At 71.9% G+C, this 57,061-nt stretch carries 53 protein-coding genes (2 of these 53 cut by a window edge); 7 read left to right on the top strand and 46 right to left on the bottom strand.

Features of this window, described 5'->3' with window-relative positions; all coding sequences use genetic code 11:
* Window positions 1-411 carry the 3' portion of a hypothetical protein gene (locus ACP7BP_RS08995; RefSeq protein ID WP_426244236.1) on the top strand. The gene continues 315 nt to the left of window position 1, outside the view, so the window shows 411 of its 726 coding nt (coding positions 316-726); the start codon falls outside the window, past its left edge; it ends in the stop codon at window positions 409-411.
* Here ACP7BP_RS08995 and ACP7BP_RS08990 read toward each other — a convergent pair whose 3' ends face one another.
* Together ACP7BP_RS08990 and ACP7BP_RS08985 are read right to left on the bottom strand one after the other, a co-directional pair.
* Window positions 412-2,223, bottom strand: a complete 1,812-nt coding sequence (locus ACP7BP_RS08990; protein ID WP_426244235.1) for an ABC transporter ATP-binding protein — start codon at window positions 2,221-2,223, stop codon at window positions 412-414.
* Window positions 2,223-4,025, bottom strand: a complete 1,803-nt coding sequence (locus ACP7BP_RS08985) for an ABC transporter ATP-binding protein (RefSeq protein ID WP_426244234.1) — start codon at window positions 4,023-4,025, stop codon at window positions 2,223-2,225. Before ACP7BP_RS08985 ends, ACP7BP_RS08990 begins: the two co-directional genes overlap by 1 nt.
* Window positions 4,026-4,291: 266 nt before the next feature.
* Between ACP7BP_RS08985 and ACP7BP_RS08980 the strand changes: the two genes are divergently transcribed.
* Window positions 4,292-5,353: a hypothetical protein gene (locus ACP7BP_RS08980; protein WP_426244233.1), complete on the top strand. Its 1,062-nt coding sequence runs from the start codon at window positions 4,292-4,294 to the stop codon at window positions 5,351-5,353.
* A gap of 12 nt (window positions 5,354-5,365) precedes the next feature.
* Here the strand turns inward: ACP7BP_RS08980 and ACP7BP_RS08975 are convergent, their stop codons facing one another.
* From ACP7BP_RS08975 to hisD, 11 genes are all read right to left on the bottom strand, one after another.
* Entirely contained in the window at window positions 5,366-6,130 is a 765-nt protein-coding gene (locus ACP7BP_RS08975) for an amino acid ABC transporter ATP-binding protein (RefSeq protein ID WP_426244232.1), read from the bottom strand.
* 53 nt (window positions 6,131-6,183) lie between these two features.
* Entirely contained in the window at window positions 6,184-7,044 is an 861-nt protein-coding gene (locus ACP7BP_RS08970; RefSeq protein WP_426244231.1) for an amino acid ABC transporter permease, read from the bottom strand.
* 10 nt (window positions 7,045-7,054) lie between these two features.
* Window positions 7,055-7,927, bottom strand: coding sequence for an ABC transporter substrate-binding protein (locus ACP7BP_RS08965; protein WP_426244230.1), 873 nt, complete (start codon window positions 7,925-7,927; stop codon window positions 7,055-7,057).
* A gap of 59 nt (window positions 7,928-7,986) precedes the next feature.
* On the bottom strand, window positions 7,987-8,745 hold the full coding sequence (gene hisF / locus ACP7BP_RS08960; RefSeq protein ID WP_426244229.1) for an imidazole glycerol phosphate synthase subunit HisF: 759 nt from the start codon (window positions 8,743-8,745) through the stop codon (window positions 7,987-7,989).
* Window positions 8,742-9,482: a bifunctional 1-(5-phosphoribosyl)-5-((5-phosphoribosylamino)methylideneamino)imidazole-4-carboxamide isomerase/phosphoribosylanthranilate isomerase PriA gene (priA, locus tag ACP7BP_RS08955; protein ID WP_426244228.1), complete on the bottom strand. Its 741-nt coding sequence runs from the start codon at window positions 9,480-9,482 to the stop codon at window positions 8,742-8,744. Before priA ends, hisF begins: the two co-directional genes overlap by 4 nt.
* Before the next feature lie 81 nt (window positions 9,483-9,563).
* A complete protein-coding gene (locus ACP7BP_RS08950) occupies window positions 9,564-10,193 on the bottom strand; it encodes a hemerythrin domain-containing protein (protein ID WP_426244227.1) in 630 nt (209 codons plus the stop codon).
* Between the two features lie 53 nt (window positions 10,194-10,246).
* Window positions 10,247-10,582 (bottom strand): hypothetical protein, encoded by a 336-nt coding sequence (locus ACP7BP_RS08945; protein WP_426244226.1) that lies wholly within the window; start codon window positions 10,580-10,582, stop codon window positions 10,247-10,249.
* Between the two features lie 18 nt (window positions 10,583-10,600).
* Entirely contained in the window at window positions 10,601-11,251 is a 651-nt protein-coding gene (gene hisH, locus ACP7BP_RS08940; RefSeq protein ID WP_426244225.1) for an imidazole glycerol phosphate synthase subunit HisH, read from the bottom strand.
* Window positions 11,252-11,253: 2 nt separating this feature from the next.
* On the bottom strand, window positions 11,254-11,874 hold the full coding sequence (gene hisB / locus ACP7BP_RS08935; RefSeq protein WP_426244224.1) for an imidazoleglycerol-phosphate dehydratase HisB: 621 nt from the start codon (window positions 11,872-11,874) through the stop codon (window positions 11,254-11,256).
* Window positions 11,871-12,965 carry a histidinol-phosphate transaminase gene (locus tag ACP7BP_RS08930; RefSeq protein ID WP_426244223.1) on the bottom strand — a complete coding sequence of 365 codons (1,095 nt, stop codon included), beginning with the start codon at window positions 12,963-12,965 and terminating at the stop codon, window positions 11,871-11,873. Before ACP7BP_RS08930 ends, hisB begins: the two co-directional genes overlap by 4 nt.
* A complete protein-coding gene (gene hisD, locus ACP7BP_RS08925; RefSeq protein WP_426244222.1) occupies window positions 12,962-14,269 on the bottom strand; it encodes a histidinol dehydrogenase in 1,308 nt (435 codons plus the stop codon). The genes ACP7BP_RS08930 and hisD overlap by 4 nt, the downstream gene beginning before the upstream one ends.
* A gap of 100 nt (window positions 14,270-14,369) precedes the next feature.
* On the opposite strand from hisD, the gene ACP7BP_RS08920 reads away from it, so the two are divergent.
* Entirely contained in the window at window positions 14,370-15,044 is a 675-nt protein-coding gene (locus tag ACP7BP_RS08920; RefSeq protein ID WP_426244221.1) for an LON peptidase substrate-binding domain-containing protein, read from the top strand.
* A 102-nt stretch (window positions 15,045-15,146) separates the two neighbouring features.
* On the opposite strand, the gene ACP7BP_RS08915 is transcribed toward ACP7BP_RS08920, so the two are convergent.
* The 26 genes from ACP7BP_RS08915 to mraZ all read right to left on the bottom strand — a co-directional run bounded on the left by ACP7BP_RS08915 (window position 15,147) and on the right by mraZ (window position 43,647).
* Entirely contained in the window at window positions 15,147-17,033 is a 1,887-nt protein-coding gene (locus ACP7BP_RS08915) for a DUF3352 domain-containing protein (RefSeq protein ID WP_426244220.1), read from the bottom strand.
* Window positions 17,034-17,115: 82 nt separating this feature from the next.
* Window positions 17,116-17,682 (bottom strand): hypothetical protein, encoded by a 567-nt coding sequence (locus ACP7BP_RS08910; RefSeq protein WP_426244219.1) that lies wholly within the window; start codon window positions 17,680-17,682, stop codon window positions 17,116-17,118.
* Complete coding sequence (dnaE, locus tag ACP7BP_RS08905; RefSeq protein WP_426244218.1) at window positions 17,667-21,224, bottom strand: DNA polymerase III subunit alpha; 3,558 nt, start codon at window positions 21,222-21,224, stop codon at window positions 17,667-17,669. The genes ACP7BP_RS08910 and dnaE overlap by 16 nt, the downstream gene beginning before the upstream one ends.
* 235 nt (window positions 21,225-21,459) lie before the next feature.
* Window positions 21,460-22,158, bottom strand: a complete 699-nt coding sequence (locus tag ACP7BP_RS08900) for a GNAT family N-acetyltransferase (RefSeq protein WP_426244217.1) — start codon at window positions 22,156-22,158, stop codon at window positions 21,460-21,462.
* A gap of 18 nt (window positions 22,159-22,176) precedes the next feature.
* The gene (locus ACP7BP_RS08895) at window positions 22,177-23,115 is read right to left on the bottom strand and encodes an RluA family pseudouridine synthase (protein ID WP_426244216.1); all 939 of its coding nucleotides are present in this window, start codon (window positions 23,113-23,115) and stop codon (window positions 22,177-22,179) included.
* The gene (gene lspA / locus ACP7BP_RS08890; RefSeq protein WP_426244215.1) at window positions 23,112-23,726 is read right to left on the bottom strand and encodes a signal peptidase II; all 615 of its coding nucleotides are present in this window, start codon (window positions 23,724-23,726) and stop codon (window positions 23,112-23,114) included. Before lspA ends, ACP7BP_RS08895 begins: the two co-directional genes overlap by 4 nt.
* Complete coding sequence (locus ACP7BP_RS08885) at window positions 23,699-24,418, bottom strand: TraR/DksA family transcriptional regulator (RefSeq protein ID WP_426244214.1); 720 nt, start codon at window positions 24,416-24,418, stop codon at window positions 23,699-23,701. The genes lspA and ACP7BP_RS08885 overlap by 28 nt, the downstream gene beginning before the upstream one ends.
* A gap of 162 nt (window positions 24,419-24,580) precedes the next feature.
* Window positions 24,581-25,363 carry a DivIVA domain-containing protein gene (locus tag ACP7BP_RS08880; RefSeq protein WP_426244213.1) on the bottom strand — a complete coding sequence of 261 codons (783 nt, stop codon included), beginning with the start codon at window positions 25,361-25,363 and terminating at the stop codon, window positions 24,581-24,583.
* Window positions 25,364-25,459: 96 nt separating this feature from the next.
* Entirely contained in the window at window positions 25,460-25,753 is a 294-nt protein-coding gene (locus ACP7BP_RS08875) for a YggT family protein (protein WP_426244212.1), read from the bottom strand.
* Between the two features lie 6 nt (window positions 25,754-25,759).
* Window positions 25,760-26,239: a cell division protein SepF gene (locus tag ACP7BP_RS08870; protein WP_426244211.1), complete on the bottom strand. Its 480-nt coding sequence runs from the start codon at window positions 26,237-26,239 to the stop codon at window positions 25,760-25,762.
* A 58-nt stretch (window positions 26,240-26,297) separates the two neighbouring features.
* Window positions 26,298-26,996 (bottom strand): YggS family pyridoxal phosphate-dependent enzyme, encoded by a 699-nt coding sequence (locus tag ACP7BP_RS08865; protein WP_426244210.1) that lies wholly within the window; start codon window positions 26,994-26,996, stop codon window positions 26,298-26,300.
* Window positions 26,993-27,718 carry a polyphenol oxidase family protein gene (locus tag ACP7BP_RS08860; protein ID WP_426244209.1) on the bottom strand — a complete coding sequence of 242 codons (726 nt, stop codon included), beginning with the start codon at window positions 27,716-27,718 and terminating at the stop codon, window positions 26,993-26,995. The genes ACP7BP_RS08865 and ACP7BP_RS08860 overlap by 4 nt, the downstream gene beginning before the upstream one ends.
* Window positions 27,719-27,730: 12 nt before the next feature.
* Window positions 27,731-28,915 (bottom strand): cell division protein FtsZ, encoded by a 1,185-nt coding sequence (gene ftsZ, locus ACP7BP_RS08855; RefSeq protein WP_426244208.1) that lies wholly within the window; start codon window positions 28,913-28,915, stop codon window positions 27,731-27,733.
* Between the two features lie 280 nt (window positions 28,916-29,195).
* On the bottom strand, window positions 29,196-29,963 hold the full coding sequence (locus ACP7BP_RS08850; protein WP_426244207.1) for a cell division protein FtsQ/DivIB: 768 nt from the start codon (window positions 29,961-29,963) through the stop codon (window positions 29,196-29,198).
* Window positions 29,960-31,315, bottom strand: a complete 1,356-nt coding sequence (gene murC / locus ACP7BP_RS08845) for a UDP-N-acetylmuramate--L-alanine ligase (RefSeq protein WP_426244206.1) — start codon at window positions 31,313-31,315, stop codon at window positions 29,960-29,962. Before murC ends, ACP7BP_RS08850 begins: the two co-directional genes overlap by 4 nt.
* A complete protein-coding gene (murG, locus tag ACP7BP_RS08840; RefSeq protein WP_426244205.1) occupies window positions 31,312-32,400 on the bottom strand; it encodes an undecaprenyldiphospho-muramoylpentapeptide beta-N-acetylglucosaminyltransferase in 1,089 nt (362 codons plus the stop codon). Before murG ends, murC begins: the two co-directional genes overlap by 4 nt.
* A gap of 5 nt (window positions 32,401-32,405) precedes the next feature.
* Window positions 32,406-33,689 (bottom strand): putative lipid II flippase FtsW, encoded by a 1,284-nt coding sequence (ftsW, locus tag ACP7BP_RS08835; protein WP_426244204.1) that lies wholly within the window; start codon window positions 33,687-33,689, stop codon window positions 32,406-32,408.
* Between the two features lie 28 nt (window positions 33,690-33,717).
* Window positions 33,718-35,175, bottom strand: a complete 1,458-nt coding sequence (gene murD / locus ACP7BP_RS08830) for a UDP-N-acetylmuramoyl-L-alanine--D-glutamate ligase (protein WP_426244203.1) — start codon at window positions 35,173-35,175, stop codon at window positions 33,718-33,720.
* Window positions 35,172-36,260, bottom strand: coding sequence for a phospho-N-acetylmuramoyl-pentapeptide-transferase (gene mraY / locus ACP7BP_RS08825; RefSeq protein ID WP_426244202.1), 1,089 nt, complete (start codon window positions 36,258-36,260; stop codon window positions 35,172-35,174). The genes murD and mraY overlap by 4 nt, the downstream gene beginning before the upstream one ends.
* On the bottom strand, window positions 36,257-37,645 hold the full coding sequence (locus tag ACP7BP_RS08820) for a UDP-N-acetylmuramoyl-tripeptide--D-alanyl-D-alanine ligase (RefSeq protein WP_426244201.1): 1,389 nt from the start codon (window positions 37,643-37,645) through the stop codon (window positions 36,257-36,259). The genes mraY and ACP7BP_RS08820 overlap by 4 nt, the downstream gene beginning before the upstream one ends.
* A gap of 5 nt (window positions 37,646-37,650) precedes the next feature.
* The gene (locus ACP7BP_RS08815) at window positions 37,651-39,135 is read right to left on the bottom strand and encodes a UDP-N-acetylmuramoyl-L-alanyl-D-glutamate--2,6-diaminopimelate ligase (protein WP_426244781.1); all 1,485 of its coding nucleotides are present in this window, start codon (window positions 39,133-39,135) and stop codon (window positions 37,651-37,653) included.
* 127 nt (window positions 39,136-39,262) lie between these two features.
* Window positions 39,263-40,972, bottom strand: coding sequence for a peptidoglycan D,D-transpeptidase FtsI family protein (locus tag ACP7BP_RS08810; RefSeq protein WP_426244200.1), 1,710 nt, complete (start codon window positions 40,970-40,972; stop codon window positions 39,263-39,265).
* 281 nt (window positions 40,973-41,253) lie between these two features.
* Window positions 41,254-41,814 carry a hypothetical protein gene (locus tag ACP7BP_RS08805; protein ID WP_426244199.1) on the bottom strand — a complete coding sequence of 187 codons (561 nt, stop codon included), beginning with the start codon at window positions 41,812-41,814 and terminating at the stop codon, window positions 41,254-41,256.
* A gap of 1 nt (window position 41,815) precedes the next feature.
* The gene (gene rsmH / locus ACP7BP_RS08800; RefSeq protein ID WP_426244198.1) at window positions 41,816-42,811 is read right to left on the bottom strand and encodes a 16S rRNA (cytosine(1402)-N(4))-methyltransferase RsmH; all 996 of its coding nucleotides are present in this window, start codon (window positions 42,809-42,811) and stop codon (window positions 41,816-41,818) included.
* A gap of 7 nt (window positions 42,812-42,818) precedes the next feature.
* Complete coding sequence (locus tag ACP7BP_RS08795) at window positions 42,819-42,974, bottom strand: hypothetical protein (protein WP_426244197.1); 156 nt, start codon at window positions 42,972-42,974, stop codon at window positions 42,819-42,821.
* A gap of 244 nt (window positions 42,975-43,218) precedes the next feature.
* The gene (mraZ, locus tag ACP7BP_RS08790) at window positions 43,219-43,647 is read right to left on the bottom strand and encodes a division/cell wall cluster transcriptional repressor MraZ (protein ID WP_426244196.1); all 429 of its coding nucleotides are present in this window, start codon (window positions 43,645-43,647) and stop codon (window positions 43,219-43,221) included.
* Window positions 43,648-44,048: 401 nt separating this feature from the next.
* On the opposite strand from mraZ, the gene ACP7BP_RS08785 reads away from it, so the two are divergent.
* The 3 genes from ACP7BP_RS08785 to ACP7BP_RS08775 are packed head-to-tail and all read left to right on the top strand — an operon-like array spanning window position 44,049 to window position 48,689.
* Window positions 44,049-45,050, top strand: a complete 1,002-nt coding sequence (locus ACP7BP_RS08785; protein ID WP_426244195.1) for an AAA family ATPase — start codon at window positions 44,049-44,051, stop codon at window positions 45,048-45,050.
* Window positions 45,043-46,323, top strand: a complete 1,281-nt coding sequence (locus tag ACP7BP_RS08780) for a DUF58 domain-containing protein (protein ID WP_426244194.1) — start codon at window positions 45,043-45,045, stop codon at window positions 46,321-46,323. Before ACP7BP_RS08785 ends, ACP7BP_RS08780 begins: the two co-directional genes overlap by 8 nt.
* Complete coding sequence (locus tag ACP7BP_RS08775; RefSeq protein ID WP_426244193.1) at window positions 46,320-48,689, top strand: transglutaminaseTgpA domain-containing protein; 2,370 nt, start codon at window positions 46,320-46,322, stop codon at window positions 48,687-48,689. Before ACP7BP_RS08780 ends, ACP7BP_RS08775 begins: the two co-directional genes overlap by 4 nt.
* A gap of 85 nt (window positions 48,690-48,774) precedes the next feature.
* On the opposite strand, the gene ACP7BP_RS08770 is transcribed toward ACP7BP_RS08775, so the two are convergent.
* The 7 genes from ACP7BP_RS08770 to ACP7BP_RS08740 form a co-directional block, all read right to left on the bottom strand.
* Complete coding sequence (locus ACP7BP_RS08770) at window positions 48,775-49,200, bottom strand: DUF3040 domain-containing protein (protein ID WP_426244192.1); 426 nt, start codon at window positions 49,198-49,200, stop codon at window positions 48,775-48,777.
* 128 nt (window positions 49,201-49,328) lie between these two features.
* Complete coding sequence (gene dinB / locus ACP7BP_RS08765) at window positions 49,329-50,507, bottom strand: DNA polymerase IV (protein ID WP_426244191.1); 1,179 nt, start codon at window positions 50,505-50,507, stop codon at window positions 49,329-49,331.
* Between the two features lie 33 nt (window positions 50,508-50,540).
* Window positions 50,541-51,254: a methyltransferase gene (locus tag ACP7BP_RS08760; protein WP_426244190.1), complete on the bottom strand. Its 714-nt coding sequence runs from the start codon at window positions 51,252-51,254 to the stop codon at window positions 50,541-50,543.
* Between the two features lie 19 nt (window positions 51,255-51,273).
* Window positions 51,274-55,167, bottom strand: coding sequence for a DNA polymerase III subunit alpha (locus tag ACP7BP_RS08755; RefSeq protein ID WP_426244189.1), 3,894 nt, complete (start codon window positions 55,165-55,167; stop codon window positions 51,274-51,276).
* A gap of 70 nt (window positions 55,168-55,237) precedes the next feature.
* The gene (locus tag ACP7BP_RS08750; RefSeq protein WP_426244188.1) at window positions 55,238-55,687 is read right to left on the bottom strand and encodes an SAV_6107 family HEPN domain-containing protein; all 450 of its coding nucleotides are present in this window, start codon (window positions 55,685-55,687) and stop codon (window positions 55,238-55,240) included.
* Between the two features lie 7 nt (window positions 55,688-55,694).
* Window positions 55,695-56,093, bottom strand: coding sequence for a DUF6504 family protein (locus ACP7BP_RS08745; protein WP_426244187.1), 399 nt, complete (start codon window positions 56,091-56,093; stop codon window positions 55,695-55,697).
* Window positions 56,094-56,409: 316 nt separating this feature from the next.
* Entirely contained in the window at window positions 56,410-56,940 is a 531-nt protein-coding gene (locus tag ACP7BP_RS08740; protein ID WP_426244186.1) for a hypothetical protein, read from the bottom strand.
* A 77-nt stretch (window positions 56,941-57,017) separates the two neighbouring features.
* On the opposite strand from ACP7BP_RS08740, the gene ACP7BP_RS08735 reads away from it, so the two are divergent.
* Window positions 57,018-57,061, top strand: partial view of a YbaK/EbsC family protein gene (locus tag ACP7BP_RS08735; protein ID WP_426244185.1) — the 5' end (the start) only. The gene runs 430 nt beyond the window's last position; the window shows 44 of its 474 coding nt (coding positions 1-44); the start codon lies at window positions 57,018-57,020; its stop codon lies off the right edge, out of view.

Below are 57,061 nucleotides of genomic sequence, written 5' to 3'. Positions count from 1 at the left end.
TCACGCCCGCTGGGCACCGCGCCCCGGGTGCTCGACCTCGAGCTGGACGCGGGCGACGTCAGGATGTCCGTGCCGCCCGCGGGCGCCGCCGGTCCCTGGGAGGTCCGGCTCCCCGAGCCCAGCGTCGTGGTGACCTTGACCTACCGGCTGGTGGGTGCCACGACCCACAGTGCGGCGGCCGCGAAGCGTCGCGTCCTGGTGCACGTGCGGCCACTGGCCTCCGCTGCCGGTCCCCCTGATGCATCGGTGGTGATGGAGATTCGCGACGTCAGCGTTCACAACATCGTGTGCCCGGACCTTCCCGTCGAGGAGCAGCTGTGCGGCCGGGAGGACGGCGGGCTGTGGCGGACCACCACGATCCCGGCAGCCCAGTCGACGGTGGTGACCCAGATCGACCTGCCACGGGGCTGATCAGTGCGACTGCTGGGCCATCCACGACGCGTGCAGGCCGGCGTACACACCCTCGACCTGGACGAGCGCGGCATGCGGGCCGCGCTGGACGATCCGGCCGCGGTCGACCACGACCACCTCGTCGGCGGCCTCCGCCGTCGAGAGCCGGTGGGCGATGGTCACGCTGGTGCGGCCGCTCATCAGGCGTTCGAGGGCACGACCGATGCGCATCTCGAGGGCCGGGTCGACCGACGAGGTCGCCTCGTCGAGGACGAGCAGGTCGGGGTCGGCGAGGTGGGCCCGCAACAGCGCGACGAGCTGGCGCTCGCCGGCCGACAGGGACTCACCGCGCTGGCCGACCTTGGTCTCCAGCCCGCGCGGCAGCCCCGCGAGCCAGTCGGCCATGCCGAGCTCCTCGGCGCTCGCGAGGATCTCCGCCTCGGTGGCGTGCAGCCGGCCGTAGCGCACGTTGGCCGTGATGGTGTCGTCGAAGAGGAACCCCTCCTGCGGCACGAGTACGACGCTTGAGCGCAGGCTGGCCTGGCGCACCTCGCGCACGTCGATCCCGTCGAGCAGGACCGCGCCGTCGGTGGGGTCCATCAGCCGGGTGAGCAGCTTGGCGAAGGTCGACTTCCCGGAGCCGGTCTCGCCGACGATGGCGACGCGGGTGCCGGCCGCGATGTCCATGGTGACGTCCTGCAGCACCGGCGGCCCGCCCGGGTAGGAGAACTCCACCGCCTGGAAGGAGACGTCGATCGGGCCGCGCGGCAGGGCGCGCCCCTCCTCGCCGGGGTCGACCAGGTCGGCGGGCGTCTCGAGGATGCCGATGACCCGCCGCCACGACGCGATGGCGTTCTGGGCGTCGGTGAGGATCTGGGTGCCCATCTGGACAGGTCCCACGAACAACGTGACCAGGAACGCGAAGGCGAGGATCGTGCCGGGCGTCATGTCGGAGGTGAAGCCCAGCAGCACGCCCACCACCAGGACCCCTGCGTTGGCGAGTCCGGCGGAGATGCCGCCCAGCGAGAACGACACGACGGTGAACCTCTGGGCGCGGGTGCTGGCCGACTTGAACTCGTCGATCGCGTCGTCGATGCGCTGCTGGGTGCGCCCCTCCACGGCGTACGAGCGGACCACCGCGGCACCGACGACCGGCTCGGAGATCGCCGAGAGCAGCACGCCCACCTGCCGGCGTACGACGCTGTAGGCGTCGGACAGCTTGCGCTGGAAGTAGCGGATGGAGCCGAACAGCGGTGCGAAGGAGAGCCACACGACGAGCGCGAGCTGCCAGCTGTAGATGACCATGATCACCGTCGCCACGAGCATCTGGCCGACACTGACCACGAAGATCAGGCCGCCGAACACCAGGAACTGACTGACCTGGTCGACGTCGGTGGTGACCCGCGAGACCAGGGCACCCCGGCGCTCGGTGTTCTGGGTGAGCAGCGGGAGGTCGTGCACGTGCCGGAAGGCCTTGATCCGCAGCGTGGCCAGCCCCCGCTCGGAGGTGGTGAACAGCCGGCTGGTCATGAGGTACGACGCGGTGCTGGTCACGCCGATGGCGACCGCGCAGATCACGCCCATCCACACCACGAACGAGACGTCGGGGCCACCGGACCCGGCCAGCCCGCGGTCGAGGGTCTGCTGGACCGCCACCGGCACCACGATCTGGCCGAGGGAGGCCACCACGGCCAGCAGGAGCGTGACGCCGATGCCCTCGCGCAGCTCGGGAGAGAAGTGGACGCCACGGCGGATCGTCTCCATCGCGCCGATGTCCTCGCCCGACTCGACGAGGGTGCCGGCGTCGCGGCGCTCGGTGGTCACGGCGGTCATCAGCTGTCCTCCGCGGGAACGTGCTCGTAGGCATTGACGAGATGGGCGTAGCCGGGGCTCCGACGGAGCAGCTCGGCGTGCGTGCCGCGGTCGCGGACCCGGCCGTCCTCGAGGTGGACCACCTCGTCGGCGAGCGCGATCGTGGCCTTGCGGTAGGCGACCACGACCAGGGTGGTGTCACCGCCGGCGTTGCGCAGGCTGGCCAGGATGCGCGCCTCCACCTCCGGGTCGACCGCCGACGTGGCGTCGTCGAGGATGAGCAGGCGGGGGCGGCGGACGAGCGCACGGGCCAGTGAGATGCGTTGGCGCTGGCCTCCCGACAGGGACGTTCCGCGCTCACCCAGCATCGAGTCGAGGCCGTGCTCCAGGGCCGCCACGAAGCCGTCGGCCTGGGCGTCGCGCAGAGCGGCCCAGACGTCCTCGTCGGGGATGTCGGCGCCGAGTGTGACGTTGCCGCGGACGGTGTCGTCGAAGAGGAACGCCGTCTGCGGGACCGTGGCGACCGCCCGGGCGAGGGCTCCGGGGCGGAGCTCGCGGAGGTCCACCCCGTCGACGGTGATCGCGCCGGCGTCGGGGTCGACCAGCCGGGTCATCAGGTTGGTCAGCGTGCTCTTGCCGGAGGCCGTGGCACCCACGATGGCGACCGTGCGGCCGGGCTGGACGCTGAACGACAGATCCCGCAGGAGTGGCACGTCGTGGTCGTAGGAGTAGGCGAGGCCGTCGACCTCGAGGCGGGCGCCGCGGGCAACCGACGGGAGCACGGCGTCGCCGTACTCCATCGATCCGGTCGCGTCGATGACCGCCTTGGCCCTGCGGTAGCCCACGACGCTGCGCGGGAACTCGCCGAGGAGCCAGCCGATCGCCCGGATCGGGAAGGAGACGATGGTGAGCAGGTAGGCCACGGTGACCACGTCGCCGGCGTCTGTGGCCCCGCTCATCACCCGCTCGACGCCGACCGCGAGCACCACCAGGACGCCGAGGTTGGGCAGCGAGGCGAGGGTCGGGTCGAAGGCGGCGCGGATGCGGCCGGCGCGGACGTTGACGTCGCGCAGCTCGTGGGCCTTGGCGGTGAACCGGTCGGTCTCCTCGGTCTCGCGGCCGAGGGTCTTGACCACCATCGCGCCGTCGAAGGACTCGTGGGCGATCTCGCTGACCTCGGCGCGCAGGCCCTGGGCGCGGGTCATCAGCGGAGAGGCGAGCCGCTGGTAGGCGAGGTTGGCGACGACGACGGCCGGGAAGACGAGCAACCCGACGACCGCCATCACCACGTCGGCGAAGAGCATCTGCGCGATCGCGATGACCATCATGACGAGGGTGCCGAGCGCCATCGGCAGCGGCGCGATCGGGCCCCAGGCCGCCTCGACGTCGGAGTAGGCGTTGGAGAGCAGCTGCCCGGTCGGGTGGCGCTGGTGCCACTCCATCGGCAGGGAGAGGTACTGGCGAGTGACGGCGCGACGGGTGTGGGCCTGCATGCGGTACTGCATGACGCCGGCGCCGAGGCGGCGCGCCACGATGCCGACCGCGCGCAGGATGGCCACGCCGAGGAAGAGCCCGACGACCGCCCAGAGCATCCCGGTGCCGATCTCGCCGTCGCGGAAGGCGGGGATCACCACATGGTCGGTCGACCAGCCGAGCACCCACGCGTCGGCGACCGTCAGGACGGCGAACAGCACGCTGCCGAGCGTGGACAAGATGAAGATCGCCGGCTCACGGCGGATGCCCACAGCCAGCACGCGGAATCCGGCGCTCGTCGTGCCTCGTCGGTCGATCCTGCCTGCTGACCGAGCCGTCTGGTCACTCACTCGCGCGTCCGCCTCCCCGTTCCTTGTCGCCCGCAACCACCTGGCCGGGTCAGGCTATTCCCCGGCACCGACACTCACCGAATCGTTTGCCGCGTCCGGCCACGCCGCCGCGTCACGTACGTCGGTCAGGAAAGCCACGTCGATCCCTACGCAACCGCGACCGGGGCATCTAGCCTGTGGTGGCGGGGTGCCGTCCTGACCCCGGCGGCAGCGGACCCTCGGAGTCGCCCCGACCCGATCGCCCGACCCGACTCCGGGAGTCCCGCATGACCCGCACGCTCACGGTCTCGGTAGCTGCCCTCACCACCACCCTGACCGTGATGTCGGGGGCCTCCGTCCCCAGCGCCGAGGCGGCCCCCCGTCCGTCGCGGACCAAGACGTCAGCCACCTGGTCCGCGCGGTCGGCCGTCGCCGGCTCGCTGGTCACCGTCACGGGCACGGTCGGGGGCAGCGTCAAGGGCAGCGTCAAAGGCAGGGTCACGGGCGGGGTCACGGGCGGGGTCACGGGCAAGGTCCCCGGCGAGCGACGCGTCGTCCTCCAGCAGCGGACCGCCTCCGGGTGGCGCAGGGTCGACCAGGCCCGCTCATCGAGCGACGGCGCCTACTCGTTCGTGGTCCCGACGGACTGGCTCTACTCGAGCAAGATGAGAGTGCTCAGCACCCGCTCGAGAAGGGCGCGAGCCGATGCATCCAGTGCGAAGAGGATCACCGTGGAGCCGGGATACCAGCCCGCCGGCAGCCCGGGGGCCTGGCGCCCGATCCGGAGAAGTCCCCGCTACCGCATCAATCCCTGCCAGACGGTGAGGTACCGCCTCAACTCGACCCAGGGCCTTCCCGACCCCGAGACGGCGCAGCAGGCGTCCCAGGCGGCGCTCGGGGCGGTCACCATGGCATCCGGCGTGCGGTTCGAGTACGCCGGCACCACCGGCTACGTCCCGGGCGCCAAGGGACGCTGGCCCCGCCGGACCGACCTGGTGATCGCCTGGGCCAAGCCCTCGGAGACGCGCTGGCGGATCGGCGAGGGAGTCTCCGGGCGAGGCGGCGCGGTCGACTCGCGCTGGGCTCGCGACGCACGGGGGCGCAGGGTCGCCGAGATGTACCGCAGTGGAGTCGTCCTCGACGCGCTCGAGCCCGCCATCGACGCCACCAACACCATCCAGATCCTCCAGCACGAGCTCGGTCACGTGATGGGCCTCGGCCACGTGAACGACCCGCTCCAGCACATGAACGGCCACGGCGGCGGCTACGACGTACCGCCTCTGCAGTGGGGCGCCGGCGACCTCACCGGGTTCCGCAAGGTCGGGGTGATGGCCGGCTGCCTGCGCTGAGCCAGGACGTGCCTAGGTCCGCAACCGTGACAGGAAGGCGCGCGTGCGCTCCTCCTGCGGGTCGCCGAGAACCTGCGCGGGCGTGCCCGACTCGTGGATCGCACCGTCGTGCAGGAAGCAGACCGTGTCGGCGACGTCGCGCGCGAAGCCCATCTCGTGGGTGTTCAGCAGCATCGTCACCCCGTCGTCACGCAGCCCGGTCAGCAGGTCGAGCACCTCCCCCACCAGCTCGGGGTCGAGTGCGGACGTCACCTCGTCGAGGAGCATCAGGCGAGGGTTCGCCACCAGTGCGCGGGCGATCGCCACCCGCTGCTGCTGGCCGCCGGAGAGGTCGTCGGGTCGGGCGGCAGCCTTCTCTGCCAGCCCCACTCTCTCGAGCATCGCCCTGCCCCGCTTGTCGGCCTCGGCCTTCGCCACCCCGTGCACCTTGCGCAGCGCCAGCGTGACGTTGCCGAGCACGCTCAGGTGCGGGAACAGGTTGTAGGCCTGGAAGACCAGCCCCATCCGGGACCGCACCGCGTCGGCGTCCACACGCGGGTCGGAGACGTCTTCGCCCTCGAACGTGATGACGCCGTCGTCGACCGTCTCGAGCAGGTTCGCGCAGCGCAGCAGCGTCGACTTGCCCGACCCCGACGCGCCGATCAGCACCACGCACTGACCCGGCTCGACGGCCAGGTCGATGTCGCGCAGCACCACGTGCGGCCCGAAGGCCTTGCGCACCCCGCGCATCTCCAGCAGGGCCGTCGCCTCGGCCGGTGAGCTCGGTCGCTCGCTCACAGCACCCTTCGGTGAGCTCGGTCGCTCGCTCGTTCCTCGCTCGACTCCGTCGCTCACAGCATCCCCCCGGCCCCGTGGAACCCCTGCTTGCGCGCGAACCAGTCCGTGGCCCTGGCCATCGGGATCGTGAGGCAGATGAACAGCACCCCCGCGACGACGTACGGCGTGTAGTTGAAGTCCTCGGCCGTCTCGATCTGGGCCGCCCGGATCGCGTCCACGACGCCCAGCACGGCGATCAGGCCGGAGTCCTTCTGCAGCGACACCAGGTCGTTCATCAGCGGTGGCAGCACCCGGCGCCACGCCTGCGGCAGCACCACATGGCGCAGCGTCTGTCCGGTGCTCAGCCCCAGCGACCGGCCCGCCAGTCGCTGGGAGGGGTGGATCGACTCGATGCCCGCGCGGAAGACCTCCGCGACGTACGCCGAGTAGGAGAGCACGAGCGCCGTGCAGCCCCAGAAGAGCGCCGAGGTGGGCAGCCCCGACAGCTTCAGCGCCGGACCGCCGAACCCCAGGAGGAGGAGCAGGAGGAGCAGCGGCAGGCCGCGGAAGACGTCGACGTATGCCGTGCCGATGAGGCGCAGCGGGAAGGCGACCGGGCCGCGGATCGTGCGCATCACGGCGATCGTCAGGCTCAGCGCCAAGATCACGACGGCGCAGACCGCCATCACCCGGATGTTCAGCCACAGCCCGTCGAGGACGGCCGGGAACGAGTCGACCGCCTTGTCCCAGCTGAAGTAGGTCTCGTGGACCCGCTGCCAGCCGGGCGAGGTGACCACGGCCGCGGCCGCTCCCCCGACCAGCACCGTCGTGCTCGCCACGGCGATGAGCGCACTGCGCACCGACCGACGCCGGCGGTAGGCGTCCCGCTCGACCTGTACCGGGGAAGGCTGCCAGCCGTCGGTACCCGCGGTCATCGGGCGCCCATCAGGAGAGCTCGGGAGCGCCCTGCTGGGCCAGCCACTCCTCGGCGAGCTGGTCGAGGGTGCCGTCCTCGCGCAGCGTGTCGACGGCCTGGCTGACGCACGTGGTGAGCGGGCTGCCCTTGTCCAGCACCGCGCCGAACTGCTCCACGTCCCCGGACGCTGCGGGCAGCTGGCCGACGATCACGCCGTCGTCGAGCTGGGCCGCGGTCATGTAGTAGGCGGTGGGCAGGTCCACGACGATGCCGTCGATCTGGCCGTTCTCCAGTGCCTGGACGGCCTGGTCGTTGGTGTCGTACGCCGCGGCGTCCTGGGTGCTCTGGATCTGCTCGCTGATCGCGACGTAGCTGGTCGTCCCGACCTGGGCACCGAGCTTGGCGTCCTTCAGCTCGGCCAGGGACCCGGCGCCCTCGATGGGGCTGCCTTTCGTGGTGATCACGGTCTGGCGGACGTCGTAGTAGCCCGACGAGAAGTCGACGGCCTTGCGACGCTGGTCGGTGATCGAGACCTGGTTGAGGTCGAAGTCGAACTTCTTCTCCCCCGGGCTGACCACCGCGTTGAACGGCATGGTCACCCACTCGACCTCGTCCCTGGCGAAGCCGAGCTCCTCGGCGATCGCGAAGGCGACGGCGGACTCGTAGCCCTTGCCGTTGCTGGGGTCGCTGTCGACGAACCACGGCTCGTAGGCCGGGTCGTCGGTGGCGACGGTGAGCACACCGTCGGCGAACGTGTCGAGCTGGTCCTTGGCGCAGTCGGAGGCCGCCGTCTCGGTGGTCGTGGGCTCCTCCTCGTCCGTCGGGGCACCGCAGGCGGCGAGCAGGACGACGGAGACGGCGAGAGCGGCGAGACCAGCGGTGGCTGACGGGATCGTGGGCATGGCCAGATCCTAGGTGCCGGCCCCCGGTCGCGACTGCTCTTCGCCGCTGCTGAGACCGCTCAGCGAACGGGATGCCCCGACGCCGACAGTGCGTCCTTGACCTCCCCGATGCGCAGGGTGCCGAAGTGGAAGACCGTGGCGGCGAGTACGGCGTCGGCGCCGGCCTCGACCGCGGGGGCGAAGTGCTCGGTGCGCCCGGCGCCCCCGGAGGCGATGACGGGGATGCTCACCTCGCGACGTACGGCCCGGATCAGGTCCAGGTCGAAGCCGTCCTGGGTGCCGTCGGCGTCCATCGCGTTGAGCAGGATCTCACCGGCGCCCAGAGCCGCCGCGTGGGCAGCCCACTCGATGGCGTCGAGCCCGGCCGACCTGCGGCCGCCGTGCGTGGTGACCTCGAAGCCCGAGTCGGTGCCCGCGCGGCGCGCGTCGACCGACAGCACCAGCACCTGGTTGCCGAACCGGTCGGCGACCTCGCTGATCAGCTCGGGCCGGTGGATGGCGGCGGTGTTCATGGCGACCTTGTCGGCGCCGGCGCGCAGCAGTCGGTCGACGTCGTCCACCGACGACACTCCCCCGCCGACGGTCAGCGGGATGAAGACCTCCTCGGCGGTGCGCGACACGATCTCCATCGTGGTCGCGCGACCCTCGTGCGAGGCCGAGATGTCGAGGAAGGTGAGCTCGTCGGCACCCTCGGCGTCGTAGGCCCGGGCGAGCTCGACGGGATCGCCGGCGTCGCGGAGGTCCACGAAGTTGATGCCCTTGACCACCCGGCCGCCGTCGACGTCCAGGCACGGGATGACGCGTACGGCGAGGCTCACGTCGTCCGCTCCGGGAGGGTCAGGGCGAGCGCGTCCTCGAGGGTGAAACGGCCCTCGTAGAGCGCCGTCCCGACGATCGCGCCCTCGACGCCTTCGCCGACCAGACCCTGCAGCGCCTCGAGGTCGGCGAGCTCGGTGATCCCGCCCGAGGCGACGACCGGGCGGTCGGTGGCCGCACAGACGTCACGCAGCAGCTGGAGGTTCGGGCCCTGCAGCATGCCGTCCTTGTCGACGTCGGTGACGACGTAGCGGGCGCACCCCTCGGAGTCGAGGCGGGCCAGCACGTCGTAGAGGTCGCCGCCGTCGCGCGTCCAGCCACGGGCCGCCAGGGTGCGGCCGCGCACGTCGAGACCGACCGCGACCCGGTCGCCGTACGACGCGATGGCGGACGCGCACCACTCCGGGGACTCCAGGGCGGCGGTGCCGATGTTGACCCGACGGCAGCCGGTCGCCATCGCGGCCTCCAGCGACTCGTCGTCGCGGATCCCGCCGCTCATCTCGACCTTGATGTCGAGGGCTCCCACGATCCGCGCCTGGAGCTCCCGGTTCTGGCCGTGCCCGAAGGCCGCGTCGAGGTCGACGAGGTGGATCCACTCGGCGCCCGCGGCCTGCCAGCGCAGCGCCGCCTCGATCGGGTCGCCGAAGCGCTTCTCCGAGCCGTCGACTCCCTGGACGAGCTGGACGGCCTGACCGCCCTTGATGTCCACCGCGGGCAGGAGTTCGAGGTAGTCGCTCATGGAGCCGATCCTAGAAGTCGGGCGCCTGGCCGGTGACCGGCCGCGTGGACGCGAGACGGAGCGCGAGCGCTCCGTCCCGGTTCAGCGCCAGGTGGGGGCGACCTCGCGCGCGTAGCGGCGGCCGAACACCCTCGACATCACGGCCACGACCGGCCCGGGGATGGTCGCCCGCAACGAGGCGAGCTCCCGCTCGCTCGCGCCGTCCTGCATCCAGGCCAGGGCGCTGCCGGCGTCCGCCAGCGCCGCGGGCCGGAGCCTCTTGGCCACGGCCTTCCACTCCGGGTCGTCCTCGAACTGCGCGACGAGGGGCTCGACGTCCTGCTCCTCGTGCTCGAGGTGGCTGTTGATGACCAGGCTGGACCGGGACACGACGTCGGCCGCTGCGTGGGCGCGCACCGCGGTCGGCTCGCCGACGACCTCGTCGATCGCGCGACTCGCGTCGGCGAGCGCGTCCCTCATGGCGGCATGTTCCCCCTCCATGGTGCCCATCAGCTCGGCGTCCAGGCCGCGGGAGAGCAGGAAGGGCCACACCAGCTCGTCCTCCGACTCGTGGTGGTGGGTCAGCTCTCGGACCAGGTTGCGCCAGGCACCCTGCAGCTGCCTTGCGCGAGCCCGGTCACCCTCGGGCAGGGCGCGCAGTGCGCGCTCGGTGCGTGCCACGTCACGGCGTACGGCAGCGTGGATGATCTGGTTCATGCTCATCGTGGCCATGCACGGAAGTTAGCCAGCCGCCCGCGCCGACGCGACCCCCATTTGGCTCAGAGTCAGCGGCGACGGGGAAACATCAACGTGTAGAAGACGGGAGCGCCCAGGACGGTCACCATGGCGGCCAGCACCTGAAGCCGCAGGTCGGACCAGATGAACCAGATCATCAGGTTCAGGAGCACCAGCCCGGCGAAGAACATCGTCGTCTGCTGCCTGCGACGGCGGGCGAGGGTGCCCATCTGCCGGCTGTGGCCGCGGTCGGGCGCCCACCCGGTCAGCCGCCTCTTGCGGGCGGCACTGCGGGCGCGGCGCTCCTCCTCGGCCGCCCGGGCGGCCGACCTGATGGCCGCCTCCCGCTCGCGCTCCTCGCGCCGGCGGGCCCGCTCCTTGCTCACCGGGGGCTCACTGGGGGCTCACTGAGGTCTCAGACCCGTCACCCAGTTGCGCAGCAGCGCGGCCCCCGCGTCGCCGGACTTCTCGGGGTGGAACTGGGTGGCCGTCAGCGGGCCGTTCTCGACCGCCGCCACGAACCGGTCCCCGCCGTGCTCGGCCCACGTCACGAGCGGGGCGCGGGTGCGGTCGTTGGTCACCAGCGTCCAGTCGCGGACGGCGTAGGAGTGCACGAAGTAGAACCGCTCCCCCTCGATGCCCGCGAATACGGACGTGCCGTCGGGGACCTCGACGGTGTTCCAGCCCATGTGGGGTACGACGGGCGCCTGGAGCCGCTCTACCGTGCCGGGCCACTCACCGCAGCCCTCGCTGGTCACGCCGTGCTCGACGCCGGTCTCGAAGAGCACCTGCATGCCGACGCAGATGCCGAGCACGGGCCGGCCGCCGGCCAGCCGTCGGCCGATCACCTCGTGGCCGCGGACCGCGCGGAGGCCCGCCATGCAGGCGGCGAACGCGCCCACCCCGGGCACGACGAGCCCGTCGGCGTCCTGCGCTGCCGCCCGGTCGGCGGTGAGGGTGACGTCGGCGCCGGCGCGCTCGAGCGCGCGGACCACGGAACGGACGTTGCCCGACCCGTAGTCGAGCACGACGACGGTGGGCTGCTTCTCGGCCACGGTCAGAGCGTGCCCTTGGTCGAGGGCACGCCGGGCTCGCGCGGGTCGAGCGCGACCGCGTCGCGCAGCGCCCGGGCCACCGCCTTGAACTGCGCCTCCACGACGTGGTGCGGGTCGCGGCCGCCCAGCACCCGCACGTGCAGCGCGAGGTGGGCGTGGAAGGCCAGGGTCTCGAAGACGTGACGGGTCAGCGAACCCTGGTAGGCGGCGCCGCCCGGCTCGCCGCCGCCACCGATGGCGACGTACTCCTGGCCGGCGGGCTCGCCGGTGTGCACGCAGTAGGGCCGGCCGGACACGTCGACGACGGCCTGCACCAGCGCCTCGTCGAGCGGCACGGTGGCGTCGCCGAACCGACGGATGCCCTGCTTGTCGCCGAGCGCCTCGCGCAGCGCCTGGCCCAGCACGATCGCGGTGTCCTCGACGGTGTGGTGGGCGTCGATGTGCGTGTCGCCGCTGCTGCGCACCTCGAGGTCGATGAGCGAGTGCCGCGAGAACGCGGTGAGCATGTGGTCGTAGAACCCGACTCCGGTCGAGACGTCGCTGCGCCCGGTGCCGTCGAGGTCGATCGAGACGTGGACCTTCGACTCGTGGGTCGTCCGGTCCAGCCTGGCGGTGCGGCTCATGCTGCCTGCTCCTTCATCACGTCGACCAGTGCGTCCTTGAATGCGTTCATCTCGGCCGGCGTGCCGATCGAGACCCGCAGCCACCCGTCCGGCCCGGTCTCGCGGATCAGCACACCGCGGTCGAGCAGACCCTGCCAGACCGCGCGCCGATCGGCGAACGTGCCGAAGAGCGCGAAGTTGGCGTCGGAGTCGGCCACCACCAGGCCCTGGGCGCGCAGCCAGTCGACCGTCGCGTCACGCTCGGCGCGCAGGTCGGCCACCCGTGCCAGCAGGGCGGGCGCATGCCGCAGCGCCGCCAGCGCCGTCGCCTGGGTGACCGCGGAGAGGTGGTAGGGCAGCCGCACGACCCGGATCGCGTCGCAGATCTCCGGGGCGGCGGCGAGGTAGCCCAGCCGAGCCCCGGCCAGCGCGAAGGCCTTGCTCATCGTGCGCGAGACGACCAGGTTGCGGTGGCGGGGCAGCAGGTCGAGCGCGCTCGGCACCCCGGGACGCCGGAACTCGCCGTACGCCTCGTCGACGACCACGACCCCGTCGCCGGCCGCCTCGCAGAGCATCGACACCTCCTCGGGAGGCAGCGCGGTCCCGGTCGGGTTGTTGGGCGAGGGCAGGAGCACGACGGCCGGGCGGTGGGCGAGCACCAGCTCGCGGGCGGCCGCCGCATCGAGCGAGAAGTCCTCCTCGCGGCGCCCGACGACCCACTCGGTCATGGCGTCGCGGGCGTACTCCGGATACATCGAGTACGTCGGCGCGAAGCTCAGCGCGCAGCGGCCCGGGCCACCGAAGGCCTGCAGCAGCTGCAGCATCACCTCGTTGGAGCCGTTGGCGGCCCACACCTGCTCGGCCGCCACCGGGTGCGTGCTGTCGCCGCTGAGGTAGCCGGCCAGTGCCTCGCGCAGCGCGGTGAACTCGCGGTCGGGATAGCGGTTGAGGGTGGTCGCGGCCTCCGCCACGGCGGCGGCGATGTCTGCGACGCAGTCCGCCGGCGGCGGGTAGGGGTTCTCGTTGACGTTGAGCTGCACGGGTACGTCGAGCTGCGGCGCGCCGTACGGCTGGATGCCGCGCAGCTCCTCGCGGAGCGGGGGGAAGGTCATCGCTCGAACCGCACCGTCACGGCGGCACCGTGGCCGGGCAAGTCCTCGGCCGCGGCGAGCGTGACGACGTGGTCGGCGACCTCGGCCAGCGCGGCGCGGGAGTAGTCGACGACGTGCATCGCCTTGAGGAAGGACCGCACCGACAGCCCGCTGGAGTGGCAGGCGCATCCGGCGGTCGGCAGCACGTGGTTGGAGCCGGCGCAGTAGTCGCCCAGCGACACCGGCGCGAAGGGGCCCACGAACACCGCCCCGGCGTTGCGCACCTGGGCGGCCAGCGACGACGCGTCGATCGTGTGGATCTCGAGGTGCTCGGCCGCGTAGGCGTTGACGACCTCGAGCCCCTGCTCCATGTCGTCGACCATGACGATGCCCGACTGCTGCCCGCCGAGGGAGACCTGGATGCGCTCAGTGTGGCGGGTGGCGAAGACCTGCTTGTCGAGCTCGGCCTCGACCTCGCCGGCGAGGCGCTCGGAGTCGGTGACGAGCACGGCGGCCGCCAGCGGGTCGTGCTCGGCCTGGCTGAGGAGGTCCGCAGCGACGTACGACGCCTCCGCGGAGTCGTCGGCCAGGATCGCGATCTCCGTGGGTCCGGCCTCGGAGTCGATGCCGACCACACCCTTGAGCAGCCGCTTGGCGGCGACCACGTGGATGCTGCCCGGGCCGGTCACCAGGTCGACGGGGCGACAGGGGCCGGCGCCGTACGCGAACATCGCGATCGCCTGGGCGCCGCCGACGGCGTAGACCTCGTCGACGCCGAGGAGCGCGCAGGCGGCGAGGATCGCCGGCTCGGGGAGCCCGCCGTTGCTCTTCTGCGGCGGGCTCGAGAGCGCCATCGACCGGACGCCGGCGACCTGGGCCGGGACGACGTTCATCAGCACGCTGGAGACCAGGGGTGCCAGCCCACCGGGCACGTAGAGGCCGACCCGGTCGACCGGGACCATCCGGTGGGTGACGGTGGCCCCGTCGGACAGCCGGGTCACGACGTCGCGCTCGAGCTCGGCCTCGCAGGTCAGCCGGAGCCGGCGGATCGACTCGTCGAGGGCGGCGCGGACGGCCGGGTCGAGGTCGGCCAGCGCCTGCGTGAGCGCCTCCTCGGGGACCCGGATGTCGTGCTGCTCGATGCCGTCGAAGCGCTGTGTCAGCTCCACGATCGCGTCGACCCCTCGGGCCCGCACCGCGTCGCAGGTCGGCCGCACCTGATGGGTCGCTGCCTCCACGTCGAAGTCGGCGCGCGGCACGGCGGACCGGTAGTCGACGGGCCTGCCAGGGCTGGCAGTGCCACGGAGGTCGATGCGGCGGATCATGGGGTGATTCTAGGTGGGTACGGCGCCCCGGCCCGCGCCGCCGTCCGCCGGTCGGGCGAGGCTGCACGTGCCGTGCCCGGTGCGGGGCTAGTGTCGGAGCGTGAGCGACCCGCAGCCCACCTTGCCGATGTTCCCGCTGAACACCGTGATCTTCCCGGGCGTGCAGGTGCCTCTGCACGTCTTCGAGGACCGCTACCGGGCGCTGATCCACCACCTCCTGCGCGAACCCGACCCGGAGCACCGCCTGTTCGGGTCGGTCGCCATCCGCGAGGGCTACGAGGTCGGCGACCACGGCGCCCAGTCGCTCTACCGGGTCGGCTGCCGGCTGCAGCTGGGCGAGGTCGAGGCCAACGCCGACGGCACGTTCGACATCGTGGCCCTCGGCCGGGACCGGATCCGCCTCGACGGCCTGGAGACCGACGGCGAGTTCCCCGCCGGCCGCGTCAGCGACTACCCCGAGCCCGACGCCGATGTCGACGCCGAGATCACCGACCGCGCTCGCGCGGTCTTCACCGCCTACCGGGCCCGGGTGAGCGAGTTCCGCGGCGACCCGTTCGCCGGCAGGCTCCCCCGCGACCCCCTCTACCTGTCCTGGACCCTCGCCGCCCTGGCGCCGCTGCCGATGGCGGAGCGGCAGAGCCTCCTGGAGGCCGAGGACCCGCAGGAGCGGCTGATCCTGGTGACCGACCTGCTGCGCGCCGAGCTGCGGGCGATGAACGCGATCCCGTCGCTGCCGGCCACCGACGTGGCGCGGACCCGCTGGTCACCGAACTGACGCGCACAGCCTCCCCATGGCCTGCCGGCGGTGAGCCAGCCACATTCCGGGACGAGGCGAATGTGGCTGGCGCACCGCTCGGGATGACCAACGCGGACGGGCTCAGTCGGTGGTGAGCTTGACCAGGCCGTGCGAGACGCCGTCCTCGACCCAACCCGAGATGCCGAACGCCGAGAGCGGCTCGACGTTCTCGGCGATGCTCGGGTCGTCGCCGGAAAGGGACTTCAGCCAGTCGCCGTTGGCGTCGAAGTTGACGAACAGCAGGGCGCCGGCCTTGTCGGACTCCTCGATGACGTCCTGGTAGGCCTCCGTGCTGCCGAGCCCGCCGTCCTCGGCGAGCTTGGCCCGGTAGTCGGCGTTGGGGCCCACCGCGAGGTAGTCACCCTTGGCCTCGGTCTCGAGCAGGGACGCCTGCTCCCCGAGCTGCGGCGTGATCTTGGCGAGGACCGCCTCGATCTCGTCGGGGTCGCCCTTGATCTTCACGCCGACCGGGATGTCGGCCGGGCCGCCGCCGTTGAAGATCGCCTCGGGGTCGATGTCGCTGCCGACGGCGATCGCCACCGAGTCGCCGACGAGCGTCTCGGCGTCCTCGGGGAAGCTCAGGCCGGTCTGCGCCTCCAGGTCGGCGATCATCGACTCGACGTCGACCTCGCTGCCGGACATGGACGAGAACCGGTCGATCGCGCTGGAGAACCAGTCGTCCGCGAAGCCCACGCCGACGGCGGCGAGGGTGTCCTCGGGCAGGGTCTCCACCGCGTCGCCGCCGCGGTCGCTGCCGGACAGCGTGTCGGCCTGCTTGCCGACGTCCCCGGCGACCTCGAACTCCAGCGCCCCGTCGTCGAACCGGATCGTCGCCGCAGCGCCCTCGAAGTCCTTGAGCGCGTCGGTGACCTCCGGCGGGACGGACGGCGCCGGGGTTTCGGCGTCGGTCGCCCCCATGTCGCCGTACATCTCGTCGATCTCGTCGTCGGTGAAGCCCATCTCGATCAGCTCATCGCGCGGCACGGGCGGCGCCTCGGCCTCGGAGTCGACGCCGGACAGGGCGCCGACCTGGTCCTCGAGCGTGCCGAGCTGTGAGGCGAAGTACTCACCGGCGGCCGGGGCGGCGTACATGCTGACGATCCCGGCGTCTCCCGCCTCGTCGATCCACCGCTTGTAGGACTCGTCGTCCGCGAGCGACTTGTCGGCGGCCGCATCCACGACCTGGCCGGCGATCTCGTCGGTCTCGGCGAGGATCGCCCAGTCACCTTCGATCTTGTAGCCGCCGGTGGGGGCGCCGTCGCCGCCCTCCTCGGTGGTGGCGGACTCCCCGCACTCCTGGAGCTTCGCGAAGCCGTCCTCGGCCTTGCCGGCGTCCTTGACCTCGATCACCCCGACGGGGTGCGGCTGGTCGTCGCCGGTGTCGACGGCGGCGAACGCCATCCGGTCACCCAGCCACGGCTTGACGTCCTGGTCGTAGTCGATCGACTCGCAGGCTCCGGACTTCTGGAGCTCCTCGAAGAACCGCTTGCGGAGGTCGTCGTCGGTCTGGAGGCCGACCTCGTCACGGAACGCCGGGAACTTCCGCAGCGTCTTGAGGGCCTCGATCTTCTGGCTGCCGCTGGGGTCGAGGTTGATCGAGGCGTAGCCGACGGTGCCGGCCGGGAGGGCCTCGGCCGCCTGGGCGCCCGCGCTCATGAACGTCGAGATGCCGTAGGCGGCTCCGCCGACGACGACGAGGCCACCGAGGACGGCACCGGCGATGATGGCCTTCTTCTTGCCGCCTCCGGAGGACCCGGCGGGAGCGGGGCCGACCGGCTGACCACTGCCACTGGCGAGGTACTCGGGCTGACCGTAGCCCGGCTGGCCGTACGGCGGCTGCCCTTGTGGCGGCTGGCCGTACGGCGGCTGCCCCTGCGGCGGCTGGCCGTACGGGGGCTGCCCCTGTGGCGGCTGGCCCTGCGGATCCTGCGGGCCTTGCGGGCCCTGCGGCGGAAACTGATCGGACACGGTGACTCCCCCTGACGATGGGACGACAAGGGCCGTCCCGGCGCGAACACGTTGGGGGCAGCCTACCCGCGCGGACCCACTGTCAATCCCTCGATGGACGCCGAGGTGCGAGCCCCAGCAGCAGCCCCGCGAACGCCAGCAGGGCACCTGCCGGGAACGCCACGAACGCGGCCGAGTCGAGGGCGTAGGGGCGTGGGTGGAGGCCGGCGCCGCCGACTCGCAGGTCGCCCGGGATCGCGGTCAGGTCGTCGGCCCCCGCGGCGAGCGTGGCCGGGTCGGGCGGGCCCAGGTCGTGGCCGACGTGGAACATCAGCCACCCGGCCAGGAGGGCGCCCAGCGTGACCGTCACCAGGCTGGCGACCTCGCCGTCGCGGGTGAGCAGCGCAGTGCCGGCCCCGAGCACGATGCCGCCCGCGGCCGCGATGAGGATGTACCAGCCGGTGCCGGAGAACTCGGTCGGGAGGCCGTTCTCGTCGAGCACCCAGTGTCCGCGGTAGGCAACCCCGGAGGGCGGGGTCCACACCCATTCCCACACGACACCGGCCAGCGCACCCAGCGCAGCAGCGAGGAGCAGCACGACCACGGCGCGCAGCAGCCACCGCGAGACCTGCCCGCGGGGCCTGGTCAGCCTGGTCAGCTGGCCAGGCATCCGGGTCCCAGGAGCTGCTTCAGGTCGGCGACGAGGGCAGGCGAGGGGGTGACCCGCAGCCGCTCGTCGAGGCGCATCACGGTCGTGGAGGCCCGGGTCATCAGCCGCAGCTGCACCTCGGTCACGCCGGGATGGGTGGCCAGCACCTCGCGCAGCTGGTCGACGGTGGCGGCGGTGCATCGCGTGGCGGGCATCGAGATGACGACAGGCCCGGATGGCCCGTCGGACAGGTCGGGCTTGGTGACCTCCTGGCCGCGAAGCTCGGGCTGGTCCTTGTCGCGGGACAGCTGGCCCTTGACCCGGATGATCGCGTCCTCGACGAGGTACGGCGATGCCAGTTGGTAGGAGCTCGGGAAGAGCAGCACCTCGATGGCGCCGTCGAGGTCCTCCAGCGTGACGGTGGCCCAGGCGTCACCACGCTTGGTGATCTTGCGCTGCACAGACGTGATCAGGCCGCTGATCGTGAGTGTGCTGCCGTGCGCTCGCTCCTCGTCGAGCATCAGCTGCCCGATGGTGCAGTCGGTGCCGCTGGAGAGAACGTGCTCGAGGCCGTTGAGCGGGTGGTCGGACACGTACAGCCCGAGCATCTCGCGCTCGTGGCCGAGGAGGGTCATCTTGTCCCACTCCTCGATGTCGGGCACCGGCACCGACACCCCGAAGCCCTGCTCGGCCTCGTCGAGCCCGCCGAAGAGGGAGTCCTGGCCGATGGCCTCGTTCTTCTTGATGTCGATGTACTGGTCGACGGCCGACTCGTGCACCGCCACCAGCGCCCGGCGCTTGTGCTTCATGTCGTCGAAGGCGCCGGCCTTGACCAGCGACTCGATCACCCGCTTGTTGCAGACCAGCGCGGGCACCTTCTCCATGAAGTCGTTGAAGTCGGTGTAGCGGCCCTTCTCGGTGCGCGCCGCGACGATGCCCTCGACCACGTTGTGCCCGACGTTGCGGATGGCGGTGAGCCCGAAGCGGATGTCGTTGCCGACGGGGGTGAAGTCGGACGCCGACTCGTTGACGTCGGGCGGGAGCACCTGGATCTTCATCCGGCGGCACTCGTTGAGGTAGATCGCCGACTTGTCCTTGTCGTCGCGGGTCGAGGTGAGCAGGGCGGCCATGTACTCGGCCCGGAAGTTGGCCTTGAGGTAGGCGGTCCAGTAGGACACCAGGCCGTACGCCGCGGAGTGCGCCTTGTTGAAGGCGTAGTCGGAGAACGGCAGCAGGGTGTCCCAGAGCGTCGTGACGGCAGACATGGAGTAGCCGCGCTCGACCATGCCGGCGGAGAAGCCCTCGAACTGCTTGTCGAGCTCCGCCTTCTTCTTCTTGCCCATCGCGCGGCGGAGGATGTCGGCCTGGCCCAGGCTGTAGCCGGCGAGCTTCTGCGCGATCGCCATGACCTGCTCCTGGTAGACGATCAGGCCGTAGGTCTCCCCCAGGATCTCCGCCAGCGGCTCCTCGAGCTCGGGGTGGATCGGCGTGACCGGCTCGCGCCCGGTCTTGCGGCGGGCGTACTTGTTGTGGGAGTCGGCGCCCATCGGGCCGGGGCGGTAGAGCGCACCCACGGCCGAGATGTCCTCGAACTTGTCGGGTCGCATCGAGCGCAGCAGCGCGCGCATCGGCCCGCCGTCGAGCTGGAAGACCCCGAGCGTGTCACCGCGCTGGAGAAGCCTGTAGGTCGCCTCGTCGGTGAGCTCGAGCTCCTCGAGCACCACGGTCTCGCCGCGGTTCGCCTCGATGTTCTTGATGGCGTCGTCGAGGACGGTGAGGTTGCGCAGCCCCAGGAAGTCCATCTTGATGAGGCCGAGCGCCTCACACGTCGGGTAGTCGAACTGGGTGATCATCGCGCCGTCGGCGGGCCGCTTGAGCATCGGGATGATGTCGAGCAGCGGCTCGCTCGACATGATCACGCCTGCGGCGTGGACGCCCCACTGGCGCTTGAGGCCCTCGATCCCGATGGCGGTGTCCACCACGCGCTTGACGTCGTGGTCGCCGTCGTAGAGGGCGCGGAACTCGCCGCCCTCGCCGTAGCGCTTGTGGTTGGGGTCGAAGATGTCCTTGAGCGGGACGTCCTTGCCCATCACCGACGACGGCATCGCCTTGGTGACGCGGTCGCCCATGGAGAACGGGTAGGCCAGGATCCGCGAGGAGTCCTTGACGGCCTGCTTGGCCTTGATGGTGCCGTAGGTGACGATCATCGACACGCGGTCGTCGCCGTACTTGTCGGAGACGTAGCGGATGACCTCGCCGCGCCGGCGCTCGTCGAAGTCGATGTCGAAGTCGGGCATCGAGACGCGGTCGGGGTTGAGGAAGCGCTCGAAGAGCAGGCCGTGCACGAGTGGGTCGAGGTCGGTGATGCGCATGGCGTAGGCGACCATCGAGCCGGCACCCGAGCCGCGGCCCGGGCCGACCCGGATGCCCTGCTGCTTGGCCCAGTTGATGAAGTCGGCCACCACGAGGAAGTAGCCAGGGAAGCCCATCGCCGTGATGACCCCGACCTCGAAGTCTGCGCGCTGGCGGACCTCGTCGGAGATCCCCCCGGGGTAGCGGAACTGCAGCCCCTTCTCGACCTCCTTCACCAGCCAGGAGTCCTCGTTCTCGCCGTCGGGGCAGGGGAAGCGCGGCATGAAGGTGCCGTTGCCCTCGGTGAAGGAGACGTCGCAGCGCTCGGCGATGAGCAGGGTGTTGTCGCAGGCCTCACGCAGGTCGTACTTGTCGACCCACAGCGACCGCATCTCCTCGGGGCTCTTGATGTAGTAGCCGTCGCCGCTGAACGCGAAGCGCTGGCCCGGGCCGTCGCCGGCCGGGATGTCCATGGTGGAGCCGGAGTTGATGCAGAGCAGGTGCTCCTGGCTCGCGGCGTCCTCACGCATGACGTAGTGGGAGTCGTTGGTCGCCAGCAGCGGGATCCGGAGGTCCTTGGCCAGTCGCAGCAGGCCGTCGCGCACCCGGGTCTCGATGGACAGGCCGTGGTCCATCAGCTCGAGGAAGTAGTTGTCGCGGCCCAGGATGTCCTGGAACTCGGCGGCGACCCGGCGGGCCTCGTCGTACTTGCCGTAGCGCAGATGCACCTGCACCTCGCCCGACGGGCAGCCCGTGGTGCCGATGATGCCCTTGCTGTGGCGGGCGAGCAGCTCGCGGTCCATCCGGGGCTGCTTGAAGAAGCCGTCACGCCAGGCCCCCGTGGTCAACCGGAAGAGGTTGTGCATGCCCTCGGTCGACTCCGAGAGCAGGGTCATGTGGGTGTAGGCGCCGCGGGCCGAGACGTCGTCGGGGCCGCCGTCGTAGAAGTTGACGCCCTTGCGCTCGAAGCGGGAGATGTTGGGGGTGAAGTAGGCCTCGATGCCGATGATCGGCTTGACCCCGGCCGCCTTGCACGACTTGTAGAACTCATAGGCCCCGAACACGTTGCCGTGATCGGTCATCGCGATCGCCGGCATGCCCAGCTCGGCGGTGCGATCGGCCAGCTGCTGCAGGCGGGCAGCTCCGTCGAGCATGGAGTACTCGGTGTGCACGTGGAGGTGCACGAACGAGTCGCGAGAACCTTCAGCCATGGGCGGGGTGCTGCTCCCAACACGGGTCGAGACGGACAGGAACCAGGCAGCCCGGTCGGTGCGTCCGGGCGTCTGTCTCGGGGAAGAGCGTCAGCCTACGGGACCGGGCGAACCCACTGTGGCAGGGCGCACCGACAACTCGCGCCGACCCGGTGCTCGGTGTCGGGGGCCGCCACCCGGCATCCGGATCTCGTCGTCCTCCCGTGGCGCCAGTCCTCGGCCTCCACCCGGGCGCTCACGAGCCCGCTGCGTCGAGCGACTCGGTGATCACGACGTCCAGGATGCGGGCGATCCGCTCCGTGCCGAGCTCCGGCGCGCTCTCGGCCATCCGGACGGCGATCTCGCGCTCCCGGTCGGGGTCGCGCGCGGCACTCGCCTTGTGCGGCTGTACGGCGCGCGTCAGCGCCACCCGGCGGGCGAGCAGGTCGGCGAGCTGGTCGTCCACCTCGTCGATCATCCACCGGTAGAACCCGACCGGGTCCGGGCCCGCCCAGGCCATCTTGATGTCCGGCGCGCGCTCCTCGTTGCCCCAGCCGTCGGTGCGCTCGAGCTCGACGAGCCCGTGCCGGAGGTAGAAGTCGCGGGCCGGGGTGTTGGTCTCGAACACCCACAGCGCGAAGCCGCCCTCGAGTCGCGACTTCACCACGTCGAGGAGGGCCGAGCCGACACCGTCGCGCTGCGCCGACGGGTCGACGTAGAGCGAGTTGAGCCAGTGCGGCGACAGGTTCGCGAAGCCGACGAGGCGGTCCCCGGCGAAGGCGAGCCACACCTCGCGCAGGTGCAGGCTCCAGCCCAGCACCCACGCCCGCACGTCGTCGTCGACGTGGGCGAGCGGCGGCATCAGCGGCTCGGCGGCCTTGCGCACCGTCAGGTAGAGCTCCGCCACCGCCGGCAGGTCCTCCCGGGCGCCGCGCCGGATCGTGAGGTCAGTCATGCGGCTCCTCGCCTGGCCTCAGTCGGAGTCCCGGATGACCTCGAGCGCGTGCGCCAGGTCGTCGGGCAGGGCCGACTCGAACTCGACGTACTCCCCCGTCTCCGGATGCTCGAAGCCCAGCTTGGTGGCGTGCAGCCACTGCCGCTCCAGCCCCACGCGGGCGGCCAGCACCGGATCGGCGCCGTAGGTCAGGTCGCCGACGCACGGATGCTTCAGGGCCGCCATGTGCACCCGGATCTGGTGGGTTCGCCCGGTCTCGAGGTGGACCTCGAGCAGGCTCGCGAAGCGGTGCGCCTCGAGGGTCTCGTAGTGGGTGACGCTGTGCCGCCCGTCGGCCATCACCGCGAACTTGTAGTCGTGGCGCGGGTGCCGGCCGATCGGTGCGTCGATCGTGCCCTCGAGCGGGTCGGGGTGGCCTTGCACGAGCGCGCGGTAGGTCTTGTCGACGGTGCGGTCGCGGAAGGCGTTCTTGAGCACGGAGTAGGCCCGCTCGGACTTGGTGATCACCATGACACCGGACGTGCCGACGTCCAGGCGCTGCACGATGCCCTGGCGCTCGGAGGCCCCGCTCGTCGAGATTCGGAAGCCGGCGCCGGCCAGGTGCCCCACGACGGTGGGCCCCGACCACCCGGGCGAGGGGTGTACGGCGACCCCGACCGGCTTGTCGACCACCACGATCGAGTCGTCGTCGTGGAGGATCTTGATGCCCTCGACGATCTCTGCCTTGATCTCCAGCGGGTCGACCTCGACCGGGATGGCGACGTCGAGCATCGAGCCGGTGTGCACCCGAGCGCTCTTGCCGACCTCGCCCCCGTCGAGCTGGACGTGACCCTGGGCGATCAGGTCGGCGGCACGGGTGCGCGAGAAGCCGAACATCCGGGCCATCGCGGCGTCGACGCGCTCCCCGGCCAGCCCCTCGGGGACGATCACGGTCCGGTGGTCGGCGTACCCGCTCACGGCCTGGCCCCGTCAGGCTCGGGACCGTCGCCCGGCTCCACCGGCTCGTCACGGCCGCGGGAGCCGTCGAGGGCCACCCCGCGGAAGGTCTGGAGGATGATCAGGCCCGCCGCGACGTTGATGCACATGTCGGCGACGTTGAAGACCGGCCAGTTGGGCAGCTGCAGGAAGTCGACGACGTGGCCGCGCATCGGGCCGGGCTCGCGGAAGAGCCGGTCGGTGAGGTTGCCGCCGACGCCGGCCAGCAGCAGTCCGAAGGCGACTGCCCACAGTCCGTCGCGCACCCGGATGCTGAACGCGAGCACGAGGCACACGGCCGCGATGGCCAGGCAGCTGAGCAGCACGGTGAACTGGGTGCCGGTGGAGAACGCGGCGCCTGGGTTGAACGTGAGGTGCAGGGTCAACAGGTCGCCGACGAGCTCGCGGTCGCGTCCTCCGTCGAGGGCACGGACCGCCCACGTCTTCGTGCCCAGGTCGAGGCCGTAGGCGAGCAGGGCGGTGACCGGAAAGGCCCACCAGGCACCCCGTCGCCAGCCCCGTGACGAGGATGACGCTCGCGGTGACTCCGCACGGTCGCTGGTGTTCAGCGACGCTCCTCCCGTTGCTTGCATGGCAGGCACAGTGTGGCACGCGGGAAAGCCATCAACCGCATCTTGCCGATGGGCTCACCGCAGGACTCGCACACCCCGTAGGTGCCGTCGTCGATGCGGCCCAGCGCCCTGTCGATCTGGGCGAGCATCTCGCGCTCGTTGTTGAGGACCGTGAGCTCGTGGTCGCGCTCGAAGCTGGTGGCGCCCATGTCGGCCTGGTCCTGCCCGGCGCCGTCACCGGCGTCCTTCATCAGCCCGGCCAGCTCGCGCTCCTGGTTCTCCAGCAGGTCTACGAGGCGGTCCCGGTGCTCGTGCAGGTCGTCGAGGACCTCCTTCAGCTCGGCCTTGGTCCAGGCGGCCTCGCCCTCCTTCACCCGCAGCGAGCTCACCGGTGCCTTGCGCGGGGCGGCCTTCTTCACCGGCGCCCTGGTCGCCGGGGTCTTCTTCGCCGGCACGTCGCGCTTCGGCGAGACCTTCTTCGCGGGTGCGGCCTTCTTCGCGGGAGCGGCCTTCTTGGCCGGTGCGGCCTTTTTCGCGGGTGCGGCCTTCTTGACCGGCGTGGCCTTCTTGGCCGGCTCCGCCTTCTTCGCGGGTGCCGCCTTCTTCACCGGGGCGGACTTCTTGGCGGTGGGCGCCGAGTCCTTCTTGCCGATCACCTTCCGGGCCGCCGCTGCCGCCGTACCCGTCAACGATTTGCGCGTACTGCGAGCCACGGAGAGCCCCCTCTTGTAGAGAGAAAAAAAGATGCGGCCGCTGCCACATGCTCGCAGGGAGGGTAGCCCCTTCCCCCAAGCGCTTCAAACAGCCCCGCCGTACGACGACGGCCGGCCCCGCATGGGGCCGGCCGTCGTCGAACGGGTGATGCTGGTGGGCGCTCAGGCGTCGTCGTCGCCGAGGATCGAGCGGAGCCGCTTGGGAGCCGTCACCTCGCCGCCGGGACCCCCGGGGCTGCCGAGACCACCGGACGGAGCGTCGCTGTCGGCGTTGCCGTCGAGCAGGGCGAGCTGCTGGGTGAAGTAGCTCTTGAGGCGGGAGCGGTACTCGCGCTCGAAGGAGCGCAGGTTCTCGACCTCGGTCTTGAGCTTGTCGCGCTCCTTCTCGAGATCTCCGAACATCTGCTGGCGTCGCTCGGCGGTCTCGGAGTCGAGCATCTGAGCGCGCTGCCGGGCGTCGGCCTCGAGGCGGTCGGACTTGCCCTTGGACTCCGACTCCAGGCGCTCGGCCTTGGTGCGGGCGGAGCCGACGATCTTGTCGGCCTCGTCCTTGGCCTCCTCGATGAGCTCGTCGGCGTTGCGCGTCGCGATCTCGAGCAGCCGTGCTGCGGCGTTGGAGGCCTCGGGCATCGTCGCGACGCGGATCGTCTCGACCGCACCGGGGGCGGCGACGGCAGCGGCCGCGGGCGGCGGGCTCACCGGCTCCGGCTCGGGCTCCTTGACGGGCTCGGGCGCCCTCTCCTCCGCAGCGGGGGGCGCGGACGTCGAACCGGAGACCTGCGCCGCGGAGAGCTTGGCCCGAAGATCGTTGTTCTCCTTGTTGAGACGGGCCAGCTCGGCCTCCACCTCGTCGAGGAACTGGTCGACCTCACCCATGTCGTACCCCTCGCGGAGCCGGACGGGAGTAAAGCGCTTCAGGCTCACGTCCTCAGGCGTCAGCGGCATGACCTCACCCATTCGTTAGTCGGCGAACTTCGATCTGTCTTTGGAACAATAGCGCCACATCGACGCAGGTGGTTAGTGACCCATGGGGCTGCTGGGTCAGGCGAAGAAGACCATCACCACGACCCGGAGCAGCAGCCAGGCGACGATCATCACCACCAGGAAGCTGAGGTCGAGCGCGACGCTGCCGATCCGGAGGGTGGGCAGCCAGCGCCGGACGAGCTTGATCGGCGGATCGGTGACCGAGTAGACGAGCTCGAGCACCACGAGCAGGGGCCCGCTGGGACGCCAGCTGCGGGCGAAGACCTGCACCCAGTCGATGATGAAGCGCACCCAGAGCAGGGCTATGAAGAACCAGAGGATCCCGTAGAGGATCTGACCAACGATCTGCACCGCGTATCAGCTCTGGTTGAAGAAGCCGCCCTCAGCGATGCGCTCCTTGTCCTCGGCGGCCACCGTCACGTTCGGCGGGGAGAGCAGGAAGACCTTGTTGGTGACCCGCTCGATGCTGCCCCGGGTGGCGAAGACGAGCCCGGCGGCGAAGTCGACCAGGCGCTTGGCGTCGGCGTCATCCATCTCGGAGAGGTTCATGATGACCGGGGTGCCGTCGCGGAAGTTCTCGCCGACGCTGCGCGCCTCGTTGTAGGTGCTCGGGTGCAGGGTGGTGATGCGGCTCAACTCGGCTACGACTCCAGCAGTGGGGACCGAGGCCGGGCGGCGGCGCTCGCTCAGGTCGGACACGGGGGCGGGACGACGCTCGACTTGCTCCTGCTGGTGGGTAGCGTCGTCGTTCAAGTAGTCGCCGGTGTACTCGTCGTACCGACCGGTGTCCTCGAGCAGGCCGAGGTACTCGCCGATCCTGCGCATCGCGCCGCTCATGACAGTTTCCTCCGGTACGTCGTGGCGCCCATCGCGGGCACCGTCGTCTGTTTCGACACTACAAGACGGGGGGCCGCGGACCGAGGACCGCGGAGCCGACACGCACGTGTGTCGCACCGTGCCTGATCGCCGCCTCCAGGTCGCCGCTCATGCCCGCCGACAGCACGTCGGCGCCGGGGTGCGAGGCAAGCAGGCCGGCACGCACGTCGGCCAGCCGGGCGAACGCCTCGTCGGGGTCCTCTCCCAGCGGGGCGACCGCCATCAGCCCCCGCAGCCTGAGGGCGCCGCACTCCCCCACCCGGTCGGCGAGAGCGGACAGCTCGCCGGGGTCGACGCCGGCCCGGCCACCGCTCCCGGGAGGGTCCAGGCTGACCTGGAGCAGGACGTCGACGGTCGCGCCACGCTTGTGTGCGCCGCGCTGCAGCCCCGTCAGGAGCTTGGCCCGGTCGACCGACTCCACGACGTCGGCGTAGCCGGCCACGGCTGCGGCCTTGTTGCTCTGCAGTCCGCCGACGAAGTGCCACCGCAGCCCGAGGTCGGCGCAGGCGTGCGCTTTCTGCTGGGCCTCCTGGTGGCGGTTCTCGCCGACGTCGGTCACCCCGAGGTCGGCCAGGATGCGCACGTCCTCGGCCGGGAAGAACTTGGTGACCACCACGAGGCCGGCCGGCTCGGCGCGTCCGGCCTCGGCGCCGGCGGTCTCGATGCGACGGCGTACGGCGTCGAGGCCGGCCGCGATCTGGTCGCTGCGCTCGGTCACGGCGAGATCACCACAAGGCCAGCCAGTCGCCCGGCGGCTGGGCCGGAGCGCCGGTGTGACCACAGGTCGTCGTCCTCGCGGGTGCACCGGTGCACCGACCGGTGGGGCACCCCGAGGGCGTCGAGCTGGGCACGGACACCGGCTCCGATGTCGAGCGCCGGCGTGCCCCACGAGGTCGTCGAGGCGGACTCCGGCACGGCGGCCACGACCTCGGCCTGCATGTCGGCCGGCACCTCGTAGCAGGCTCCGCAGACGTGGGGCCCGACCCAGGCGCGCAGGTCGGCGGCGCCGAGCCCGCGCAGCGCGGCCACCGTGTGCGGCACGACCTCGGCCACCAGGCCCGGCCGGCCGGCGTGCGCAGCACCGACCACGCGCCCCTCGGCGTCGGCCAGCAGCACCGGGACGCAGTCTGCGGCCCGCACCATCAGGGGCAGGCCGGGCACCGAGGTGACCAGGGCGTCCGCGACCAGCTCGCGCCCGTCGTACTCCTCGTCGACGACGACCACGTCACCGCCGTGGACCTGGGTCAGCCCGACCGGGGCGCGGCAGCTCGCGAAGACACCTTCGAGCGCCTCGACGCCCGGGGCGTCGGGCCCCGAGACGGGGACGCCGTCACGGCGCAGGCTGAGGTTGAGGGGCGTCCCGGGCGGGAACGCGCCACCGGCGTGGCGATCGGTGAAGGCGACCTCCACCGGGCCACGCCGGTCACGGAAGGCGAACACGACCTCAGGGTCTCACTTGAGGAAGTCGGGGACGTCCAGCTCGTCGTCGTCGAACTGCACCTGCCTGGGCTGGCGGGGCGGCGCGGCCTGGGTCACCGGCGCCGCGGGCTGGCTCGCGCCGACCGACGCGGGCTGCCGGACCTCGGCTCGCTGGGTCGCGACGTCCTGGACCGCGGCCCGGGTCTCGGCCTGGGTCTGCTGGGGCTTGGCCGGACGACGCAGGCTCGAGCCCTCCTCGCGGCGCTTGGGCATGCCGCCGTCGAAGCCGGCTGCGATGACGGTCACCCGCACCTCGTCGCCCAGCGCGTCGTCGATGGTGGCCCCGAAGATGATGTTGGCCTCCGGGTGGGCCGCGTCGGACACCAGGGCGGCCGCCTCGTTGATCTCGAAGAGGCCGAGGTCGGACCCGCCGGCGATCGAGAGAAGCACACCGTGCGCACCGTCGATGCTGGCCTCGAGCAGCGGGCTCGAGACGGCCTGCTCGGCCGCTGCGACGGCACGGTCCTCGCCACGGGCGGAGCCGATGCCCATGAGGGCGGAGCCCGCGTTGGCCATCACCGACTTCACGTCGGCGAAGTCGAGGTTGATGAGGCCGGGCGTGGTGATCAGGTCGGTGATGCCGGAGACACCCTGCAGCAGCACCTGGTCGGCCTGCTTGAACGCGTCCAGCACCGACACGCTGCGATCGCTGATGGAGAGCAGCCGGTCGTTGGGGATCACGATGAGGGTGTCGACCTCCTCGCGGAGCTGGGAGATGCCCTCCTCCGCGGAGTTGGCGCGACGGCGTCCCTCGAAGGCGAACGGTCGGGTCACGACGCCGATGGTCAGGGCCCCGAGCGAGCGGGCGATGCGGGCCACGATCGGCGCGCCGCCGGTGCCCGTGCCGCCGCCCTCGCCGGCGGTCACGAAGACCATGTCGGCGCCCTTCATGACCTCTTCGATCTCGTCCGCGTGGTCCTCGGCCGCCCGGGCACCCACCTCGGGGTCGGCACCGGCGCCGAGTCCTCGCGTGAGCTCACGGCCGATGTCGAGCTTGACGTCGGCGTCGCTCATGAGGAGGGCCTGGGCGTCGGTGTTGATGGCGATGAACTCGACGCCCTTGAGGCCGACCTCGATCATCCGGTTGACGGCGTTGACTCCACCACCACCGATACCCACGACCTTGATGATGGCCAGGTAGTTCTGCGCTGCTGCCACGGCTGGTGCGCCTCTTTTCCGTGTTCGGGTCCGGTGCCTGACCGGACGTCCGGGTGTGTTCGCTGGTGGGGAAGCGATCGGCCTGATCTGCGGGTCGTGCCGGGGTGCTGCTCGCGGGCCGGAACCCTAACCGTGAACCTGAGGGTTATAGTTATGTCAACCTCGCGATGGTCATGACCCTAGGTACGGCGGCGCACCGAATCGGTGAGACACGCCGCAGCGCGCCGCGACTTCTGCTGCCGGCGAGTGGCGAGCAGCACCGCGTCCGGCGGTCGGGCGACTAGCGAGCGCTGTCGCTGGTGACCGGCTGGCCGGGGACGCTGACGTCGTACACCCGGGCCTCCCGAGCCTCGAGCAGCGCGGCCAGGACGCTCGCCTTCTCGGCCGACTCCTCCGCGCTCCCCCACTCGACCCGGCGCTGGTCGCGCAGCACGAGAGCTATCTGGTCGACGGTCGCGACCTCGACGTGGTCGACCCGGGCCGACAGGTCGGCCGGCAGGGCCGCGACCACCTCGGCTGCCTCCCGCAGGGCGTCGCGATCGGCCGTGGCCAGCACCTGCACCCGGGGCAGGCCGCCCGGCGGGCGGTCGTACTCACGGAAGACGACTCCCTCGGAGTCGATCCCCCGCCAGCGGCCGCCCAGGTCGACGACCGCGACGACCTGTCGCTCCACGATCCGGATCTCGACCCCGTCGGGCCACCGCTTCGCGACGTCCGCCGACTTCACCGCGGCCAGCGCCTTCACCCGCAACAGGATGCCCGCGGTGTCGAGCACCGCGAGCTGCTCGCCCTCGGGCACGGCAGCGGCCTGCTTGACCTGGCGCTCGCTGAGGAGGTCGGCGCCGGTCACGGTGACGGACTTGACCGCCAGCACCGCGGAGAAGAAGACCAGCCAGACCGCGGTGACCACCGCCGCGACCAGCAGCACGAACACCAGCACGTAGCGCCAGGTCAGCCACCTGCGAGCCCACTGCCGCCGGGCGAACCGCTTCCGGGTGCGTTCGGCAGCCTTGTCGCGCACTGGGGCGAGCCCGCCGGTCTCGGTCATCGGGCGGCCAGCAGCTCGAGGACGCGGGGGCCGATCGAGGTCACGGTGCCCGCGCCCAGGGTGATGACCAGGTCACCGTCGCGGGCACGACCTGCGAGCTCGGCCGCGACCTCGTCGAAGGCCGGCACGTACGCCACCCGGTCCTGGGGCAGCGGGACGGCGTCGGCGACCAGCGCACCGGTGACGGCCGCGTCGGGCTCCTCGCGCGCCAGGTAGACGTCGAGCACGACGACCTCGTCGGCCGCGCCGAGGGCGACGCCCATCTCGGCGCCCAGGGCCCGGGTGCGCGAGACCAGGTGCGGCTGGAAGGCGGCGATGACCCGGCCGGACCCGGCGACCGAGCGCGCCGCCTGCAGGTCGCCGGCGATCTCGGTCGGGTGGTGCGCGTAGCTGTCGTAGACGCGCACCCCGCCGACCGTGCCCTTGAGCTCCATCCGCCGCGCCGTCCCGGCGTACGACGCGAGGCCGGCCTGCAGGTCCGCGGAGTCGTAGCCCAGCGCGACGCCCACGGCCAGGGCCGCGAGCGCGTTGAGGACGTAGTGGTCACCCGGCACCTGCAGGGCCACCGTCAAATCGGCCGGGGTCACGTCGGCGTCGGCCGAGCGGCCGTAGGTCACCACCCGGCGACCCTCGGCCCGGGCGGCCGCCGCGAGCGACCGGGTCGGCTCGGAGTCGGCCCACACGACGAGGAAGCCTTCGACGTCGACGCGGTCGACGAAGTCGGTGAAGGCCTGGTGATAGGCCTCCTCGGTGCCCCACTGGTCGAGGTGGTCGGCCTCGATGTTGGTCACGACGGCGGCGTACGGCGAGTAGACCAGGAAGGCACCGTCGCTCTCGTCGGCCTCGGCGACGAACAGGTCGCCGGTGCCCTCGTCGGCGTTGCGGCCGGTGGCTCCCAGCACGCCTCCCACGGCGTACGACGGCTCGGCACCGGCCCGCAGCAGCGCGGCGACCAGCAGGCCGGTGGTGGTGGTCTTGCCGTGGGTGCCGGCCACGGCCAGCACGCGACGGCCGGCCATCACCGAGGCGAGGCCGGCCGAGCGCGGCAGCACGCGCAAGCCGCGACGCCGGGCCTCAGCCACCTCCGGGTTGTCGTCGCGCGCAGCCGTGGTGACCACGACCGTGTCGGCGTCCCCGAGGTGCGCGGCGTCGTAGCCGAGGTGGCAGGGCACGCCGAGCTCGCGCAGCGTAGGCAGGAAGGGCGTGTCCTGGTCGTCGCTACCGGTGACGGGCAGGCCGCGCGCGGCCATGATGCGCGCGATCGCCGAGAGCCCGGCTCCGCCGATGCCCACGAAGTGGACGCGCCCGAGCTGGTCCGCCGGCAGCAGCACGTCCGGCACGGGCACCTTCATCGGGCGGCTCCGGGATCGCGGGCGGCGTCCAGCACGATGCGTGCGAGCTTCTCGTCGGCGTCGAGCGGCACGACGTGGGCCGCCGCGGCGCCCATGGCATCGAGCCGGTCCCGGTCGTTGAGCAGCCCGGGCAGGGTGGCAGCCACCCACTCGGGAGTCAGGGCTGCGTCGGAGACGAGGAGCCCGCCGCCGGCGTCGACGACGGGTCGGGCGTTGAGTGCCTGCTCGCCGTTGCCGATCGGCAGCGGCACGTAGACCGCAGGCAGCCCGACGCCGGAGACCTCCGTGACCGTGTTGCTGCCAGCTCGGCACAGCACGGCGTCTGCCGCGGCGTAGGCGAGGTCCATCCGGTCGACGTACTGCTCGACGACGTAGGTCCCGACATCCTCGGCGAGCTCGAGCGTGTGCTTCGGCCCCACGACGTGCAGCACCTGGACGCCGGCGGCGGCGAGGGCGGGCGCGGCCCCGGAGACGGCTGCGTTGATGCGCGCGGCGCCCTGCGAGCCTCCGGTCACCAGCAGCGTGGGCCGGTCGGCCGAGAGCCCGAAACTGGCCAGCGCCTCGTCGCGTAGGGCCGCCCGGTCGAGGGTCGAGATCATCCGCCGGACCGGTAGCCCGATGTAGGTCGCATGGGCCAGGTCGGTGCCGGGGAAGCTCGTGGCGACGTGGTGGGTCAGCCGAGCCCCCAGCCGGTTGGCGAGGCCGGGGATCGCGTTGCCCTCGTGTACGACGACCGGCAGCCCGCGCGAGCGGGCGGCGAGGTAGGCCGGCACCGAGACGTAGCCGCCGAAGCCGACGACCACGTCGGGACGCACCCGGTCGACGACCTCCAGGGCGGCCCGGCGGGCGGCCCGGAGCCGGCCGGGCACGCGGAGCAGGTCGGCGCCGGGGCGGCGCGGCAGCGGCACTCGCGGCACGAGCTCCAGCCGCAGGCCGGCCTCGGGGATCAGTCGTGCCTCGAGCCCCTCCCGGGTGCCCAGGCAGGTGATCTCGGTCTCGGGTGCCAACCGCCGAAGCGCGTCGGCGGTGGCGAGCAGGGGTGACGTGTGTCCGGCGGAGCCACCGCCGGCAAGGAGGACGTGCATCGCCCTCAGCCTAGGCGCCGGCCGCCCGCGGCCAGGCCCGCGGAGCGCTTGCGTCTGCGCGCGGCCAGCGCCGCCGCGGCTTCGGGCTCGCGCCGGGCGAACCCGATGAGCAGGCCGAGCGCGACCAGCGAGGGCAGCAGGGCCGACCCGCCGTACGACACCAGAGGCAGCGGGATGCCGATGACGGGCAGCATCGCGAGCACCATGCCGACGTTGATCATCATCTGGCCCAGCAGCCACACGACGATGCCGAAGGTCATGTAGCGGGTGAACGGGTCGGTGGTGTGCAGCGCGACCCGCAGCGCGGCGAACGCGATGGTGAAGAACAGCGCGATCACCAGCAGCGTGCCGACCAGACCGAGCTCCTCGCCGAGCACGGCGAAGATGAAGTCGGTGTGCGCCTCGGGCAGGTCGCCCCACTTCTGGGTGCTGGCACCGATCCCTTGGCCGAACCAGCCCCCCGTCGAGAGCGCGTAGAGGCCGTGGGCGGGCTGCCAGCCGGTGCCGTGGAAGTCGGTGAAGGGGTCGGCGAACGACGTGAGGCGATCCCGGCGCTCGCCGTCGGTGGTCGCGAGGAACAAGGCGATGACGCCGATGACCGACGTCGCGAAGACGAAGAGCCGTGCTGGTGCGCCGACGACCCACAGCATGGCGAGCAGGATGGCGAACAGCACCAGTGCGGTGCCGAGGTCCTTGCCGACGACCACGAGGCCCGCCGCCAGGATCATGCCCGGCACCACCGGGATCATGATCTCGTGGACGCGGTCGAGGCGGCGCTCCTTGCGGGCGTAGACGTTGGCCGCCCACAGCACCAGCCCGAGCTTGGCGATCTCCGAGGGCTGGATCGCGAGCGGCCCGATGGCCAGCCAGTTCTGGTTGCCGTTGCGCTCCTCGCCCAGGAAGGCGGTGAGGAGCAGCAGGGTCAGCGAGACGAGGTAGCCCGGCCACGCCAGCCGACGGATCCACCGGTGCGGCAGTCGCGAGGCGACCCACGCGCAGGGCAGGCCGAGGAGCACCCAGAGCAGCTGACGCCTGACCACGGTGTAGGAGTCGCCGGTGCCTCTGAAGGACGAGACGCTCGACGCGCTCAGCACCATGATGAGGCCGATGGTCAGCAGCAGCGCGGAGGCACCGAGCAGCAGGTAGTAGGACGTGAGGGGCCGGTCGAGGGCGTGCCGCAGGGTGGTGAGCCACGAGGCGACGGAGCTCCGATCACGCCAGGAGGGAGCGGCGGCGGGGTCCCGATCGGTGACCCGGTCGGTGAGGCGGTCGGGGCTGGTGGTGGCCATCGGTCCCCTCCTGGTCGCTCGCCGTCGGTCAGTCGTCCCCAGCTCGCGCGCGCACCGCTGCGGCGAAGGCGTCGCCGCGTGCGTTGTAGTTCGCGAACATGTCCATCGATGCGCATCCCGGGGCCAGCAGCACGGTGTCGCCCGGACGGGCGAGGTCGGCGGCAGCCCCCACGACACGTTCCATGGGGTCACCAGTCTCCCCGTCGCCGATCTCGACCACGGGCACATCCGGTGCGTGTCGCGAAAGCGCCTCGGCGATGACGTGGCGGTCCCGGCCGAGGAGTACGGCGCCGCGCAGCCGGCCGCGCACGGCCCGCACGAGCTCGTCGAACCGCGCACCCTTGGCCAGGCCCCCGGCGATCCAGACCACGTGCTCGTAGGCCTCCAGCGACGCCTGGGCGGCGTGCGGGTTGGTCGCCTTGGAGTCGTCGACCCAGGCGACCCCGTCGAGCGTGGCGACGTGGGCGATGCGGTGGCCGTCCGGGCGGAACGACCGCAGCCCGTCTCGGACGGCGGCCTGGGAGACGCCGTGCGCCCGAGCCAGCGCCGCGGCGGCCAGCGCGTTGGCGACGAAGTGCGGTGCCGGCGACGCGAGGTCGGCGATGGTGCAGAGCTCGGCGGCGCTGGTGTCGCGCTGCTCGATGAACGCACGGTCGGCGAGGATGTCCTCGACCACGCCCACCATGCCGACCCCGGGCACCCCGAGCGTGAAGCCGATCGCGCGCGCGCCCTCGAGGACGTCGGCCTCCTCGACGAGGCGGCGGGTCTCTGGATCGGCGACGTTGTAGACGCAGGCCCGCTGCACCCGCTCGTAGATGCGGCCCTTGTCGGCGGCGTACTGCTCCATGCCCGACGGTCCGGTGTACCAGTCGAGGTGGTCCTCGGCGAGGTTGAGCACTGCTGCCGACTCCGCACTCATCGACTCGGCGTAGTGGAGCTGGAAGCTGGAGAGCTCGACCGCGATCACGTCGTAGGGCACTGGGTCCATCACCGCCTCGACGATCGGCAGCCCCACGTTGCCGGCCGCGACCGAGCGGAGGCCGGCCGCGCGCAGGATCGCGTCGAGCATCTGCACGGTCGTGGTCTTGCCGTTGGTGCCGGTGACCGCGAGCCAGGGCGCCGGGCGATCCGGGTCGCGCAGCCGCCACGCGAGCTCGACCTCTCCCCACACCGGGATGCCGCGCGCCCGCGCCTGGGCCAGCAACGGGGCGTCGGGACGCCAGCCGGGCGAGGTGACCACGAGGTCGACGTCGTCGGGCAGGAGGGCAGTTGCGCCGGTGCCGAGACGGATCCTCGCGCCGAGGACCTCGAGCAGCTCGGCCTTCTCGGCCATGGTGTCGCTGGTCTGCTCGTCGAGCGCGACGACGTCGGCACCGAGGTGGTTGAGGTTGTCGGCGGCGGCGAAGCCGGACACCCCGAAGCCGGCGACGACCGCGCGTACGCCGTCCCAGGCGTCGTGGCGGCCGAGCGCGAGCGGGTCTGTCATCCGGCGCCGGCCACCCATTCGGCGTAGAAGATGCCCAGGCCGGCGGCGACGCACAGCCCGGTGATGATCCAGAAGCGGATCACGATGGTGATCTCCGCCCAGCCCAGCATCTCGAAGTGGTGCTGGATCGGGGCCATTCGAAACAGGCGCTTCCCGATCCCGGTGAGGCGCCTCGTGGCCTTGAACCAGGTCACCTGCAGCATCACCGACAAGGTGACGGCCACGAACAGACCGCCCAGGATGATCAGCAGCAGCTCGGTGCGGGTCAGGATCGCCAGCCCGGCCAGCGCACCGCCGAGCGAGAGCGAGCCGGTGTCCCCCATGAATATCTGTGCCGGCGAGGCGTTCCACCACAGGAAGCCGAAGCAGGCACCCATGATCGCCGCGGCGACCACCGCCAGGTCGAGCGGGTCGCGCACCTCGTAGCAGGACGCGCCCTGCTGGACGGCGCAGGACTGGTTGTTCTGCCAGATGTTGACCAGCGTGTAGGCGCCGAACACCATCACGCAGGCGCCGGTGGCGAGGCCGTCGTAGCCGTCGGTGAGGTTCACGGCGTTGCTGGTGCCGGTGACGATCACCCAGATGAGGAGCACCACCAGGATCATCGGCAGCTTCCACGACTCGAAGTCGCGGATCCAGCTGATGTGCAGCGCGGCGGGTGTCTGGCCGCGCTCGTCAGCGAGCGCCGGGGAGAGCGCGAGGATGCCGAACGTGACGGCGACCACGGTCTGGCCGATCAACTTGGCCTTGCTGCGCAGGCCGAGGCTGCGCTGCTTGACGATCTTGATGAAGTCGTCGAGGAAGCCGACCACACCGAGGCCGACGAACAGGAAGAGCAGCAGCAGCGCCGAGACCGAGGGGGTCGAACCGGTAAGCAGCTTGGCCAGGAAGTAGGCGAGCACCGAGGCGACGATGATGACGATGCCGCCCATGGTGGGCGTGCCGCGCTTGGCGTGGTGGCTCGTGGGCCCGTCGTCGCGGACCTCCTGCCCGTAGCCGTAGCGGGACAGCACGGTGATCGCGACCCGGCTGCCGAGGAGCGAGAAGACCAGCGCGAGCCCACCGCCGAACAGGATGGCTCTCATCGGCTGTCCCCTTCGGTTGGTCGGTGGGCGATCAGTGCGTCGGCGACGTGCTCCAGGGCCGCGCCGCGCGAGGCCTTGACGAGGACGACGTCAGGGGCCGACACATTCTCCATCACCCAGCGCAGTGCCTCGTCCCGGCTCGCCGTGACGATCGCCTCACCCGACCAACCGGGTACGTCGCGAGCGCCGGCCGCGATGGCCGCGGCCTCCTGCCCGACGGTGACCACGACGTCGACGCCGGCCCGGGCGGCGACCCGGCCGAGATCGGCGTGGGCAGCGGCCGACTCGTCGCCCAGCTCGAGCATCACGCCGAGCACGGCCACGCTCCGTCCGTCGCGGGCGGCGCCGATGCGCGCGACCGTCTGGATCGCGGCCCGCATCGAGGCGGGGTTGGCGTTGTAGGCGTCGTTGACGACGACGAGCCCGTCGGGCCGCTCGTGCAGCTCCATCCGCCAGCGACTCGTCGCCACGCTGCCGGTCAACGCGTGCGCCACCACCTCGATCCCGACCCCGACGGCCACCGCCATCGCCGCGGCTGCGGCGGCGTTGGACACCTGGTGCTGGCCGGCCTGGCCGAGGCGTACGGGACGCCAGGTGCCGGCGTACCCGATCTCGAAGCTGGGCCGGTCGAGCTCGTCGAGCTCGAGCCCGCGCCACGTCACGTCGCCGGAGGTGCCGAACGTCAGGACTCGGGCGGAGGTGCGCTCCCCCATCGCCGCAGTGAGGTCGTCGTCGCTGTTGAGCACCGCGGTGCCGTCGGGGGGCAGGGCCTCGACGATCTCGCCCTTCGCCTGCGCGATGGCGGCCTGTCCGCCAAACTCGCCGATGTGAGCGGTGCCGACGTTGAGGACGGCTGCCACCCGGGGCGGCGCGAGCTCGCAGAGATAGCCGATGTGACCGAGGCCGCGGGCGCCCATCTCGACGACGAGGTACGCCGTGTCCGGCGTGGCGCGCAGCACCGTGAGCGGCACCCCGATCTCGTTGTTGAAGTTGCCCGCCGTCGCGACCGTGGGGCCGACCGCGGTGAGCACCTGGGCGAGGTAGTCCTTGGTGCCGGTCTTGCCCTGCGACCCGGTGAGCGCCAGGACGGTCACGTCGCGGAGCGCGTCGAGGACGTGACGAGCGAGCCGCCCGAGGGCGGCGACCGGGTCGGCCACGATGACCCCGGGCACGCCGGTGTCACGGGTGCCGAGCACCGCGGCCGCGCCGGCGTCGACGGCGGCTTCGGCGTACGTGTGGCCGTCGGCGTGCTCGCCCTCGATGGCGACGAAGAGCCCCCCGGGGACCACCGCACGACTGTCGATGAAGGCGGGGCCGGTGACCATGACGCCGTCGTCGCGGGCGACCTGTCCCCCGACGACGGCGGCGACCTCGGCCAGGCTCATCGCGATCACCTGGTCACCTCTCGGATGGCGGCGGCGGCCACCTCGCGGTCGTTGAAGGGGTGGACGACGCCGTCGATCTCCTGGCCGGTCTCGTGCCCCTTGCCCGCGATCAGGACGATGTCGCCGGGGCGGGCGCGGTCGACCGCGGCGCGGATCGCCTCGCGGCGGTCGCCGATCTCGACCACCTCGCCCGGCCCGCTGGCACCTGCGGTCAGGGCCGCCCGGATCGCTGCCGGGTCCTCGGTGCGTGGGTTGTCGTCGGTCACGATGAGCACGTCCGCAAGCCTGGCAGCGATCTCGCCCATCATCGGCCGCTTGCCCGGGTCGCGGTCACCACCGGCGCCGAGCACCACGATCACCCGCCCCGAGGTCAGCGGGCGCAGGGTGCCGATGGCGGCCTCGACGGCGTCGGGCTTGTGGGCGTAGTCGACGACCACCACGAAGTCCTGGCCAGCGTCGATGCGCTCGAGCCGGCCCGGCACCCCACCGCCCGTGGCGACGCCGGCTGCGACCCGCGACGCCTCGAACCCGGCCTCAGCGCACGATGCGACGGCGGCGAGCGCATTCGCGACGTTGAAGGAGCCCGGCAGGCCGACCCCGCCGGCGACGGCGATCCCGTCGGGACCGCGCACCGAGAACGTGGAGCCGGTCGCCGTGGACTCCACGTCGACGGCGTGCCAGTCGGCCTCGGCCCCGGTGATGGAGAACGTCCGCACCTGGATGGTCGCCTGCTCCACCAGCCGGCGTCCCCACTCGTCGTCGACGTTCACGAGGCCCAGCCGGGCGCGCTCCGGGGTGAAGAGGGAGGCCTTGGCGGCGAAGTAGTCGTCGATGTCGGCGTGGAAGTCGAGGTGGTCGCGGCCCAGGTTGAGGAACGTCGCCACGTCGAAGACGACGCCGTCGACCCGGCCCATCACCAGCGCATGGCTCGACACCTCCATCGCGCAGGCGGCCACGCCCTGCTCGCGCATCAGCGCGAACAGCCCGTGCAGGTCGGGCGCCTCCGGGGTGGTCAGGTCACTCTTCACGTCGACGCCCAGGATGCGGGTGCCGACGGTGCCGATCACCGCGGCCGGGATGCCGGCCCGCTGGAGCCCACCCTCGGCCAGCCGGGTGGTGGTGGTCTTCCCCTGGGTGCCGGTGACGGCCATCATCCGCAGGTCGGCGGCCGGGTCGCCGTACACGTGGGCGGCCAGCGGCCCGAGCAGCGCTCGCGGCGTGGGTACGACGACGGCCGGGGTCCCCGCGGGCAGCCGCTGGGCGCCGACCGGGTCGGTCAGCACCGCCACGGCGCCGGCGGCCAGCGCCTCGGCCGCGAAGCCGACACCGTGGGAGCGGGCGCCCGGGAGGGCGGCGTACAGGTCTCCGGGCACCACTCGGCGGGAGCTGAGCGTGACCCCGGTGACGACCACCGACGCATCGCCACATACGTCGACGGACGCATCGACACCGGTGCGTGAGCCCAGCCACGTCGCCAGGTCGGCGAGCACGTGCGGGGTCGGGCGACGTGGTCGGGTCTGGCCCGCTGCAGCCGGGATCGGCGTGTCGCTCACCACGTTCGGAGACTATCGCCGCCGCCGACGCGGTGGGCTGGCCGGCACTGGGGCCTGACGCACCTCACCACTCGACGGGCAGCCGCGAGGGCCGGGTACCGGTCGGCGGGACGCGGTAGCGGGACAGGGCGTAGCCCATGATCCGCGAGAAGGCGGGACCACCGATCGAGCCGCCACCGCCGTCGCCGGCCGGGGCGTGTACCACGACGTAGACGGTGAAGCGCGGGTCGTCGGCCGGGGCGAAGCCGGCGAAGGAGACCGAGGTCGAGCCGTCGTAGCAGCCGCACGTGGCGTCGACGCGTTGCGCGGTGCCGGTCTTGCCGGCCACGCGGTAGCCCGGGACCTGCGCCTGGGGGGCGACTCCGACCTCGTCGTCGACCACCCGCTCCATCATCATCATCGTCTGGTGGGCCGCCTTCTGGCTGACCACACGACGCTCGGTCACGGTGTCGGTGCCGACGCGAACCCCGTCGTCGGTCACGGCCGAGCCACGGATCAGGCTCGGGTCGATGCGCACCCCCCCGTTGGCGATCGTGTTGACAGCCGCGGTCATCTGCACGGCGTTGACCGACAGCGACTGGCCGAAGGCGACGCGGTCCTTCGTCTGCGACGTCATCTCCTCGCCGGGGGTGAGGATGCCGCGGGTCTCTCCGCGGACGCCGACGTCGGTCTTCTCGCCGAGCCCGAACTTCTTCAGGTACGCCGTCAGCTCGGGCGGGGTGAACTGGTCGGTGGCGAGCACCGTGCCGATGTTGGACGACTTCGCGATCACCCCGGCCAGCGTGAGCCGGATGTCGCCATGGTCCCACCAGTCACCGATCGAGCGGTCCTGGCGGTCGAGCGACGGTGGCACCCGGATCTTGGTCCGGGGCGTCACCTTGCCTGCGTCGATCAGGGAGGAGACCGTGAGCACCTTCTCGACCGACCCCGGCTCGTACGGCTCGCTCAGGGCCCGGGACCCGAGGTCCTCCTTGGAATAGTCGAGAGGGTGGTTCGGGTCGTACGTCGGCGCGTCGGCCAGGGCGAGGATCTCACCGGTGCGGCTGTCCATGACCGTCGCCGCTCCCGACTCGGCGTGGTACTGGTCCAGGGTCTCGTCGAGCACCTTCTGGGTGAACCACTGGAGGTCGCGGTCGAGGGTGGTGCGCAGCGGCGCGCCGTCGACCGGCTTGACCGTGGAGCTCTCGCCCAGCGGGACGCGGTAGCCGCGGCCCTCGGTGTAGCTGGCGTGGCCGTCCTTGCCGCCGAGCTGGGCGTCGAAGGTGCGCTCGAAGCCGCCCAGCGGCTCGTCGGTGCCCATGAAGCCCAGGACGTTGGCCGCGACCTCGCCGGCGGGATAGTCGCGGACCGGGTCGTCCTGAGTGGTGATGCCCTCGAACTTCAGCTCGCGGAGATGCTCGACCAGGTCTGTGGCCTGGGTCGAGGGTACGCGGCGGGCGATGTACTGGAACCGGCCCCCGGCGGCACCCTCGCCGCCGTCGAAGCGCAGCTTCTCGAGGGTGCGGAAGTAGTCGACACCGAGCTCCGTCGAGAGGATCTTGGCCAGCTCGTTGGCCTTGTCCCTGGTCATCTGCGGGTCGGCGATGACCATCTTGCCGGCCACCGAGTCCGCCAGCGGCACGTCGTTGCGGTCGAGGATGGCGCCCCGCTCGGCCGGGAGCACGACCTCATCGAGGGCCTCCTCGGCGGCCATCTGCGCGTAGGCGTTCGGGTCGATGCCCTGAAGCTGCACCAGTCGCGCGGCGAAGACCGAGAGCACGATCGCGATGACCACGAACCCGAACCGCAGCCGCAGCTTCGGGGCGCCCCTGCCAGCTGTTCGGCCAGCTGTTCGGCCAGCTGTTCGGCCAGCTGTTCGGCCAGCTGACCGGCCAGCCGTTCGGCCCGCGCGGGTGCGCCGGGAGGCGGGCTTCGGGGGGTTCGGCGGCGGCGGCAAGGCGTGCTCCGTGTGGTTTCGGGATCGGCGGTCGGGATCGGCGGACGCTCTCCGCCATGTCTACCGGTCGAAGCGGGTCGGCCGGCCGAGGCTGGGCCCCGTCGGAGAAACGTGTCGCGTCAGCGGTTCTTCTTCTTGCCCTTCTTGTGGCCGTGCTTCTCGGTCTGCCCGGTCTGGGCGGTGGCGTCGGGCGTGACTGTCGCGGGCACCTCGACCACCGTCACCGGCGGGTCGAGCACGGCGGGCTTGGCGGCCGGCCGGCGGGTGAGCTGGAGCGCGTCCTGCGGCGTCGCGGGGGTCGGCGTGCCGGTCACCTTGCCGTCGAGGCCGAGGAAGGCGGGCGCCGCCGGGACTACCATGCCCATCCGCTGCGCCTGCTCGGCGATCCGCTGCGGATTGCGCAGCTCGTCGAGCTCACGGCGCAGGGTCTGCTCGCGGGCGGCCATGGTGGTGGCCTGGTCCTCGAGGTCACTCGCCGCGAAGGATGCCTGCTGCATCGAGGTGTTGAACATGAGCAGGCCGATCACGCCGCCGAGCAGCACCAGGCTGACCAGGGTCACGAACGGGATGCGAGGTGCCCGCACCCGGTTCCTGGGTACGACGCTGAGACGGGCGCGCTCGACGGCCGCCTCGCCGATGTGGGCGACGCGGGAGCGGAGCTGGACGGCCGGGCTGCTCATGTCAGGCGACTCCTCGTGAGGGGGTGACTCGTTCGACTGCTCGCAGCCGTACCGACGCGGCGCGGGGGTTCTGCTCGATCTCGTGCTCGTCGGCCACCTCGGCGCCGCGGGTGACCAGGCGCAGGGCGGGCTCGGCGCCCTCCGGGACGAAGGGCAGGTCCTCGGGCACGTCGAGGCGGGTGACCGCGGTGAAGGCGCGCTTCACCAGCCGGTCCTCCAGCGAGTGGTAGGACTCCACGACGACCCGGCCCCCGACGCCGATCGCGTCGATCGCGGCCGGGATCGCCCGCCGCAGCACGGCCAGCTCGTCGTTGACCTCCATGCGCAGCGCCTGGAAGGTCCGCTTGGCCGGGTGCCCTCCGGTCCGGCGCGCCGGCGCCGGGATCTCGGCGTACAGGAGCTCGACGAGGCGGGCCGACGACGAGAAGGGCTCCTTCTCCCGCTCACGCACCACGGCATGGGCGATCTTCCGGGCGAAGCGCTCCTCGCCGTACTCCTTGAGGATCCGGGTGAGCTCGCCGACCGGGTAGGTGTTGAGCACGTCGGCGGCGGTGGGGCCGCCCGACTGCTCCGAGTCGTCCATGCGCATGTCGAGCGGCGCGTCCTCGGCGTAGGCGAAGCCGCGCTCGCGCACGTCGAGCTGCATCGAGGAGACGCCGAGGTCGAAGAGCACCCCGTCGACCGACGCCAGGCCGAGGTCGTCGAGCACGTCGGCGATCTCGTCGTAGACGGCGTGCACGCCGGTGAAGCGGTCGCCGTACGGCGCGAGTCGCTCGCCGGCCGCCTCCAGGGCGTGCGGGTCCCGGTCGATGCCGATGACCCGGGCCAGGCTGCAGCGCTCGAGCACCGCCTCGCTGTGCCCGCCGAGGCCCAGGGTGCAGTCGACCATCACGCTGCCGGGGTGATCGAGCGCGGGTGCGAAGAGCGCGACCACCCGGTCCAGCAGCACCGGGACGTGTGCCGGGCGGTTGCGGGGCCCTGACCCGTGCTGAGACATCGGCTGCCTACCTGCCCAGCGTCGTGAGCAGGAGGAGACCGGCCGCGAGGCACCCGGACGCGAGGGCCGAGAACGTCATCAGGGCGACCACCGCTCGGGCCTGGTCACGGACGCGGGGAGCCCGCGTGTGCGCGACGTGCCCTGCGACGTGAGCGTTGCTCATGGTCTCGACCCCAACTGGTTGGTGCTGCTGACTGCTGCTCTCGATCTGGTGCCCTCGATCTGGTGCCCTCGATCTGGTGTTCTGTGCTGCAAGACGCCGCAGGGCCAGGTCCCTGCCCGCTCCCACGATGGGAAGTGCCCTCTGGTGCCGGGGAAGTGACCCCAGATGGCTCGGGAGAGCGGGCACGAGACCTCGCCCTGCGGCGTGTGTTCTGTTGTTGTCGCCAACCCCTAGATGCCGGGGCCTAGATGCCGGGGAAGACCTCGTCGGAGAGATCCGAGAACTTCTGCTCCTGCTCCTCGGAGTACGCCGTCCAGGCCGTCGGGTCCCAGATCTCGATGCGGTTCATCGAGCCGATGACCACCACGTCCTTGCGGAGCGAGGCGTAGTCGCGCAGGACCGACGGGATGGAGATCCGGCCCTGCTTGTCCGGCACCTCGTGCGAGGCGGCGGCGAACAACATGCGCGAGTAGTCACGAGCGCCCTTGACGGTGAGTGGCGCCGAGGCCAGGCGTTCGTAGAGCTGCTGGAAGTCGTCCATCGACCAGACCGTCAGGCAGCGCTCCTGCCCTCTGGTCACCACGAGTCCCTCCGCCAGCTGCTCCCTGAACTTCGCCGGAAGGAAGAGCCGGCCCTTCTCGTCGAGCTTCGGGGTGTAGGTACCGAAGAACATCCGGACCCTCCCCGCTGCTAACGGAAGGAATCGACCTTTCCTCCACTTCGCTCCACTCTACTCCACATCACTCCACGGTCAACCATCTTTGCCGTGTTTTCACCCCGTTTCCGGGCGCGACCGGGCGCGGCGCCGGCCGACGGGCGTGCGGTGGCGTCGGGCCCGAACGAGCCAGGCTGGGCGTGGAAGGGCGGCTCCGGCCGGTCGTCGTAGGCCGTGGTGGAGCGCAGGTGGGGCGGATCGTCCTGAGGTGGAGGAAAGTGGTGGAGGAAGGCGCTGGCGGGGGCGCAACCAAATCGTGATGCGGCGGGGACGCCGGCCGCCGACTCGGGCGCGTATCTTGCCGGCACGACCTAGGGTGTCGTGAGACAGATCTCACTGTGTGCGGGGAAGGGACCGGCGTGACTGAGGCGAACGGCCAATCGGCTGGAGACGGCGCCGATCTCGACACCCTGAGGCGGGTCACCGGCCGGGTCCGGCAGAACATCGAGAAGGTCATCGAGGGCAAGCCCGACGTCGTCAGGGCGGCCCTTGTCGTGATGCTGGCCGAGGGTCACCTCCTCATCGAGGACGTGCCCGGCGTCGGCAAGACCATGCTGAGCAAGGCGCTGGCGCGCAGCATCGACTGCACGGTGCGGCGGATCCAGTTCACGCCCGACCTGCTGCCCTCGGACGTCACCGGGGTCTCGGTGTTCAACCAGGACACCCGCGAGTTCGAGTTCCGCCCCGGCGGGGTGTTCGCCAACATCGTGGTCGGCGACGAGATCAACCGCGCGTCGCCCAAGACCCAGTCGGCGCTGCTGGAGTGCATGGAGGAGCGCCAGGTCACGGTCGACAACACGACCTACCACCTCGAGGCGCCCTTCATGGTGATCGCGACGCAGAACCCGATCGAGATGGAGGGCACCTATGCGCTCCCCGAGGCCCAGCGCGACCGCTTCATGGCGCGGGTCTCCGTCGGCTACCCGGTCGAGGCAGCCGAGATCGCGATGCTCAACTCCCACACCAGGCACAACCCGCTCGACGACCTCGAGCCGGTCACCGACGCGGGCGAGATCCGCAAGCTGGTGGAGATCGTCGGCCGGGTGCACGTGTCCGAGGCGGTGCAGCGCTACGCCGTCTCCCTCACCACCGCCACCCGGCAGAGCACCGAGCTGATGCTCGGCGCGTCCCCGCGCGCGACGCTGCACCTGGTGCGGGCGTCGAAGGCCGCTGCGGCGCTGGCCGGGCGTGACTACGTGCTGCCCGACGACCTGCACGCGCTCGCCGGACCCGTCCTGGCGCACCGGCTGCTCCCCAACGTCGAGGCGGCGATGAGCGGCCGCAACAGCACCACCATCCTCGACGGCATCGTCGAGCGCGTCCCGGTGCCCGACCCCGATCCCTCGGCCGGTCGTGCGTGAGGCACTCGCCGGGCTGACCATCCGCGGCCGGGCGTTCCTCGCCGCCGGCCTCACCGCCGTGGTCTGCGCGCTGGTCATGGGCCAGCCCACGCTGGCCCGGGTGGGCGTCCTCGCGATGGCGCTGCCGCTCGTGACGGCGTACTTCATCGGGCGCTCGCGCTACCGCCTGGCGCTGGTGCGCACCGTCACGCCCCAGCTGGTCGCGGCCGGACAGCCGGCGCGGGTGCAGCTCACCTTGACCAACGAGGGCCGCACCCCGACCGGCGTGCTCCTCCTCGAGGACCAGGTGCCCTACGTGCTGGGCACCCGCCCCCGCTTCGTGCTGGAGGGCATCGGTCACGGCTGGCGCCGGCACGTGAGCTACCAGATCCGCTCCGACGCCCGCGGCCACTTCGAGATCGGGCCGATGACGGTGCGGGTCAGCGACCCGTTCGGGCTCGTCGAGCTCGGTCGCGCCTTCCACAGCAGCGCGCCGCTGACCGTGACCCCGCGCACGGTGCCACTCCCCCAGATCCCCGTCGGTGGCGCCTGGACCGGGTCCGGCGACAACCGGCCGCGTGCCTTCGCCATCGGCAGCGCCGAGGACGTCACGGTGCGCGAGTACCGCCGTGGCGACGACCTGAGGCGCGTCCACTGGCGCAGCTCGGCACGCGTCGGCGAGCTGATGGTGCGTCGCGAGGAGCAGCCCTGGCAGTCTCGCGCCACGCTGTTCCTCGACAACCGGCTGGTCTCGCACCGGGGTCAGGGCCTCGCGTCCTCCCTCGAGACCGCCGTGTCCGCAGCCGCCTCGATCGCGGTGCACCTGACCCACCGCGGGTTCACCGTGCGGCTGGTCACGGCCTCCGGCGAAGACCCGAGCACCGCCTGGCACTTCCGTGACGCCGACGTCAACACCGCTCCCCTGCTCGAGGCCCTCGCCGTCGTGCAGGCCGAGCACCAGCCGCGCCTCGACACCGGCTGGCTGACCGAGTCGGGTCGCGGCGGCCTGGTGGTCGCCGTGCTCGGTTCGATGACGCCAACCGACCAGCCGTTCCTGTCCCGCCTGCTCCACCACAGCAGCGCCTCGATGGCCGTCGCCCTCGACGTCGACGCGTGGGCACCGCACCTCGCCCCCAGCACCACCGGCAGCGCCGCGGCGGCCCTGGTCGCGCAGGGCTGGCGGGCTGTGCCGCTGGGCCCCCGGGACCGCCTCGACGCCGCGTGGCAGGAGCTCGGCCGCTCGGGCCGCCGCCAGCGCACCGCCGACAGCACGACCGAGGCGGCGACCCGATGAGCCGCGCCCGGGCCGGGCTCGCCCAGGGGCTCGTTCTCTCGCTCGCGTCCGCGTTCACCGTCTTCGTCGTGGTCATGGCGTGGGGACAGCTCACCGAGGACGCCTCCCGGTTCCTCGTGCCGTTGTTCTTCGTCGGCCTGGTCAACGCCGGCATCGGCGCGGTCGCCCGCTGGCTGCGCTGGCCGCTGTGGGGGGTCGTCGCGCTGCAGGTCGCCGTCGCCGGGACGCTCGTGCTCGAGACCGTGACGGGCTCGTTGCTGCCCGGACCTGACGCGCTCGCCGAGTTCGGTGCCGCCGTCCGCGACGCGATGGACTCCTCGACGCGGTACGCCGCACCGGTGCCCGCCAACGTGCCGCCGGTGACTCCCTTGCTGCTCATGGGTGGGGCCGCGGGCATGCTGCTGGTCGACCTGGTCGCCGTGTCCTGGCAGCGGGTCGCCCTCGCTGGGCTTCCCCTCCTCGCGCTCTACAGCCTGCCGGTGAGCCTGCCTGGGGGCGGCGTGTCATGGCTGCTCTTCTCGTTGATGGCCGGCGGCTACCTCTTCATGCTCTTCCTGCAGCACGACGAGCACCTCTCCCGATGGGGTCGCGGGCTCAACCCGCAGGACGAGGAGGCGGACCCGACGTCCTTCGGCGTGCGCACCGGCGCGGTGCGCGGCGCCGCGTTCGCCATGGGCGGGATCGCGACCGCCCTGGCGATCGTCGTACCCGTGGCACTGCCGTCGGCGGGTCTCGACCTGTTCGACGGACCCGGCCTGGGCACCGGCGACGACGTCGTGGTCGAGAGCCCGATGGTCGACCTGCGGCGTGATCTGCAGCGCGGCGAGGACGTGCCGCTGCTGCGGGTCACCACGCCGGGGCCGCGACCCGACTACGTCCGCATCTCGGTCCTGACGCGCTACACCGGTGAGCAGTGGACCCCGGGCGACCGGGACATCCCGACCACGCAGCCGGCGCGCGGCGTGATGCCCGCCCTGCAGGGCGTCTCCGACCTGGTCGGCCGCCAGGAGTCGTCGTTCGTGTTCAACGCCACCGACGAGTTCAAGTCGACCTGGCTGCCGGCCGTCTCGTCCGTCACGTCCATCGACGCCTCCGGCGACTGGCGCTTCGACCGCAGCACCATGGACTACATCGCGAGCAGCGACGGCCTCACCACGGCCGGGCGCCAGTGGGAGATGAACGGCGTCGACCTCACCTACGACGAGACCAGCCTCGACCAGTCGAGACCGGGCAGCACCGGCGTCTCCCTGAACTACCTCGAGCTTCCACGCACCCTGCCTCGCGTCGTGCGCGACCTCGCGTCGCAGGTGACCGCAGACGCGCCGACCCCGTTCCGCAAGGCCCGCGCGCTGCAGGACTGGTTCCGCACGAACTTCACCTACAACCTCGATGTCGAGGCCGTCGACAACGACGCCCTCGAGACGTTCCTCTCCGAGGGAGGTCGCGAGGGGTACTGCGAGCAGTTCGCCGCCACGATGGCGCTGATGGCCCGTTCGCTCGGCATCCCGGCTCGGGTCTCGGTGGGTTTCCTCACCCCCGCGCCCGTGAGTGCCAACGTGTGGCAGTTCTCCGCCCACGACCTGCATGCGTGGCCCGAGCTGTTCTTCCCGGGATCCGGCTGGGTGCGGTTCGAGCCCACGCCGGCCGACCGGGCGCCCGACACCCCGACCTACACCCAGGCCGAGCTCCCGGCCGTCAACCCGACGGTCGGTCCGAGCACCGGGGCGACGGAGGACGAGGCCCTCCCCGACCGGACGACCGAGGACCCCAGCGCGGTGGCCGGCGACGAAGCAGACGGGTCCGGCACGTCGGTGCCGTGGCGCATCGTCGCGGGGGTGCTGGCGGGCATCGCCCTGGTCGTCGTACTCCTGCTCCTGCCGCGGCTGGTGCGTCAGCGTCGCCGGCAGCGGCGGTGGCAGGCAGGCGACGTCGAGTCGGCCTGGCAGGAGCTGCGTGACAGCGTCGTCGACCTGGGCCACCGGTGGCCCTCGGGCCGGTCACCCCGGGCAGCCGGCCTGGCCGTGGCCGGCCTGTTCGGCGGCGCCGCCGGCGCCGGCCAGCAGCGTCCCGCGCGCGGGCCCGAGCTCGCCCCGGAGGCGGTGGCGGCACTCGATCGGCTGGTCGTGCGCGTGGAGCGGTCGCGCTACGCCCGCCCGGACGCTCCCGGACTTCCCGACGACGGGGCCACCCTGCGCGCCGACGTCGAGACGTGTGTCGAGGCGCTGGGCCGGGGAGTCCCGCCGCGGACCCTTCAGCGCGCGCTGTGGTTCCCGACCTCGGTGCTGCGGCGAGAGCATGTCGTGGCCTCCGACGTGTCGGAGGTCCGGGTCGTGACCGGCGGGGGCGTCACCGACCACGTGGGCTAGCCGCGGCGCGGCGGGTGGTCACTGACGTCGCCGGTGGATCGTGGCCGCCTGAGCTGCGGCGGCGTACGGCGTCGAGCGGAGCGGCTCAGAAACCGCTCTCGCGCCGGCGCCGCCAGCGCTCTTCCATCCGCTCCATGAAGGAGCCGGAGGACGCGCTGCTGGTCTTGGTCTTGCTCTTGCGGCCGCCGTCAACGACGCCGAAGCCGCCGTGCGAGGTCTCGCGGGGTGCGGCCTGCTCGCTGCCGCGGCCCTGCCACGAGGTGAGCGCCACGGCCGCCGCCGCCAGCATGACGAGGAAGCCGATGATGCCGACCCAGGCCCGCTCGGTGATGGCGCCGGTCATCAAGACGGCGACGCCGACGAGGAAGACGGCACCGGCCAGGACGGCGCGGCGACGTGAGCGACGGGCGAAGGCAGTGCCACGCAAGGTGTGCGCGAACTTCGGGTCCTCCTCGACGAGGGCGCGTTCCATCTGCTCCAGCAGTCGCAGTTCCTCTTCAGAGAGCGGCACGGTTCCTCCTGACCCGAAATCGACGCGCGGCGGGCCCGCGTAGGCCAAGTCTAGGCAGGGGCTCGCCAAGACGGTAGGCGGCTCGGGAAAATGGCCGCCGAATTGTGGCCGCTGGATTCTCCGGGTGGTCAGCCGAGCAGGCTGGCCGGGCGGACGGCCGCTGATCCGAACCGGCGAGTGGCCCGGTCGACCGCCCGGTCGGCGTCGGCCCAGCCGTGCTCGCGCTCACCGAGGACGAGCTGTCGGTGCACCCGTTCGCGCGGCATGAGCCCCTCCACCCGGACCCCCACCAGTCGCAGCCGGGCGCGCTGCAGACCCAGGGCGTCGTAGAGCCTCGTCGCAGTGCGGTAGATCTCCTGGGTCACGTCGGTGGCCTCGGGCAGGGTGCGCGACCGGGTGATGGTGGTGAAGTCGGCGAACCTGACCCTGATCGTGACGGTGCGGCCGGCGACGCCGGCGACGCGCATCCGCCGGGTGACCTTGGCCGAGAGCCGCAACAGCTCGCGGCCGATCACCTCGCGGTCGTCGGTGTCGCGGGCGAAGGTCTCGTCGGCGCCCATCGACCGGTCGGGCTCGTCGGGTCCCCGTCGCGGGGTGATGACACGGTGGTCGACGCCCCAGGCGAGATCGTGCAGGTGGCTGCCGAGATGGTCGCCCACCGCACGACGCAGGGTGCGCACCGAGGTGTGGGCGACGTCGCCGACCGTGCGCAGACCGAGGCGGTGCAGCATCGCCTGGGTCTTCTCCCCCACACCCCACAGCTCGCCCACGTCGAGCGGGTGCAGGAACGACGTGACGGCCTGCGGGGGTACGACGATCACCCCGTCGGGCTTGGCCCGACGACTGGCGAGCTTGGCCACCGACACCGACGCGGCCACCCCCACCGAGCAGGTGATGCCCTGCTCGTCGTGGATGGTCGCGCGCAGCCGCTCGGCGATCTCCGGTGGTGATCCCAGTCGACGGGTCGCCCCGGAGACGTCGAGGAACGCCTCGTCGAGCGAGAGCACCTCGACCAGCGGGGTGATCCGCCGGAAGTTCTCCATGATCGCCGCCGAGACCTGACCGAAGGTCTCGAAGTCGGGAGCGAGCACCACGGCCTGCGGGCACATCCGGCGGGCCCGGGTCATCGGCAGCGCCGAGCGGACGCCGTACTGGCGGGCCAGGTAGTTGGCCGAGAGCACCACGCCTCTGCTGCCACCACCGACGATGACCGGGACGTCTTGCAGGTCGGGTCGGTCGCGGGTGGCCACCGACGCGTAGAACGCGTCCATGTCGACGTGCAGGATCGGGGTCAGGCTGCTGGTCATGGCCGCCCCCGTCGGGTGGCTGCTGAGGGCGCCTCAGCGGTGGGCGAGCAGGTGGACCTGGGTCGCGAGGGGGAGGTACTCGGGGCGGGTCGCCACGGCCCGCTCGAGCTCGACCAGCGCGGCGGTGGCACCGGGCTCGAGGTCGAGCAGGGAGCCGGGCACCAGGTCGGTGAAGACGCGTACGCCGTGCACGGAGTCGGCGACGAAGCCGGCACCGGCCAGCAGGCCGGCCGCCTCGTCGTGGGTGAAGCGGCTGCCCGAGCGACCGCCGGTGGCCGGCGACGGGCGGTCGAGCAGGTCGAGTGCCTGCTGGAAGTGACCGGCCATCGCCCGGGCCACCACCGCCGCGTGGCGTTGGGCGACCAGCAGGCTGAGGACGCCACCGGGGCGGAGCACCTCGTAGATCGTGGCGAGGGCGGCAGCCGGGTCGTCGACCACCTCGAGCACGCCGTGGCACAGCACCACGTCGGCTTCCTCGACCACCTCGAGCAGCCCGTCGACGTCGCCCTGGATGCCGACGATGCGGTCGAGGACGTCGCTCTCGGCCGCCCGCCGCGCGAGCGCCGCCAGCGCATCGGGGCTCGGGTCGACGACGGTGACGGTGTGGCCGAGCTCGGCCAGCCGGACCGCGAACCCGCCGGTGCCGCCACCGATGTCGACGATGCGCGCGTGCTCGTCGAGCGCCTCCTGCAGGGCATCCCACACCACCGCAGTGCGGGCGGTGCCTCGGCGAGCGCTCTCGGACATGCGGCAAACCCTAGTGGCATCATCCCGGACTCCCCGGGGAGCGGTGCCACAGCTTGCGGGCGACGTCGCGGGGATTGTCCCCCGCCGGCATGATGTCGGCGTACGGCGACATCTGGAAACCGCTGGAGTGGACCAGCACGCGCCGCTGCTCCGGGGCCGCCGGATCGCCGAACCCGGCCGGAGCGGCGCTCATCGCCTCCCGGACCGCGGCCAGCCCGTCATCCGGGGTGGCTGCCTGCTCCCACCTGGCCTGCAGGTCTGGCAGCGACCAGGCGCCGGTGGCCCGCAACGACACTCCCCGCCGGCCGGTCCGCCGCAGCTCGCCGCGGACGACGAGCAGCCACGACTCGAACACGGTGGCGGCGTAGGAGCCCTGGGCGTCCTCGAAGAACGTCGCGTCGACCGGCCCGGTGGCGTCGTCGAGGGTCAGGAAGATGACCCGCCGCCCGGTACGGATCGGCGGGGTCTGGGTGGCCACCTTCACCCCGGCGACCAACAGCTCGGCCTTGCTCCGCCGAGACAGCAGGTCGCGGCTGCGGGTCACCCCGAGAGCGTCGAGGAAGTCGGCGTAGCCGTCGACGACGTGCCGGCTGACGTCGAGCCCGAGGATCTCCAGCTCGGCCTTCATGCGCTCCTCGGTGGTCAGCTCCGGCAGCCCGGTGATCTCACCCTCGGCGGGTTCGTCGCCCAGGGCGAGGGTGAGCTGCACCGAGTCGACGGGGCGTGGCACGGCCGGGGCGCGGGACTGGGCCGCGGCCCGGCCCCAGATCCCGTCGCGGGTCGCTCCATCCGGGGTCGCTCCGTCCCTGGCTCCATCCCTGGTGGTGGGATCACTGCTGTTGCGGATCGCGGCGTCGACGGCCCGTTGCGCGGCCGGCAGCGGACGACGCCCGGCGGCGAGCCCGCGACCGCGCCCGCCCCGGCTGGCCCGGTCGAGGGCGTGCCGGTCGAGCTCGGCCACCTGGAGGAGCAGGTCACGGCGGGTGACCTGGCCGCGACGGCGTACGTCGGAGACGCCGGCGGACCCGATGCGGTAGGTCGAGTCGAACGCCCCGGCCAGGACCAGCCGCTCCACGACCGGCCGGGACACCGCGGCGCGGTGCCAGAAGTCGGTGAGCGAGTGGAAGGGCCGTGCCGCGACGATGCGGTCGACCTCGCCCGCGTTGATGCCCTTGACCTCGGCGAGGGCGAGGCGGATGCCGTACTCGGGTCGGGTGTCCTCGGGGCTCGTGTCCTCGGGGCCGGTGCCGCTCCCGGGGGCCAGCTGCTCGACGACGTAGTCCTTGGCGCTGGCGTTGACGTCGAGGCCCAGCACCTCGATGCCGAACTGGCGGGCGTCGTCGAGGATGAGGCGCTTGGGGTACATGCCCGGGTCGTGGGTGAGCACCCCGGCCAGGAAGTGCGCCGGCCAGTGCGCCTTGAGCCAGGCGGACTGGTAGGTCGGGAGGGCGAACGCCGCCGCGTGCGCCTTGCAGAAGCCGAACGACGCGAACGCCTCCAGCACCTTCCAGACTCGCTCGGCGACCGCCACGGAGTAGCCGCGGCCCAGGGCCCGCGGCATGAACCACAGGCGGGTCTCGGCCATCCCCTCGACGTCTCCGAGGGCTCGGCGCTTCTCGTCGGCCTCCGCGTAGCCGACGCCGGCGAACCGGGCGATCATCTCGATGACCTGCTCGTGGAAGACCACCACACCGTGGGTGGGCGCCAGGATCGGGATCAGGTCTTCGTGGAGGTAGGCGGAGGTCTTCCAGCCCTGCTTGACCTCGAGGTAGGGCGTGATCATGTCGCTCTTGACCGGCCCCGGCCGGAACAGCGAGATGTCGGTGATGATGTCGTCGAAGGAGTCGATGCCGGACTTGCCGACCAGCTCACGCTGGCCGGGCGACTCGATCTGGAAGACGCCCAGGGTCTTGGCGGCACTGATCATGTCGAAGGTCACCCCGTCGTCGAAGGGCACCTGCGCCTCGTCGTCGAGATCGATGTCGACACCATCCACTCGGGCGATCTCCCCCACCGCGTGCGCCATCGCCGACTGCATGCGGATGCCGAGCACGTCGAGCTTGAGCAGGCCGAGGTCCTCGACGTCGTCCTTGTCGAACTGGCTCATCGGGAAGCCGGCGTAGCTCGCCTCGACGGGCGTGCGGTCGAGCAGGGTCGCGTCGGAGAGCAGCACCCCGCAGGGGTGGACGGCGATGTGGCGCGGCAGCCCGTCGAGCCGCTCGACCAACCGGAACATCAGGTCGAGCCGATCTTCGGCTAACCCGCTCGCCCGCAGCTCGGGCAGCTCGCGCAGCGCCACCCGGGCGTCTCGGGCCCGGATGTGCGGGAACGCCTTGGCGATCGCGTCGATCTCGCCCGGCGGCATGCCCAGTGCGGCGCCGACGTCGCGGACGGCGTGCCGGACGCGGTAGGTGTCCATCATCGAGACGCACACGCACCGCTCGCCGCCGTAGCGGTCGAGGATCGCCTCGTAGACCTCCAGCCGCCGGGCCGACTCCACGTCGATGTCGATGTCGGGCAGCGACTGCCGCAGGGGTGAGAGGAACCGCTCCATCAGCAGGTTGTGACGGATCGGGTCGACGCCGGAGACACCGAGCAGGTAGTTGACCAGGCTGCCCGCGCCCGACCCACGGGCCGCGCTGCGCACGCCCATCTCCTTGATCAGGTCGGTGACGTCGCCGACGGTGAGGAAGTAGGAGGCGTAGCCGAGCTCGCGGATGAGCTCCAGCTCGTCGTCGAGCCGCTTCCAGATGCGCTGGCGGGGTGCGGAGCCGTAGCGCCGGCCGATGCCGCCCTCGCAGCGGGCCCGCAGCATCGCGTCGGCCTCGGAGAGGCCGGAGATCTCCCGGACTGCCATGCCAGACGAAGTGCCAGACGAGGTGCCAGACGAGGTGCCAGACGAGGTGCCGGACGGGGCGGCAGCGGAGGACAGCTCGAACTCCGGGAGGTGCACCTCGCCGATGCCCAGGTCGGCCCGCGGGTCCAGGGCACAGCGGTCGCCGATCGTGCGGGTGGAGGCCAGCAGCGACCGGGCGTCACGGGGACCGAGCCCGGCGAGCCGGCAGATCTCCTCGGCCACCTCGTGCATCTGCTTGCCGGACTTCAAGAAGCCCTCGGCGTTGCCGCGATCCAGGTGTCGTCGATCGAGTGGGACCAGCCGCCGCGCCGCGTCGAGGACGTCGATGGTCGGGGCGTCGAGCCGGTCGGCGTACCGCACCGCGTTGGTCAGCACGGCCCGGACGCCGGCGGCGCGAGCCAGACCGGCCATCCGGGCGGCGTGCGGGGCGGACCCGGGGCCCCAGACCGCCTGGGCGCCGGCCCCCAGCCGGTGGGAGACCAGCTCGACCACGAGGTTCTCGGGCGGCAGCGCGGCGCGCCACGCGTCGAGGATCGCCAGGGCGTCGTCGTCACGGCGCCGGGCCACCGCGGCACCGAGCTCGGAGGCCGGCCCGAGCAGGACGAGCACGCCTCCCCCCGCCAGGTGCGGCGCGAGGAGGTCGAGGTCGGCCACCGGACGGCCCCGCTCGCCGGTGAGGTGGGTGGCCGAGACCAGCCGGCAGATCGCCGCCCAGCCGGCCCGGCCCTGGGCCAGCAGAGTGACCCTGGGCCGACTCTGCTCGTCACGGAACGCCCCACCCCGCACGGGGGTACGCCGGGCGGCCGGGGGCCTCGACCCTCCTCGGCCGGCAGAGACCGGCAGCACGGCGAGGTCGACCCCCAGCACCGGACGGATCCCCGCCTGGCTGCAGGCCTTGGCGAACTTCACCGCGCCGTAGGTGCCGTCGCGGTCGGTCAGCGCCAGGGTGTCCATCTCCTGTTCGACGGCCCGCTCGACCAGCGTGTGCGGGTGGGAGGCGCCGTACTGCAGGGAGTAGCCGGAGGCCACGTGGAGATGGACGAACGGGTCGGACATGTGCCTGCCTTCGCGGCTGCGTCGAGGGTGAAGTCGAGGGTGATGTCGAGGGTGGTGTCCGGAGACCGGACTAGGCGACCCCGGCCCGGCCGCCGGCGACCACCAGCCGCTGGGCGACCGGCGCGTGCGGCACCAGGCCGAGCGCCGACTCGACGATCCCCAGGAAACGGTCGGCGTCACGGACCAGGTCGTCGGCCTCGCGCTCGGTGACCGCCCGGGTGGACCCGGCCTCGGCGGCCGCGCGCTTGCCGGCACCGGCAGCGAAGAAGGTCGCCCACTCCGCCAGCTCGGGGGCCACGTCGGCCAGCAGCACCCAGGCGTTCTTCTGCCGGCGTCGCCCCGGCGCCGGATGGGCCCGGGCGGCGAGCAGGGCGGCGGTGGCACGCAGCGCAGCCACGTGGGCGCAGGCGTAGCGGCTGGGGACGTCGGCCGCGGTGATCGCCTCCTGCAGCGACTCCGCCGCCCGGGCGAGGTAGGAGTGGGTGGTCGCGGGGAGGAGGTAGGGGTTCACGTCGCTCACCGGGCCCTCAGTCCACACAGCCGACGAGCAGCCAGCGGCCGTCGGACCAGTCGAAGGAGAGGTCGAAGACGCCGCCCCCATCTCCGACACCATCTCCGGGGCTCCCGGGGGCGCTGCTCCCCCGGCCCGCGTGCACCCGCCACATCTCGCGCTCGACGAGAAGGTCGTCAGCCCGGCGATCCGGGTCGGAGCCGGCCTCCCCGATGGGCGCCGCGTCGGTGCCGACCACCGCTCGCACCCCGGCCGACTGCCACCACGGCACGGTCTCCACCCAGTGCGCCACCACGGAGCGCACCTTCCACAGCCGGCCGCGCCACAGGAACTGCTCGGGGCCCTCCTCGGCCGTCTCGGGCTCTCCACCGATCCGCCCTCTGCGGACCTCCACGGGGTCGTCGTACCGCCTCATCTGCTCTCCTCCTCAGCGCCGTCGACCCCGGGGCCGACCCCGGTGACGGTGGGGGTCGAGGTCACCGCCACCGAGGTCGCATCGAACACTTGTTCGAACAACGCCAAGGTACACCGGCGCACCGACAGTTCGTCAATGGTCCGGCGGCGACGGATTCGGGGCCGGTGGACCGCCCGTCAGAGAAGTGGCCGTCGGTGATCAACCGTTCGACCAACCCGACGCCATGGGCTGCGAAGGAGGGTGCCCAGCCGGGTCACGAAGTCGGCGCTCAGTGCGGCTCTCAGTGCGGCTCTCAGTGCGGCTCTCAGTGCGGCTCTCAGTGCTGGCGGAAGTACCGGTTGGTGTCCTTGTGCCAGAGCAGCAGGAGGAGGAACAGGCACAGCACGATCGCCACGACGGCCACCACGGTGAAGAGCACCGGCAGCCCGAGGCGCACCACCACGGCCGCGGCGAGGACGCCGAACAGCGCGGTGGCCGCCAGCGACAGTCGCGCCCACTCGTGGCCCTCGACGAAGAACGCCACGAGCACCAGGACCAGCAGGGCGAAGACGACGAAGAAGACGATCGCCAGCGGCACGAAGGACGGCGCGATCGGGCTGTCCTTGACCGCCTCCAACCCGCCCTCGGCCAGCAGCTTGCGGGCGGCGACGTTGCCCTCGGCCCAGGTGCGGATGACCTTGTCCTGGCGCACCCAGACCAGCACCGCGGCCAGTCCGGTGACGGCGACGAGCGCGAGGAGCACGCGCACGACGAGGGTCACCGACGTCGGCCGGCCCGACGCGGCAGCATGGGCCGACTCACCGGTCGGCTCACCGGCACGGCTGGCGGGCTGGTTGGCGCTGGTCATGCAATCCCCCGATTGGTCGAGCTCGAGACAACGGCGGTGCCCGACAGGCAGTCGGACCCGGTGACTAGGGTCGCACCATGGCGAGCGAGCACCCTTCCATCACCTCTTTCCGGACCGAGCA

The organism is Nocardioides sp. LHG3406-4 (assembly GCF_049897745.1).
Taxonomy (GTDB): Bacteria; Actinomycetota; Actinomycetes; order Propionibacteriales; family Nocardioidaceae; genus Nocardioides.
Note: the sequence above shows the minus strand (reverse complement) of the source record. Positions and strands in the feature narration are given on the sequence as shown.

Coding starts and splice junctions, on each gene's coding strand:
- ACP7BP_RS08990 (WP_426244235.1), bottom strand. CDS start 2,223: ATGACCGCCGTGACCACCGAGCGCCGCGACGCCGGCACCCTCGTCGAG.
- ACP7BP_RS08980 (WP_426244233.1), top strand. CDS start 4,292: ATGACCCGCACGCTCACGGTCTCGGTAGCTGCCCTCACCACCACCCTG.
- ACP7BP_RS08970 (WP_426244231.1), bottom strand. CDS start 7,044: ATGACCGCGGGTACCGACGGCTGGCAGCCTTCCCCGGTACAGGTCGAG.
- ACP7BP_RS08965 (WP_426244230.1), bottom strand. CDS start 7,927: ATGCCCACGATCCCGTCAGCCACCGCTGGTCTCGCCGCTCTCGCCGTC.
- priA (WP_426244228.1), bottom strand. CDS start 9,482: ATGAGCGACTACCTCGAACTCCTGCCCGCGGTGGACATCAAGGGCGGT.
- ACP7BP_RS08950 (WP_426244227.1), bottom strand. CDS start 10,193: ATGGCCACGATGAGCATGAACCAGATCATCCACGCTGCCGTACGCCGT.
- hisB (WP_426244224.1), bottom strand. CDS start 11,874: ATGAGCCGCACCGCCAGGCTGGACCGGACGACCCACGAGTCGAAGGTC.
- ACP7BP_RS08930 (WP_426244223.1), bottom strand. CDS start 12,965: ATGACCTTCCCCCCGCTCCGCGAGGAGCTGCGCGGCATCCAGCCGTAC.
- hisD (WP_426244222.1), bottom strand. CDS start 14,269: ATGATCCGCCGCATCGACCTCCGTGGCACTGCCAGCCCTGGCAGGCCC.
- ACP7BP_RS08910 (WP_426244219.1), bottom strand. CDS start 17,682: ATGCCTGGCCAGCTGACCAGGCTGACCAGGCCCCGCGGGCAGGTCTCG.
- dnaE (WP_426244218.1), bottom strand. CDS start 21,224: ATGGCTGAAGGTTCTCGCGACTCGTTCGTGCACCTCCACGTGCACACC.
- ACP7BP_RS08900 (WP_426244217.1), bottom strand. CDS start 22,158: ATGACTGACCTCACGATCCGGCGCGGCGCCCGGGAGGACCTGCCGGCG.
- lspA (WP_426244215.1), bottom strand. CDS start 23,726: ATGCAAGCAACGGGAGGAGCGTCGCTGAACACCAGCGACCGTGCGGAG.
- ACP7BP_RS08880 (WP_426244213.1), bottom strand. CDS start 25,363: ATGCCGCTGACGCCTGAGGACGTGAGCCTGAAGCGCTTTACTCCCGTC.
- ACP7BP_RS08870 (WP_426244211.1), bottom strand. CDS start 26,239: ATGAGCGGCGCGATGCGCAGGATCGGCGAGTACCTCGGCCTGCTCGAG.
- ACP7BP_RS08850 (WP_426244207.1), bottom strand. CDS start 29,963: ATGACCGAGACCGGCGGGCTCGCCCCAGTGCGCGACAAGGCTGCCGAA.
- murC (WP_426244206.1), bottom strand. CDS start 31,315: ATGAAGGTGCCCGTGCCGGACGTGCTGCTGCCGGCGGACCAGCTCGGG.
- murG (WP_426244205.1), bottom strand. CDS start 32,400: ATGCACGTCCTCCTTGCCGGCGGTGGCTCCGCCGGACACACGTCACCC.
- ftsW (WP_426244204.1), bottom strand. CDS start 33,689: ATGGCCACCACCAGCCCCGACCGCCTCACCGACCGGGTCACCGATCGG.
- murD (WP_426244203.1), bottom strand. CDS start 35,175: ATGACAGACCCGCTCGCGCTCGGCCGCCACGACGCCTGGGACGGCGTA.
- mraY (WP_426244202.1), bottom strand. CDS start 36,260: ATGAGAGCCATCCTGTTCGGCGGTGGGCTCGCGCTGGTCTTCTCGCTC.
- ACP7BP_RS08820 (WP_426244201.1), bottom strand. CDS start 37,645: ATGAGCCTGGCCGAGGTCGCCGCCGTCGTCGGGGGACAGGTCGCCCGC.
- ACP7BP_RS08805 (WP_426244199.1), bottom strand. CDS start 41,814: ATGAGCAGCCCGGCCGTCCAGCTCCGCTCCCGCGTCGCCCACATCGGC.
- rsmH (WP_426244198.1), bottom strand. CDS start 42,811: ATGTCTCAGCACGGGTCAGGGCCCCGCAACCGCCCGGCACACGTCCCG.
- ACP7BP_RS08795 (WP_426244197.1), bottom strand. CDS start 42,974: ATGAGCAACGCTCACGTCGCAGGGCACGTCGCGCACACGCGGGCTCCC.
- mraZ (WP_426244196.1), bottom strand. CDS start 43,647: ATGTTCTTCGGTACCTACACCCCGAAGCTCGACGAGAAGGGCCGGCTC.
- ACP7BP_RS08775 (WP_426244193.1), top strand. CDS start 46,320: ATGAGCCGCGCCCGGGCCGGGCTCGCCCAGGGGCTCGTTCTCTCGCTC.
- dinB (WP_426244191.1), bottom strand. CDS start 50,507: ATGACCAGCAGCCTGACCCCGATCCTGCACGTCGACATGGACGCGTTC.
- ACP7BP_RS08760 (WP_426244190.1), bottom strand. CDS start 51,254: ATGTCCGAGAGCGCTCGCCGAGGCACCGCCCGCACTGCGGTGGTGTGG.
- ACP7BP_RS08755 (WP_426244189.1), bottom strand. CDS start 55,167: ATGTCCGACCCGTTCGTCCATCTCCACGTGGCCTCCGGCTACTCCCTG.
- ACP7BP_RS08745 (WP_426244187.1), bottom strand. CDS start 56,093: ATGAGGCGGTACGACGACCCCGTGGAGGTCCGCAGAGGGCGGATCGGT.
- ACP7BP_RS08740 (WP_426244186.1), bottom strand. CDS start 56,940: ATGACCAGCGCCAACCAGCCCGCCAGCCGTGCCGGTGAGCCGACCGGT.